Origin of the sequence: Paenibacillus sp. V4I3 (assembly GCF_030817215.1) — a bacterium.
GTDB lineage: Bacteria > Bacillota > Bacilli > Paenibacillales > NBRC-103111 > Paenibacillus_E.
Window position 1 is genome coordinate 6,933,315 of the sequence record NZ_JAUSZA010000001.1, and the last position, 57,671, is coordinate 6,990,985.

Here is a 57,671-nt window from a genome sequence, read left to right on the forward strand (position 1 = left end):
GAGGCCACTGAAAAACATCTGTTTTTAATTTGTGAAGAGGACCTACATAGAAAAAGGCGAATTTCCATTCAATAGCTGAATGAGAACTCGCCTTTATTATAGTTTTCTTCATGCTTTTTATTTATTCTTTTGCTATACTTTTCGGTGTTTGCTCGGTGTGATGCCAAAGTGCTTTTTGAACAGCTTGTTAAAATGAAAATAATCTTTGTACCCTACCCGTTCTACGATTTCCTGTATCGATAGCGAAATGTCGCTCAGCAGTTCCTTGGCCAAATTCAATCTCTTGGTCACCACGTAATCCGAATAATTTGTACCAGTCTCCTTCTTGATCAAGGCGCTTAAATAACCGAGGCTGATATTGAATTGTCTGGATAACATGCTGAGCGAAATATCTTCCGTATAGCTGGAATCGATATATTGGATGATTTTCTTCACCGTCTCTTTTGAAATGAGCAGCTCTTCGTCGGGCTGCTGTTCAAAGATGACTCTGATTCTTTCAAAGAGCTGCTGAACCGACTCGCAGGTTCGGACGATTTGGGAATAAGTCAAATATTCAATACCGTGAACAAGATCGTTGTTGCCGTAATATTTGTAAACGAACAAAACGATCTGATTGTAGACCGTGGAGATTTGGTCGATTGGCATGCGCAGTGCTACACATTCCTCGCTTAGCTCGTCCAGCCCTTGCTCAATAAGGTCCCGTTTATATCCTTTAATTGCCAGCTCGATCTTAAGGACCAGCTTGCTTAGCGCTGCTGCGTGGTCTGTCGCTTTATATTCGGTTATCCGCTGTTCCGGCAGGAAGCAGGAGCTGGACAGGGCGATATCCGATTCCTGATACAGTTTGCCGATTGGCGTCGAGTAAACCCCGATGCCGCTGATTCCAATGTACTGAGCGCCGGCAAGGCTTCCTGAGATGAAATCGAGCAGGCCAACCGAATTTTTTTGTTCGTCATAATTCACCAGATACGACATTTTATTTTGCCCCGTGCGAAAGCGAATCCATCGGATATCGTTCTGCGCCGTTTGCTCGCCGACAGAATCCCCAGCCGACGAATGCGGAAACAAACAGCTGATGACACGACAGTGAGGAAACTCCAGTTCAATTCCCCTGTTCGTTAAGAAATTGCTGATTTTGATATTGTTGTCGGGCTCGGAGCAATTCGAACAGATCCTCAAGGAGCAAATCCAGCTCATTATTTGCTTTATGCTTGTCTGCCAGCTTGGTTTTTAACCGCAGCAAGGTCTCGGTCAGCTTGTTTCTGTCGACCGGCTTCAGTAAATAATCGAAGGCGCCGAGCCGGAGCGCTTTTTGCGCATATTCGAACTCAGCATAGCCGCTGATTAAGATGACTTTCGTTTGTAGCCCTTGAAGGCGAATTCTTTCAAGCAGCTGGATCCCGTTAAATCCGGGCATGCGGATATCCGAGATAACGACATCGGGTTCCTTTTCCTCAATCGCCGCCATAGCCTGAACTCCATCGTGAGCTTCTCCAATTACGGTGTAGCCCAAGTTTTCCCAATCGATCAATGCTTTCAGCCCGTTTGCAACCCAAGGCTCATCGTCAACAATCAATACGCTGTACACGACTCGTATCCTCCACTTGTTCCGACTCATCATGCACGGGAATGGAAATGCTGATGATCGTTCCTACGTTTAATTGACTTTGGATTTGCAGCTCGGCTTCATCACCGTAAAACAGCTTGATTCTTCGATAAATATTGGCGAGCCCGATTCCTTGCTTATCATCCGTCACCGCCTGTACGAGCACATCAGATTTCTTCAAACGTTGAAGCAGTTCCTGGATCTGTCTCTCATCCATTCCGCAACCATTATCCTGGATGATATAACGAACCCGGTTGTCTGCCAACGATTGTACCATAATGCGAACGATTCCGTTGCCGATTTTTTGCTCCAAGCCATGAAAGACGGCATTCTCGACAATCGGCTGCAGCAGCATTTTAAGCGTCTTCATGCCGAGCAGGCCTTCGTCGGCTTCGATTTCCACACGGATTCTCTGCATAAAGCGGAACCCAATAATTTGGGCATACTCCTGGACATGCGAGATTTCGTCCCGGATCGTCACGATGTCGTTTCCTTTCACCGAATATCGGAACATATTGGCTAAGGAAGCCGATATATCTACAATATCCTCGACTTTTTTGTATAATGCCAAGGCGCGGATACAATCCAGTGTATTGTACAAAAAGTGCGGGTTGATCTGATTGCGAAATGCCGAGATTTCCATCTGTTTTTTTGCAATTTCTATTTCATACATCCGCCTTTGCCCAAGCTGAACCTCTTGGCCTAGGGAATCGATTTCGTCCAGCATCTTATTCATATTGGCGGCGAGCACGCCGATTTCGTTATGGTACACGATGGTAAAGCGCGCTCCCCCCCTTTTTTTCGGATAGGACCTCATGAAATCCATCAAGTCTTTAATCGGTCTCAAGATTCGGGTGAAGAAGAGCAGCAGGAACAAACCGAGCATGCCGAGCATGACCAGGTAGGTCGCGATATTAAGTCTTTGCACCGTATCCAGATCCCGCAACAGCTCGTCCTTCGGGATGGCGCTGACCAGCTTCCAGCCGGTACGGGACAAAGTAACGGTTTGCACGATATAACGCTTATCGCGCATCCATTCGGCGACGTCGATCTTATCGATTTTGGGCGCTGCTCCTTCGCTCGCCATGACATTGTTTTGTTGATCGAGGAGTAGAAATCGGGAATTCGGTGTGATTTTCGCATTTTTAAATATACTGTTAAAATTGCTTACATCCATGATAAATATGCATGTTCCCCTATATTCTCGGATCTGGGCGCTCTGCAGGTTATAGATCGGAATGGTAATGATATATTGGGAATCGTTAGCCGACAATAAGCCGGAATACTCGGTCGTTTGAACCGGATGCTGAAGGGAATCGGCGATTCCCGCCCCGGTACTGGCTACCAGCGTCCCTCCCTTGTTATAAAGCCGGATGCCTCTGATACTTTCCTTCAGCGACATCGTGTTGGCGAACATCGATATCACTTCAGGATTCATGAGAACCATGGTCAACTTATCTTCCACAGTCAACGCGGTTTGAATGGTCGGACTGTAAATCAGCGATGTCGAGATTCCTCCCATATCTGCATAAAAGCTGGTCATCTTCTCTTCTACCTGAAGCAAAATTTTATCGGCGGAGTCCGAGACCTTTCTCTCGACAATCCGCTCCGCGATTTTATTCGAGATGACGAATGAAACCAGAAGAATGACCAGCATGGTCAAAATCAAATACAGGATTTTTCTGCTTAGACTGTGCTTGCGAAATCGGTCCATGTTGTCTTTCCCCTTTATTCTTCGATTTACATCAGAATCGCACAAAATACGGGGACTGTCCAATTACTAAGGTTTCCATTGGCTCTGTTGAATAAGCCAAGACCCGCTATCGCTGGATAACGGGTCTTCAGGGTAAAGCTCGGATCAAACCTCAAACGGTCGATACGACGTAACGTTTTCCGCATTCAACATGGAACCCGATACATCCGTCCACCGAACACGCACTCTTTGCCAAGTTCGATTCCGCGGAAATCAACAGCTCGGGCCACATGCGTCATCTTGGCAATATCCGCTCCAGCTGCCAGAGTCGGATCGGTAATTAGTTCAATTCGTTCCTGCGCTGGGATTTGTTCTTTGGACGATGTAGTGTACCAGAGAAAACGTAAAAATCAAAACTGCGGATCATATTGTCCCCTAAGGCCTACAGACTGAAACAGTAAGCAAAATAGAGCAAGGCTTGTTCGCCTTGCTCCGTGTCGATCAGGATCCCGATGCCGATGCCGATCCTAATCCATTTCCGGACAGTTCATATCCAATCATTAGTTTAAAGGGAAAACTTCACCCAAAGAGAGGAACATCTTTAAGGTGAAGTCTACCAAAGACATACTGAATACCAAATTGAAATTTTTGGTATTGTTAAGTACGAGCTTGCGTTAAGCTTTTTGAATACACATAATGAAATTAAAGGGCTGTTTGAGATCTTCTTACGAAACAACATAAAGAATCTGCAAATGGGGGGATTGGCCAAGTGGAGTTCCCAAAAGTTAATGTCGAAAATATGAACGTCAAGATTTCGTTAGGCGGTTTATTATTAAACGTTCTGTATATCAGATTCGGGGTCTTTTATCAATCCTTTCTCGAACACAGCCATAGCATGAAAAGCTACGAACTGCATTATATTCCCCTGGGACAGGGAATCTTGGTAGCAAACGGCCGCAAATATCCGATACATCCCGGCACGCTTTACATGACTGGCCCGGATATTGTGCACGAGCAAATTACGGTCCTCGCCGACCCTATGGCGGAATACTGCATATGCTTTGAAGTGTTGGCCAATAACATTAACGATGATCCGGATCTTTCCTTCATTGCAGACCAATTCGTTCAAACAACTTTTTGGTTCGGTCAGGACAAGCAGAATTTGTTGCCATTGTTCGAGCAACTCTCCTATGAAACGACCAACCAATATATCGGCTACTACCTGACGGTTCAACATATTATCGAGCAGATCGTCATCAAGCTGGTCAGAAACTACACAAACAATGTTCCGACCTCCTTTGTTATGCCGCTTAAAACCTTAGACGACGATAGAGTCGTTATCATTGAAAATAGTTTTTTATACAACTATGATGATTTAACTATACAGAAGCTCGCTCAAAAACTGGGACTAAGTGTCAGACAGACGGAGAGAACCATTCAACAGTATTTTGGCCTATCGTTTACTCAAAAAAAGACCCAAGCAAGAATGAAGGCTGCCGTTCACCTTCTTACTACGACCTCAATGACCATTAGTGAAATAGCGCGACATGTCGGTTTTTCTTCATTGGAACGTTTTTGTACCACCTTTAAGAAATACTACAAGGTCCCGGCAGGTGAATTTCGCTCCTTGCGTAAGCCCTTTGATCACAATGTGACATGTTATTGAAGACAAACGGTAAAAAATTGTACAACTCGAACATCGCATCAATTGGACAAAATAAATACAACTGTAACGTCTATATCGGAATTAAGCGTTAAGTGAATGTATTTACCAAATCCATCGTCAAGCGCCTCTACTTCTTGGGCGTTAACCATTGCTTTTATCCAAGGAATACCCACTTTTACTTTTACTTCATTTTGATTTACAACTGATTTTAATGTAACACTTGCATTGTTAGTGTCCCAAAATAACTCTCTAACCTCTACCCGGGTCCTTGCCATCAGTCCCTTTATTGAACCCGATTTCCATTCAGAGGGCAGCGCCGGAAGTATTTCAATTTCGCCTGTATTGGAAAATAGCAGCGCTTCATTTACTGCCCCCACAGTACCAAATAATGTATCCGTACAATAGCAGTCGTTTCTTCTGTTTGTGTCATGGTCTGTCATCAAGGAAGTGTAATAACCGGAATCCATCATCATCGGCAGAAGGGACGAGACGACCCCGTCGCCGTTTTTTAACCTGGCATAGACCAGCGCCTTATGCATCCAGCCGTGCCCCGCCGTCGCGTCTCCTGTATTGTATTTATTTCTGTTTTCAACCGCGATAATTGCTGCTTCCGTCAACTCCGTATTGTTCTGCGTTTCGTACGCAGGCCATGCCGGATAGAGATGGCTCAAATGGCGGTGGTTGTTGTTTTCCGAATATTCACTCATCGCCCATTCGCGTAAAGCGCCGTCTTTGTCAACCTTATAATTCGGCAATAGTCCTAACAAGTCTTCCCATTTGGCGACAGCAGTTTCATATCCGTCGCGCTTTACTGCCTTTTCCATGGTTATGACCATATGCAGTCCATCCCGCGCCGCAGCAATATCCATCGTGGCATTTGCCGTAATCGTACTGTTGTAACCGATCGGGTTATTCTCTGGAGAGTAGGTAGGGATAAGCAAATATTTCTCGCCTGGATTTAACGCAGTTTTACTTTTCTCATAGCACGCAATACCGTTTATATCTGTATAGTATTCCGGCGTACATAGCTGCTCCCAGAAATTAGCCTGCTTTGTCAGCAGCGGAAGTAAAATATCCTTTTCCAAATCCAGATATCCCTTATCGATCAATTGATTGAATTCTTCGTCCGTCAGCCCCCCGTCCTTTATACTGAGAAGCGGTTTCAGACCATGGATTCTCATGCTGTCGTTGATCGGAATCTGCCCATTGCCGTAACACTGCCAATATTCGAAGATCGGGAGCAGACACCAGCTTGCTCCGGCATTCCAATATTGAAACGGATAGTCATTGTCGTATTCCACATGCATTGCACGGTCGATGTCCGAGTTTACCGACACTTGCAGCGCATCATGCATTCCATAGGACATTCTTGCGTTGTATTCGAAGTCCGGCGTGTTTCTCAAGAAGAATGTGATGTACCCAAGCTGCGCTTGCGTGAAATGGCCTGTATTCATCGGAGAAACCTGTAAATTCACATTTGCGTCAAGCGTATAGATACCTCGCCAGCCGGGATTCCACTCTCCGGTCCACATTCCGTACAAGCGCGGTGCGCTTGTACCGCTGCAGCATAGTAAGGCATATCGTCCCTGGTTGTACACCTGCTCCATAAAAGCATGATTGATTCTAGTTTTTGATGCCTTTTGCGCGTTGATTAGCGTTACGTTGTCAGCGCTCTTGTCATCCTCGTCGCCTGTAAGAGTAAATTGTGCAGCGTTAAATTCTGCGGAATGCTTTAGGGCGTGAGGCGTGAGGGCAGCTTGATAATCGAATTTACCATAGGCATCTTTATATTTTTCAGCGACCGCATTCGTGTTCTGAAATAAATTGTCTACGATAGCGTATTGCGTCATTCCGGCAAAATCTTCGATTTTGCCCATATCAAATGTCCTGTTCGATTGCGTAATTAAATATACGGCGTCGGCGTCGATCACTTGGATCGCAGGATTCTGTTCCATTCCTACATTCATCGGTTCATTCGTGTCAGCGAGCAGTACTCTCTTCTTGGTTCCATTAACAACAATAATCTGCGTCAGACCTGCATACCCACCATTGCTCAGCTCGCTGTCCTGATAGGATGGGTAATGGGCAACCTGCGCGATATATGCCGCACTCGGTTCCACAAGCTTTTTGTATTGAAGCGCCGTTAGCTCAGACATACCATCCCTCGATTTGTACATGCTAGAAATGTCATCAATGGAGATGATCATATTGATCTTAGCGCCTTCAGAGGATTGTGAGATCTTCGTAATCGAAACATTGTCTTCTCTGGATGTAAACGAGGTTCGGATCCACTCGCCAAATTCATCGGTGTATCGTACTCCGGTTTCGGCTGTTTCATAATTCGTCCATCTCTCATAATCAGACACGGCTCCCTTATCAGTCACGCCTAATCTGAGCTGGTGTCCCGGATGATAACAATAAAAATAGGTTCTTACCCTCGTTTTACCGTCCGGAAAAGTAATCTTCCATTGATCGTTTTGTTTAAAAACATTCCATCTGGCATCAGCAAGCTGCCCCGTTAATTCTCCTGGAATCGCTCTTGGATCTCGAGACGGATAGTTGAACCACATATTTTGAAAAATAAAGCTGTCCGTATAAGGCGATCCTGACGTGATATACCCATTTTCGCCATTTCCACTAATCATGCCTTCCCGCCACGCCAATCCGGGATTTGTTGTTGCCACTTCTTTATAGGTGTTAGCGTAATTGCCTTTTTCGTACATTCGTGTAATTTCCGATATTTTAGTCATGCTATTCCCCCCTGATCTGCTCGCTATGGTATTTATTATATCTAGCAGGGGAAGGTTCATGAATCGTTCAGAGCGACGTAAAAGAAAGCAAATATGTCGCAATTTAGCAGGCAGTGGGGTCAATGCCACACATTCTCCTTTAATTTATGAGGAAGAACGCCGACATCAGCTACTTAGGTTACCAGAGCAAGCACTCTATAAGATGGGAGAAGATCTTTCCTTCATACGTGAATTAGCAGATCAGCGAACGTTTTTTCTGGAATTTGATGTTCAAGAAGAGGGTGGCGCCAAGCGAAAAAAGCGTGTCATTAAGGAAAAACATTTAGCTGAACCTATTATTGCGAAAATTGTTGAAGTTGTTAATTCATATCGCACATCTCAAAATTATGAATACATATAAGTCCTCCACATTGGAAAACTACCGAAGCTCTGACTAATCGTCTCCGTCAAGGTGAAACTTTCTTTAAAGGAACTACCAGGACATTAAAACCAGTAGATGATTATCATTATTCGATTATGAAACAACTCCGCACTTTTATTGAAGCACCTGAAGCGGATAAGAGTAATTAATCAAGAGAAAAAAGAACTCCGAAATCAGACTGGACAGAAGCTTATCTTTATAATGGGAATGGTTCAGACTCAAAACGCCGTCGTAAGCAGGTTATGCGACTGAGTCTTCTTTCTCGCGCGTATACTCATCCGAATTTTCCCCTCCAGACTGTTACCAGCCTTCATCAGCTCGGACTTACTCGCTACTACGGAACGATCCGCCATCTCGAAGCACATCGATTCGACTTCCCCTTTAAGGTTATACCTCCCTACCTTGTCTACGTTTGCGTCAAGGAGACTACGAGACTTCCCTCGGTTATCTGCACATTCTATTCCATCCATCCTGATCCTAATCACGTCGATGAGCCTGGCAGGTCATATCCCTTTGTTTGTTTCCCTGCAAGATATACATATTTGCATAAGTTTCCCCGTTTGTTTGGCGGGTCACCCAACATCGCCGCCACCTCTGGTTCACCGCATTCCGGGCTGGATTTTGCCTGCCCTTCAGATTCCTTCTCACGAGAGACACCCTGCCAATCCTAACCCTGCTGGATTAGGACCTCTAATTCGGCTACGGTACTTTAAAAGATAAGTTACCGAGTGGATTTGAACCACTTAGATTGTGCCTGTGAGGCGCACAAACAAACCGGAACCCCTAATTGGTGTTCCGGCCTTATAAACACTAAACAACTTCATTCAACCGCCCATCCCGAAACCGCACAATCCGCTTCGCCTGCTGCGCAATCAATAAGTCATGCGTAATCAAAATAATCGTCCGACCTTGTGCATTTAATCTCTTTAAAATGTTTAAGATCTCCACACCCGTCTTCGAATCCAGCGCACCTGTAGGCTCATCCGCCAAAATGATCGACGGATCTCCTGCCAACGTTCGCGCAATAGCAACACGCTGCTGCTGTCCGCCGGATAGCTCTGATGGAAAATGCTTCTTACGATCTAGCAAGTCTACCGATTCTAGTGCATGTAAAACGAGCGGCTCTCTTTCCTTTTTGCTCATTCCCCGATAGATTAAAGGCAACTCCACATTCTCATAGGCACTTAATCTCGGCAGTAGGTTAAAACTCTGAAAAACAAATCCAATCTTCCGATTTCGAATCTCCGCAAGCTGTGAATCCTTAAGCAAGTTTATTGCTTGACCATCCAGGTCATAGTTACCTTTATCTACAACATCCAAACACCCGATGATGTTCATCAGCGTGGATTTGCCGGAACCTGACGGTCCCATGATGGCTACGAACTCTCCATGATCAATATCTAATGAGACGTCATCTAATGCTTTAATCGTTTCCTCTCCCATCGTATAGTATTTACTGGCTTTCTCGATATGGATTAACGACATGCCCTTCGCCTCCATTACTTGCACAGTGTCCAAATAAATGAAGTATCCGATTCGTAACCTTACCTCTTTGCTTTATAAAACTCATGATAAAGCTTCATGAGTGCCCTTTTTTCAATCCTCAAACATAACTCCGCGATATCCCCAGCTCCTTCGCAATCTCCCGCTGCGTCCGCTCTTCCCCGCCAAGCTCCAACCCAAACCGTCCGACGACAACTTCCTTCTCACGATCATCTAAAATTTCCAAATTGCGGTAAATTTTACTCTTCTCTATCTTCAACTGCACCTTATCCACGACATCATCCGCTTCTGTCCCGAGGATGTCGATCAATGTAATTTCGTTCCCCTCTTTGTCCGTTCCGATGGGATCATGCAAGGATACATCTTTGCGCGTTTTCTTCAACGATCGAAGATGCATAAGTATTTCATTTTCTATACAACGTGCTGCGAAAGTCGCCAGCTTCGTCCCTTTGTTCGGCGAAAACGACTCGATGGCTTTGATCAATCCAATCGTCCCGATCGAGATTAAATCCTCCAAATCTTCGCCTGTGTTGTCGAATTTTTTGACAATGTGAACACGAAGCAACGTAAATTCCATTAATTAAAAACCATGTAGTGATTGCTCTATACCAATAATTACGGGGATTGGAATACCACTTGCTTCAGTCAACCGGCAACTGTTTCTGCAACACATCTACACTTTGATAAGTTATCTCGTTTAGAAGTTGTTAATCACATCACGCCAATCTCCTACGCCTATGGAAAGCTCTAAATGCCATTCAAACGATGCTTTTGCCGGTATCATTTGTGCTGTTCCATTACCTACTGCCATTTCAAGTGAATCGTAATAGCCGATACTAGGCTCCAAAGCACAGGTCACCCGATCATTGAACATACCTTCGTCCATCCAAACACCTATGTAAGGAACCTTGTCTTGTGGGACAGATACGATCAAATAGTTGCCGCTTTCTTCGCCATATAACCCAGACCAACCTATCGACACTTGACCTTTGTAATAAAACTTTCTCGCATCTCCGGTAACCGCAGGGGAAAGCTGCGGTACTTCATCCCACGAATACAACTTTCCAGCCTTCAGGGTATGACCTTCGTACACGCACAGCATCTCCCTAAGGGATTCCGGAAGAAGAATACGGGTTGGTTCCGTGACTGAGAATTGTGGATGTGGCACCCATAAAAATGGTAACGGTTTCTCACTATCATTGTCAGCACGGTAATCTAGCCGTACCCGATCCGTAGAAGGGAATGAGATTCGTCTCGTGAAACGATATGGAAGCTGCGGACTCCTAACCGAGCAAACTACCTCGTTCTCTTCGAACCTATACGCCCATGGAAGCATGTCCAAATCGGTGAAGGTGGAGCCGTATTTCGGCTGTTGTAAAGAACGATGACCCGAATCCAGCAGCCATTCCTTCCTTGTAGGCTTATAAACGATAGATACCAATTTCCCTCCGAGTTCTGGTACCATTTCCATGCTGATGTGTTTACTTTCGATGGTTATGGAAATAAAGCCTTTGTAGGTTCCCATTGTCACGTGTACCATACTCTTTTCCTTCATGAGCACATGACCCGATGAATTCGCGAACCAGTATGATTAGCCTCCAAACGAAGCGCTTGCTCAAACTGCTCCTTTGCCAGTTCAGTATGACCCAGACCGAGATGCCCGAGTCCCATCATGTATCGGCAGTGAACTTCATTCCGTACGTTCAGGTCGTCCTCGAACACGAGGAAGTCCGGCAAGGAAACCGCGAAATAATCGAACTTCACTTCGTCGAACAAGTGCTTCTCCGCGTAATCAATCAGCTTATTGAAGCGACGCTTGGCTTCCTTGTCATTGCCCAGTGCAAGCCAAGCCATCCCTTGATAGAAAATCATATCTGGCGGTTGGTCGTTGTAATACATCGCGCTGGCCGGCTCCTCCAATCCTTGGGAAGCAATAATGAAACATTCTTGTGCTTGTTTAGCCTCCTTCAAACCGTCATGAGCGAGTCCGAGATAGTAAAAGACATTATTCTCTTGCGCACCTGACAGCTTACCTTCTCCTAGATTATCAGGATAGAGGAGTGCTCGATTCAATAAGGTGACTGCCTCTTCAAATCGTTTTTCGGCCAAAGCTCGCTTGGCCAGTTCGATATGGGCAAAAACATGCTGACCTGTTACTTTACCCTCGCCACCTTCCCAAGGGTGGAAATTGTGTGCATCCAGTGCTTGAATTGCTTTCTCGTGATAACCTTGCGCATTCAGCAGGGTAATGTACTCCACGTAGAGATCGTCACGTTTGTTAACCAAAGCTTGATGCTCCTCCAGCTTGCTGCAGCGAGTCTCTGGTGTATATCCAAGCTTTTTATACAATTGATCAAGCTCGTAGAAAACTCGCGCATCATCAGGTCTGCAAGCAAAAGCCTTCTCCATGGCAATAAGAGCGGATGCTGCATCCCCGCGTTTGTTGAAATAAGCGAGAGACAGATTCCGATGTACCGTAGCGAAATCATTTCGAATGGAACGAGATGCTTCCCAATGGGTGATCGCATCGTCGTGTCTTCTTTTGTCATAATACCAATTTCCCAGGTAATAATGTGCTTTGTCATCCATAGCATCAACCGATATAACACTAGACAGCACTTGCAAATCGAATAAACTATTCGGGAAAAAGTAATCCGGTTTTGCCGTATTTCCAGCTTTCCTATGAAGATGAGACAGTTCTGATTGCCCTGTTTTCTCATGCAGATAGCCAAGTGTGTAATGAAGCATTGGGTACGCCTTTGAATTGTGACCTTGTACGATCCCATCAAGCAATTCGATCGCCTCCTCGTACAAGCCGCAATTCGCATAATCAGATGCCAGATTCAAATAATTATGAGCATCTCCGCGCATGAGGCGCATAAGCTCAGCTTTCACTTCGCTGGCAAGCGTTTGCTCACCTTGAATAGAAAGCAAAAGATAACGTTCGTTGGCTGAACCAAAATCCGCGATATCTAGCGCAAGTGTCTCCTGCGTATAGGTGATCGCATCCTGAATCTGACCCAGTTTGCGGAGAAGCGCGGCTTTAAGGTGACGTGCTTTGTAATTGCGGGAGTTGCGTACGAGTGAACGCTCAACCAGTTCCAACGCTTCGGCGTAAGCCTTTTTCTCGCAAGCTATTTGTGCAAGGGAGAAGTATCCGGCATCTTGCCATGCCGCTGACCAAGTCGATTTGTAGAGCGCCGCGAAGGCTTCTTCCAACCGTCCTTGCATTTTAAGCGCAACACCTAATTGATAAAGGGCTTCACTGTCATAAGGGTTCGGATTACGCCAGGTGAGAGACTTCACCGCTGTCCGGAAGTGACCTTCCGCATCGTTGAACAATCCACGGCGCAGTAAAAGTGTACCGTATGCCACATTAATGCGGCTATCGCTTGGGTCGCGCTTTAAACCTTCTAGATAGTAAGCTTCAGGTTCGAATGTTGCATGGCGATATTGCTCTAGATGCAAGCCAGCGAAATACAGCTGCTCATTCGTTTCAGTTCCGCGGGCTCCTGCAGCGGCTTGGCTGCATCCGGTACCTGCTCGATCGACGGCTTGGCAGGCTGATAGGCAATGAGCAAGGTGCCTTTTGCATCCCGCACAGTCAGCTTCAGGTCGTACGGATGATCGTTCTCGTCCAGCGTAATCACAGACTTGAACGTATGATTTGGAGACAACTCGACGACTTCCTTCAAATACGTTCGGTGGATTCCCTTTAATTCCACTATAGCGCTCTGGAACAAGGAGGTTGCATACGCTAACACGACGGCTTCGCGAGTCTTCTCGTCGACTTCTAGATTGACTGCTGCATCGATCGAAGCATTTTTTACGATACCGATATTTTTATAAGGCATGAAATACTGTTTAAATGATTTCTCTTCATACGGCTGCAACCACGTGAAATCCGGTTGGTTGTCTGTGTAGACGCCGGTCATTAGCTCGATATAAGATCCATCCTCATCAGTCAAGTTGCGATCCCATGCTTGCCCGAATTCGCCATTCCCCCAAGTCCATTGTTTCTTACCTGGAGATACATGATGGTTCGCGACGTGAAGCAAGCCAGCTTGAACACCATGATCATAACCACCTACGAAATTATAATCCGATTTATATGCCATATAGGATGTAGGAACCGGAATATTTCTGTAACGTGAAATATCAACTCCTGCGGAATAATCCATTTTATAATACGTTCCAGTCGCGATTGGGAACCTAGAAACGTCTCGTTTGCCGTGGTCGAAGACTGCTGTTACATCAGGCGGAAATACGGATTGCGTATCATCGTTAACAGCAACCGCAGGGTTCGCCCACCACAAGAATGTTTGTGGTTCCGGTGTCCGATTATACAGCTGTGCAGAAATTTCCAGATAAGCTTTGCCCGGATATAGCGTGAAACCGGCTGTTACTTTCGTTCCATACATCCGGTCGATTTCGCTTACCCAAACCGTAGCGCTTCCATCTTCATTTTCGCTTAGCTTATATTCAACTGGACCATACGTATTCGGACGGTGATGCTGAGGCCAGTTGAACTCGATGCCGCCGGAAATCCAAGGACCTGCTAGGCCAACCAGCGCTGGTTTAATAACACGATTGTAATAAACGAAGTCGTAATCATTCGTTTTGTCCAGCGCACGGTAAATCCGTCCGCCAAGCTCGGGCATGATCTCGATCCGAACATATTCATTCTCCAGAATCACGAGACGGTAGGACTGCATTTTTTTCTCATCTTCAATTTTATCGATAACCGGATGGGGGTATACCTTGCCTGAACTTCCTTGATATACACGCTTCTCTAAAAACATCGGATTGCGATCCGGCTCTCCGATGCCATAAGTCGGAATCGAAGTCTCTTCTTCCCATACACGAACTTTCTGACCCAACATCATCACTCCCTTATCATATTGTCTCTACTTTACCTCGCCGGAAGGCAATCGCCAATTGACAAAATGCTTAATGTAATGGATTATATTCTTATTTAGAAGGGAGGATCAGCCTTGGATTATACTAGGAAACCAGAGGGCTTTGAAGAACAAAAATTGTTCGTCCTGCCCGACTATATGCAGACGGAACTATCCAGTTCGGAGCTGACACGGGATTTATTTATAAGCGACATTGGATTTTTCCCCAATGCCCGTCATCATTATCGGGAACGCCGCGAGGGGAGTAGTTCCTATATTTTCATCTTTTGCTCAGATGGAGAAGGCTGGATAGAACTGGGTCAACAAAAAGCGTTCGCTCTGACCCAAAATCACCTAGCCGTCATACCCGCCAAAACGCCACATCGATATGGGGCATCTTCCCATGCACCATGGAGTATTTACTGGTTTCATCTTCAAGGCGACCATGTAGCTGCTTTTATACGTTTGTATGGGATGGATACCGGCCCCGTTCATCTTCCGATCGGCGCGCTGTCTGAGTTCAAGTATGTTTTCGATAAGTGTTATGTACTGCTATCCGACAAAACCTATTCGCTGCCCATCCACACACACGTATCCCAGTCTATCCGGCATCTTATCAGCGGCATCGGTATTAGCGCAGGAGGTACAGCCAAAGACAAAAAAAGGGAGCAATATCTAGAACTCGCCATCCGATACATGAATGATCGTTTGGAGGATTCTATTAAGCTCCCTGAATTGGCCAAGCACACTGGCTTGTCTAAACAGCATTTAATTTTGTTATTTAAAGAAGAAACGGGATTCCCTCCGATTGAATACTTTTTGCGTATGAAAATTCAAAAGGCAGCCCAAATGCTCAGTTTAACGGGTCAGTCCATCAAGGAAGTTGCCGCAAACATTGGGATAACCGATCCTTATTATTTCTCAAGACTGTTTAAGAAAATGACCGGTTCCTCCCCTACCGCCTATCGGAGCGTTCCGAAAGGGTAATGTGAATCTTCCTACCATCATGAAAGTCGTTTTAGTCGGATCAATTTACTGTCGAAATCGCCTGTTAGCTTTAGGGGCAAACCGACGTTCATCAAGTTTCTGCCCTTGAATCGTATTGGTTGATTCTCGAGGTCATTCACTTGATAATCTGCATGCCGATCTAACCCTTGAAGACATAATCTCGGCAATTCGTTGGCAAAGCGTTGCGCGTGCAAAAAAATAAATACAACGGCTTCACAGCCATCTTGACTTAAATATTGGAATGCGGCAAATTGGGATTCACGAAGTGTTTGTAATCGGAATAAATATCCTGTCGCTATAACCGGCCTGATTTCTTTGTATAATTGGATAAAGGAAGATGCCTCTTCGAACTCCTCATCCGACCAATGCTTTAAATTAGCTCCTATTCCTAATCCGCCCATCATCGCACTATGAAACCGGAAGGATAAGGGCAACTTTCTTCCATTTAAACTGTGAGGCGAATCTGTAACCCAACACATCATGATTTGAGGACTGTATACGTAAGCAAAGCCCTCCTGTATGCTCAACCGATCGAAGGCGTCGGTATTGTCGCTTGGCCATACCTGATCCGCATACCTCAACATGCCAAGGTCGATTCGCGATCCACCGCCAGCGCATGCTTCGAACTCAACCTCTGGGAACCTTATTCTTAATTCAGCCCATATCTCATATAAGCTTTGTATATGCCTAATCCATATGGCGTTATGGGGTTTTAGGAAATCGTCACCTGTCCCTGGCTCTGTAATTGTACGATTCATGTCCCATTTAATAAACGAAATCTGATAAGTACTTAACAGCGTTGTCATAAAATCTAAGATAAATTGTTTTACTTCCGTTTTACCCAAATTCAACATAAATTCATTTCTAAGCTGTGTGCCCTCACGTGTAGGGAATTGATAGATCCAATCCGGGTGTTCCCTGAAAAGGTCGCTATCGGGATTCACGGCCTCTGGCTCTACCCATATGCCAAAATCCATCCCTAAGCTCAAAACTTCATCAATCAATTCCTGCAGGCCGTTTGGAAATTTTTCAGGGTTTACATACCAGTCTCCAAGTCCCCTCTTGTCGCTATCTCTGCTGCCAAACCACCCATCATCCACCACAAACAGCTCTGCTCCAAGTTTGGCGGCAGCTCTTGCCAGCTCCTTTTGCCCACTGGCATTCACATCAAAATAGGTTGCTTCCCATGAATTATATAAAACCCTCCGATGACCATGGGATGGAAATATAAATTCCCTTTGATAACTATGCAGGATTCGACTCATCTCACCAAAACCATTCGAGGTGTAACCTCCTATAAAAGTAGGAGAAGTTAACGCTTCTCCGCCTTGCAGCAAAACCGAACAATCAAAATCGTTCATTCCCCCGACAACTCTCAGGTTATTAAAATTCGTCTTCTCGGCAACAATTTTCCAATTCCCGCTCCAACCCAACATACCGAACCAAACCTTGCCAGAAAACTCATCCGATTTTCCATTATCGATCGCAAACCAGGGGTTCGCGTGCGGCCCTGTGAAGCCTCTTCTCGATTCAAGAATTTTCTTGCCTTCCGTCAATCTCGCTTCTCTCAACTGGAACTCCCCGGCCCATCTTCCTGTAACGTGTGTCAGGCGATAATCGGAGAGAACGGGCAAAGACCATGCAGCGGACATCATTTGCTCGATAACCAGATCATCTTTGCTTTGATTCAATACTTCTGCATATCGCTCAATTAAATCATGATCAGCAATAACGCTATAATAAATTTTCACCCATAAATCATAATGCACGTCTTTGAAAGTAATAACCAATGTCTCCGTGGAACGGTTTGGCACTTTTTCCGATGCGTCATCCCGTTCTTTACTTTGTATAGCATAACCGATGTATGTCATTTTCAAATCTCTAACGCCGTCATGAAACCGAACTTTCAAACAAGGTTCGACATAGCTGCATCCACCTGCATAGCTATATTCCTCCTTTTCCCTTTCAACCTCAGCATCAAATGAGCTGTGGTGGCTGCTTTTCAGAAGAAACGAGCATTCCCTCGCATCAACAGTTTCTCCCCAATAGGCCTGCTGCAATATCCCCTTTTCATTGATGCCGAAGAGATAGGAGGTGCGTTTCGTTTGAATTTCGAACAATTGCAAATCTTCGTGAAATGTTATCGGCAAGACAGACACCCTCATCTTTGTATTTTTTAGATCCTCATTTTACTTACCCTTTAATTGCACCCGCAGTAATTCCTTTTACGATAAATTTCTGCATCAGCAGGAAGAAGGCAATGATTGGAATCATCCCCATCACGGCGTAGGCAAAAGCCAAATTCAGGTCACTACTATACTGGCCGAAAAAATAATACTGCTGTAAAGGGATTGTACGAAATTTATCTTTTTGGAGAAAAAGCAATGGAAGCATGAAATCATTCCATATATAAAGGGTATTTAATACCATTACTGTGGCCGTTACCGGCTTTAATAGGGGGAAAATAATTCGAAAAAATATACCAGGAACAGAACAACCGTCAATTTTGGCAGCTTCTTCAAGCTCCCTCGAAATCGCTTTAATAAATCCGGTATAAAAGAAAACGCCAGTTTGTACGCCTGCGCCACCATAAAGAAGAATGATGCCCCAATGCGTATTAATCAGATTCAAAATTTTCCCCAGTTTATAAAGCGGAAGCATAGTGACCTGAAAAGGAACCATGATCCCCGCTAAAAATAAGAGAAAAATCAATTGATAGAATATACTTGATCTACGTGCGATCGAATATCCGGCAAGAGACGAGACGGCAATGATGAGAAGAACGGATCCTGAGGTGATGATTAAACTATTCAGGAATGCCTTAGGGTAATGAGAAGTATTCCATGCATGAATATAATTCCCAAGGTGTAATCCCGCAGGAAGGGAATAAAAGGATAGGAAAGTTTCCTGGCTTGTTTTCAATGACATTAATAAAGCAACATATAAAGGAAAAAGTACGACCAACGACAGTATCAAAATAATTGTAAATACAATAGCATGGGCCTGTTTCACTATAATTCCACTTCCTTTTTTCTAAAAATCCGAAGTTGGATCATCGTAACCAGAACCAGCAATATGAAAAAAATCATGGATAAAGCCGTACCGTATCCACCCTTATGAGAGGCAAAGGATGCCCTGTAAATATAGGTCGATAGCACGTCAGTGGAAAAACCGGGGCCCCCGTTGGTTGTCACATACACTAAATCGAACACCTTGAGTGCTCCTGTTAACACCAGTACCATATTAATTGTTATGGATGGTGCGATTAGCGGCAGTGTCACATGCCAGAATGTGTGTAAGATCCCTGCACCATCTATTTTAGCGCTTTCTACTAATTCACTAGGGATATTTTGTAACCCGGCAATATAAATAATCATCGGTGTGCCAATACCTTGCCAAACAGCAATTACAATAATTCCCCAAAGCGCATAGTTAGGGTTCCCTAACGGACTCGTTACACTTTCAACTCCAAACAGTTTAAATAAATTAGGTACACCTTTGCTGTAGTTATAACTCCAAACAAATCCGGATAAAACGATGGAAATTACGCTCGGCAAAAAGAAAATCGTTCTAAATATGTTTCTGAACTTGAGGAACGAATCCAGAACAAGCGCGAGTAATAAAGATATGAGATTGACCAGAAAGGTCAAAATGATTGCATATTTGAAAGTGTTCGTTAACGCCCTCCAGAAATCACTATCCTTAATAGCATGAACATAATTGTCCCAGCCTATATAATGGAGCGTTTGGGAGACACCATCCCAATTGGTAAAGGAATATTTGACTCCCATGACTAGTGGAATTACAACGGCAAATAGAAATAAACACAATCCCGGAATTACAAACAAAATGTACCAAGACTCAGCTCGCCAAGTGCGTTTCAAAGCTTTCATGATCCAGTCCTTTCTTGAAGATAACAGCAAATAGAAAAATTGAAGAGTCTGTCAGACGAAGGAAATCATTGAACGTCTAACAGACTCCTATGCCATCACATCAAAGTTACTTAAGCTTATTTATGATTCTTTTGTACCCAATCGTCCATATCTTTAATAATTTCATCCGCGGTCATCTTATTAAAAAAATATTTTTGCAAGTCTTGACTGAATTGACCGCCCCAATCAATGGTCGTTTTTGCCAAATAAGCCTGAGAATTATAGATATTGCCTGCTTCGATATAAGGCTTTAAATCGTCGACCGCCGGAGCAATATTGGTGCTCGAGCCTTTGACATAGCTGAGCGATTTAACATTACTGACCCAAGCATCTCCACCTACTTTACTTCCCATGAAGGCCAGGAATTTCAAAGCCGCTTCTTTATGCTCCGTTTTGCTGCTAACAGCCAGAGAAGCATCCGGGTTAAATTCAAGTTTGTTTTTGCTTGTATCGTTGCTAAACGGATAAGGGAAATAACCTACGTCATTTTTGTAGAAGTCTGGATTCTTTTTCTCAATGTCCTGCAGCGGCCATGTCCCCATGTACATCATCGCCGCATCACCCTTGGCAAACAAATCGACTGCGCCGTTATAATCCACACCAAGCTGATCTTTGTTTCCATATTCAAAATATTGTTTGGCATGATCGATAGTAACTTTCACCGCAGGGTTATCCGCGAATTTAACCTGACCCTTCTCGATTTTCTCGAAAAAGTCAGGTTGATTGGCGATAAGTGCCGTATTGCTAGGAAGATCACGAGTACTCCACATGGCAAGCGGCCAACCATCCTTCCAACCGAGGGCAAATGGAGTTTTACCTGAATCCTTGATTTTTTTTGCTACTGCCATAAGAGCATCCCAGGTTTTAGGAATCTCTAAGCCCAGATCTTTGAAAATTTTCTTATTATAAAATACGGCAATAGGGCCGCTATTTACCGGCATGATGTAATTTTTCCCATCAGTTGCTTGATCTTTGAGAACAGACGGTTCAAAGTTTTTCATAAACGGTTGATCTGTAAGGTCAAGCAAGTATCCGCCATCCACAAGCGATTTGGTATTGCTCCCGGAATTGAGTGAAAATACGTCGATTACATCCCCGCTAGCTACTTTTGTTTTTAACAGCGTATAGTAATCATCATACTTCACCGGCTGTACTTCAACCTTAATGTTCGGATTTTCTTTCTCGAATTGGTCGACAATTTTCTGAACGCCATCGGTGACGTCACTCTTGAAGTGCATGAAAGAAATTGTAACCGGAGCTTCCTTTTTCTCGGTCTTGTTTGAACTTGAAGAAGTCGCCGTAGCGCTCCCCGCTAGAGAGGATTCGGAAGAATTCTTGGTATCCGTGTTTCCGCACCCCGCCAATAAGCTTGTAAAAAGGAGGGTACATAATGTAATGCGGATTTGTTTTTCCATGCCAGTTCCCCTTTTCTTCATTCATGTATAGATGAACGTATCGTTCATCTGTTTCTGATTGTATCGAAATGCTCTTGATGCAGTAATACAAAATCTTGTGAAGCAGATGTTCATTATTTTGTAATTCCTATACGCTTTCACTCGATTCCCGGTATTCCGTGGGCGTTTGACCTGTGAATTTCTTAAACACTTGACTAAAATACCTTTGGTTTTCATAACCGATTAATTCAGCAATTTCATTAACCTTTCGGTCGGATGAACTGAGCAGTTCACATGCTTTCTCCATACGAAGCCTGGTCAAATATTCGATAAAGTTCTCATTGGTGAATGCCTTGAACAACTTACTAAAGTAGCTAGGATCAAGGTGAAACCTCATGGCCACATCGACCAAGCTTAATTCTTCAAAATAATGCTTGCTTAGAAAATTGGTAATCTCATGCACCGGAAACGAGGAATCTTGATCGCCCAAATGCAAGAAAGCTTCTGAAATCAGAGTACTCAACTTATGAATGCATATCGTTAATTCTTCTATATCCAGCACATGCTGAAGGACTTGAAAATCAGAAATTGCCTGATTGGAATAAGAAATTTCCTTCATACCACTAGCTATGATTTCCGACAATTGTATATACTCAAAATGAACCTCTTGGATAAGAATATCCTTGCAAAGAGCAATTTTTCGCAAGAAATGCTCAAGCATACTTTGGATTACCTTCTCATTTTTGTTAACGAATGCCTGCTTCATCGTCTTCAAATCAAAGATAGTCAGGATCTCTGCATGGGAGGGCGCAATCATTGAGTCTGCCGTAGAAACGAACAAGCTGGATATATGGAATTTATTATTCCACAGCGCTGTAAGCGCTTCATCATATGCGGCAGGCAGTGTTTCTAACCTTTCATACGCACGACTGATTCCTGCAACAATGTTCACCTTTAGCATATCGAGCACAGCATGTTGAAACTCGCCTAATATATCCCCGATACCCGCGGCCTCCAAGTAAGCCGAAGGCATAATTACACACAATTTCATCCTGTCGTCGGCCGTAAACATTAACGGAACATCACTTTTGAGAATGTCAGACAAAATATTTTCCAGACTAAACATTAGTAAATCGGCGTTGCCGTGAAATTTACTTACTGCCACTTCATTAAACTGTCGAAATGTCAACATGACCATACGGTATTTTTCAAAAGCATGGACGATTTTAAAACCTTGCAATTGCTTCGCCATATCAGACTGATTCGAAATTCGCTTTTGGGAAACATGCTGCAAAAAAACCTCCCGCTTTAATTTCCAAGCCGAGTTCGCATGATACTGCTGCTGAAGATCATCCACATCTTTTTGTATAGTCTCTATAGCCTTAGTGATGGCGTTCTTCAAATCCAGAATTGATACGGGCTTAAGGACATAATCGCACACCTGGTACGTTAAGGCTGCCTTTAAATATTCAAATTCCGAATACCCGCTGATAACAATGACCTTGATCTCCTTATGCAGCCTAAAGAGATTTTCCAAAAATTGTTTACCATCCATAACCGGCATATTCATATCCGTCACAACAATATGAGGCTTGCTGTACTGTAGCAGCTGTAGCGCTTCTTCCCCATGCTTGGCTTCTGCGACAACTTCAACATTTGCAGAAAGCTCTTCAATTAATTTGCAAATCGCTTTTCTTCCCCACTGTTCGTCATCGACAACCATCACTTTATACATGATTATTCCCTCTCTTTGCATATGGAATGGTGATATAGACGCTAGTTCCTTGGCCCAAGATGCTCTCAACATGGATGCCATACATTGACCCATATACCATTTGCAGTCGCTCATGTACATTTTTCAAGCCAATCGAAACGCCTGAATAAACAGACAATGATTTTTGATCTAATACATCTTGCATTTCAGCGAGTAGATTTGCTTCAATGCCAGGACCGTCGTCTTTAACCAATATTATGATGTTATTGGTATCCCTGATCGCAGATATGTGAAGATGAAGCTCTCTTTTAACTGTCTTCCCTAAAGAATGGATAATTGCGTTTTCAATAATGGGTTGCAGGACAAAGCGTATCATAGGATAATCCCTAAACTCTTCCGCCACATCGATCTCTGTTTGCAAAAGCTCCTCAAACCGAAACTTTTGGATATACAAATAATTATTAATATGAAGCAATTCAGCGCCTAAGGTCGATTCCTTATTCCCTTCATAGAAGCTGTATCGAAACATATCTCCTAGCGCTCTGCACATTTCGTGAATTTCATATTCTCCGTTCAGCACCGCTTTTCCGCCAATGGTCTGCAGCGTGTTAAACAGAAAATGAGGATTGATCTGGGTTTGAAGAGCAATGATTTGCGCTTCTTTATTGCGTAATTTCATTTCATACTCCGATTCGATCAAATCGCTAATTTTTCGGGTCATGAAATTAAAATTTCTTGATAACTGCGAAATATCATCGCTCCAATCATTCACTTTTAACGAAACGGCAAAATTTCCATTCCGCAGGGCGCTCATAGCCCTACCTAACAATTGAATCGGTTTGGTAATATAGTGCTGCGACATTAATGAGAATAAATAGATAATCAAGATCACTACAAATAGAATTAATAAAGTAAGGTTAAAAATATATTTACGGTTTTTATTCAATTCTGTGCTGGGGTAAACAATATCCAGCTTCATGTTACCGTGATCCAGATAGGATGTACCGATCAATAATTCGCGCTGGTCATTAAATTTCAACTCACGTTTAACTTTGCTGATTGGTGTGGCGGGAATCGAAAAACCTTTTATATCCTGATCATACTTCGTATTGGTTTGATAAAAAATGTCCCCCCGCGAGTTTTGCAGGACAATCGCATTCGAAGCTCGATTATACTTTTCGACTATCTTCTGAACATCTTTATTTTGTATGATAAAAAGAATGGTACCGATTTTATACTTGTAATAAGGATCGTAAACGGTAATCGCATAAACAAAAAAAGACTGCTCTAAGACAGAATCTTTGTAAGTCGTCATAAAGGTATGTTGAAACGGCAAATTCAACAGATCTGCCGAATGCGGGATTTCTTTTACCGGTTGAATTGAATCGTAAATACTTGCTCTGGACCAGCTTTCTTCGAGTGTATTCTTTTTCCCGTAAAGCATGATTTTAATAATGTCTTCGTTCTGGCTCTGCAGCAGCCTGAAATAATTGCTTAGGGAGTCTCTAACGTTGATGATGTCTGCGTTGTTATAATCGTTTCCATTTTCCATAAGATTCATAATATTTTTAAAACCGTATACCTGAAGGGCCGAATAAGAAAAATTACTGAAATACTTATCCAGATATTCGCTCAAATAATCAGCGTTCTGATCTGCGTTGCGATACATCGTAGTCTCCAATAATTCTGTACTGGTTTTATAAAATAACATGGCTAACAAAAGTAACGGAATCATTGAAATAACCACACTGATCCAGACAATTTTCGTTTTGATGCTTCGATTCAAGAATAGCTTAATCATGCTGCTAGCCCCCTATAATTCTTCTCTTATTCTAACTTAGGGAATCTGATATACAATCCAACAATTTGTATTTTTGATGTTCATTATATTGTTTCACAAAAATTTTAACATAGAAAGCACAAAATCTTTTATTCCTCCCTCCCCCTCCATTATCTAAAATAAATTCATGGCTAACGAATTGATGAGCCGTAATACAATTAGAGAGGTGCGTTGGAAATATCATGGGAATACGTTGGATAACCGGTGCGTTGATTTTATGTCTAACCTTTACTTCGTTCGTTGTCTTTCCGGCGGAATCAAAAGCAAGTGAATACGTATCCATCACGAAATCGCATCAACTGGTTAAAGCCACAAACGGCCAGTACACAATCTCCTACAATTTACAGACAGGGATTGGAGACATTGCTTTTAGCGGGAGTACGATGGTTACTCAATTCCATTCCGACTTTAAAGCTGCTGGCCGTGATCAACGTTATGCTTCGACAGATAATGCGAAAAGAAAAGCAACATGGAAAAAGATTAAGCAAGATAATTACGGTTCTAACGGGCAACTACTGACAATATCCAATGAACTGGATGAAGGGCCGACAGTCATCCAAAACTTTTATCTGTACCCCGATAATTCCTACATTATGACGGATATAGAAATACAAAGCGGAAATCCGCTTACGGTCGAAATTATGGAACCCATTTCCGCTTCAAAACTGGATATAGGTGAGGGATCGGATAAACGGATTTTCACTACGCCTTATTCTAACAATTTTGATTTTGGCGTTGCACCTGTTCATAATTTTGGTAACAGCCAAAATGAGACGGATCGAGTTTATGGCGCAAATGAACCCTGGGGACCTTTTAACGGAGTTAGCCATTGGGTTACCGCTGTGTTTGACCAAGGGAATAATCGTGGGATAGTAGCAGGCGCAGCCACCACTAAGAATTGGAAAAGCAGTCAAAAACTCATTCAAGCACCAGCTCCTAATGCGTCCCTCGACGGCTTCTCATTATATAACTGGGGTGGGTCTCAGAGCGGTAAGGACATCGTCTCCGATAAATTCTTCTTGGGATATTTCAATGATTATCGTACCGGCCTAGAGACATTCGGTACAGTTTATGAAAAAGGCGAGCCCAGATTAAAATGGGATGGGAATGTTCCCGTCGGATATAACACTTGGTATTCCCACTATTACGATTATTTGACCGCTGACGCAATGTACCCGCTCGTTGATTATGTAGCGGAGAATTTGAAGCAGAAGGGGTACCAATATTTCAATCTTGATGCGGGATGGGAGAAAGCCGACGGCGATTGGACGGCGGACCCTAAAAAATGGCCGGTACGCGTTCCCGGTGAAGATCCTATGAAAAGCTTCGCAAACTACATACACTCCAAAGGGCTGAAGGCGGGCATATATTTCAATCCGTTTAGTGTTCAGGAAAGCTACCTGGATAATCAAATTCCTAACACTACGTATAAGTTCCGGGATACTGTCCTAAAAGATTCATCGGGAAAATTGATCAAAACCTATATCGGTACTTACGCGTTAGACCCGACTCATCCGGGTACTCAGACTTATATACGTAATACCATACAACGCTACGTCGACTGGGGTTACGATTACGTAAAAATCGATTTCCTTGATGTAGGTATGCAGGAAGGCGCCCACTACGACGCATCCCAAAATGGTATGCAGGCCTACAGAGCAGGTTTGGGAATTATCCGGGACACGATTCTTGCGGCAGGACGGCCTATCTTTATAGATGAATCTATAGCTCCTTTATTGCCGGGCGGTTTTGCCCATGGCCGCAGATCGGGCTGTGATACCACGATTGGCATCCAAAACTATTCGGGCTTTGAAAGGCAAGCTTTCAATACGCAGGCTTCTTGGTTCTCCAACGGAACCATATATTCGTACAACGATCCAGACATGATCATGCCTGAAAATTTTGCAAACGGATTTTGGTATAAATACAGCCAAGCGGATGGTAAACTTCTTGCAACTACGGTGGCAATGGGTGGTGGCAGCTGGCTTGCTGGCGATAATGTACCTTTTTTGACAGAGGAACGATATGGAATTTTGCGTAACAGCGGTTTGTTGGATCTTGTCCAAAAAGGAAAAGCAGCGAAACCTGTGAAGATGTCCAACTTCTATCACTTAGAGGATCATGCCCCATCTGTTACCTTTCTTGAGGATGGAGAAGGAACTCGTTATGTTGGAATGAATAATTGGAGTGATGCACCGGCCGAAATTTCGGTTTCCTTTCACGACCTTGGGCTTCAGGAGGGCAAAACTTACGCCGTGGAAGATGTCTATGATGGTACTAGACTTGGGACATTTAAGGATAAGTTTACGAAACATTTTGACGTAAAAGATTCAACGATCCTAAAAATAAGCAGTGAAACCGGAGTAACCCCAACTCCGCTTCCTAAAAATCTCGCGCTGGGGCAAACAATTACCGTGTCTACTTATGGAGACACTTCCGGCTCGGCTGTTGTCGATGGAAATCCGCAAACCAGTTGGAGTCCCAATACTACGAACAATCAATGGATAGAAATAAATTTTGCAACCGATACTCCTTTAAACCAAGTCGTCATTAAAGAGCTTAGAAAGAATACAACCTTCGGAATTGCGAATTATTCCTTAGAATATTGGGACGGCTCAGCTTATATCAATATGACGAAAGGTTATACGGTGGGTGATTTAAAGATGATCGACTTCCCTGACATTACCACATCAAAGATTCGTCTATCCATTCTTTCCGCGAATCGTTTGCCAGTTATCGGGGAAATAGAAGCGTATCATAACAATGCTACAAATACTGAACGGCTCCGTATTGATCAGGATAATAGTAAAGCTCCATTTAGTAAATACAGCGATATCCGTTCTAATACGCAGCGAATGCAGGTGTTTGACATAACAAAATCAGATTTACCCAAATTGGACATTTATCTGTATGAGAGTTATGTCAACCAAGTCCCAAATGATAATTTGTACATTGACATCGTGCAATTAAACGACCAATTTAATCCAGTCAAAACTCTTTTTAGTGCATCTTTGCCACCTTATAATATTCCGGGAGATTTGACGCCGTATTCCATCTATCCCCGTTTGAGCAATCTGGATACGAATACGCATTATGCCTTCATCCTACGTTCACCAAATTCAGTTGATGACGGTTCTATCAACAACAAATATGGGTTTGGATATAATGACAGCGATCCGTATTCGAAGGGCTTTGAACGGCTTTCTTCTGACGGCGGTCTAACATGGGTGACGGAAAACGGCGGAAAACGAGACCTTATGTTCAATATTTATTAATAAACATATAAATATCCAAGCTCCTGAACCCGGTTAGTACCGATGAAAGGTAACGGAAATTATATGATTGCCGATTCTTCCTGAAAGTAGGGAGATCGGCTTTTTACTCCCAGCGGCCAGACGCTTTTTCAAACCGGCCTACGACGACTTCCTTCTTCTGTCGTTCATCAGCAGTGGCTCATTCATAAAAAAATGCAAATTTTTCATATATAGAACTTTATCGAAACACCCCCTTTGATATAATTTCTATTGTCACGCTTGACTACTTCGACAGAACGAACATAATTTGCCGCCATGATCGAAACCATTGTGATAACAATTAACGATATAAGTAAAGATCCATCTTCCCCTTTCTTCCACATTCACACTTATGAAAGGACGCATTAATTTATTGGTTTAAAATTTTCTTCACATGCATGAATAAAGAAGATATACTAATTTTCTTGATGCCATTCAAGAAGATTATTTTTGTTCAACTGCACGTTGGTGTAATTCCAATGCCCAAGTATATTAACAAATTTAAACCGGCACTCCATCGGAGTCCCGGTCCATACATCCACCTATCCAACCTCACTCACGCCCACCAAAAGACCATCATGTTGCTCATCGAATCTTTAAATCTTTATAATTGATTTTTGTTTCGAGTCGCTCCGGCATGGCACCAGACAACGACAATAGGATCCTCTACGCTTGAAATGAGATGGTGGTCCTCTCCCGGCTCAATAACTAACCAATCTTTAAATTCGTGGATTTTCCACTCATTCTCTTTGATTTGATTTTCATCATCATTGTAATCCTGAAAAGCAATGAAGCTCGCCGCTAATGGCAAATACTTAAACACGAATACGATGGTTGACCGCTCTACAACCGACTCATTCAGAGTAGCGGATTTCATATGCTCACACCTACACTATCTATTTGTCTTCTGTGTTAATTATAGGTTTTAGTGAGAGGTACCAACAATGAGGGCACATTTCTATTTACTGTAGTAATAATCTTTTTCTGGACTCAAAATGGAGGCAGTTATAAAAAAAGAGCTGTGCTTCAAGCAGCCTATAGCTACTTTGGGACAACTCTTTGATTTGAACTTAATTACCAATAAATAGTACTTATTATATGCAATCATACGATCGAGCCACCGTTTACAAAAAGAATTTGACCTATATAGGAACATTTGTTTGTGTTATTATATATCAGCGACGTATTGGTTATGCAAGCTGAATTTTCGAAACTAAAACAAAATAAACCGGAACCCCTTGTTTGGAGTTCCGGCCTTATAAACACTAAACAACTTCATTCAACCGCCCATCCCGAAACCTCACAACCCGCTTCGCCTGCTGCGCAATCGAAATGTCATGCGTAATCAAGATTATCGTACGACCTTGTGAATTCAATCTCTTTAAAATGTTTAAAATCTCCACACCTGTCTTCGAATCTAACGCTCCTGTAGGTTCATCCGCCAAAATGATGGCTGGATCTCCTGCCAACGTTCGCGCAATAGCAACACGCTGCTGCTGCCCACCAGATAACTCTGATGGAAAATGCTTCTTGCGATCCAGCAAGTCCACCGATTCAAGTGCATCTAAAACCAGTGGCTCTCTTTCCTTTTTGCTCATTCCCCGATAAATCAAAGGCAACTCCACATTCTCATAGGCACTTAATCTCGGCAGCAGGTTAAAATTCTGAAAAACAAATCCAATCTTCTGATTACGAATCTCAGCAAGTTGAAAATCCTTAAGCAAGTTTATTGCTTGACCATCAAGGTCATAAACACCTTTATCTACAATATCCAAACACCCGATGATGTTCATCAGCGTGGATTTGCCGGAACCTGACGGTCCCATGATTGCTACGAACTCTCCATGATCAATATCTAACGAGACGTCATCTAACGCTCTAATGGTTTCCTCGCCCATCGTATAATACTTACTGGCATTTTCGATATGAATTAACGTCATAATCTTCACCTCCATTACTTGCACAATGTCCAAATAAATGAAGTATCTGATTCATAACCCTTACCGTTTCGCCTTATAAAACTCATGATACAGCTTCATCAGCGCCCGCTTCTCAATCCTCGACACATAGGAGCGACTAATGCCGAGCTCCTTCGCAATCTCCCGCTGCGTCCTCTCTTCCCCGCCAAGCTCCAACCCAAACCGACCGACAACGACTTCCTTCTCGCGATCGTCCAAAATCTCTAAGTTCCGATATATTTTGCTCTTCTCTATCTTGAGCTGCACCTTATCCACGACATCATCGGCCTCCGTGCCAAGTATGTCGATCAACGTAATTTCATTCCCCTCTTTGTCCGTTCCGATGGGATCATGCAAGGACACATCTTTACGTGTTTTCTTCAACGAGCGAAGATGCATAAGTATTTCATTTTCGATACAACGCGCTGCGAAAGTCGCCAGCTTCGTCCCTTAGTTTGGCGAAAACGACTCGATTGCTTTGATCAATCCGATCGTACCGATCGAGATTAAATCTTCGAGATCTTCCCCTGTGTTATCGAATTTTTTGAGGATGTGAACACAAAGCGATGTACTCCCTTATAACACTTCGATTATTTGCACCGTAAAACAACAAATGTTCATGGAATTTATTAAAAAGGACTAGATAGGATTTTTGTCGAATAATGGAATATGTGCGCCGCTTTGACCTCTATCCCAAACGTGGCCAATTTATTGGACCCTAGAGGATTTGTGAAGAAAAGTGGTAGGTACCCAAGCAGTTACCTTATTGGGCTGATTCTCAACCACGCTTGGACGGGTGAGACTTGTTAAAAATAATGCAAATGGAGTGAGAAAAAAGCAATGAAAATGACAGTGGCTAAAAAACTTTATAGTGGCTTTATTGTAGTTTTAATTTTATTAGGCATCGTCACGGGAATCAGTTTTTTTCAATTGAAGTCTGTTAATACGTCTTACAGCCTCTTAATTAATGACAGGGCTAAAAAAGTAATTCTTACGAAAGATCTTGTTCAAAGAGTTACAAATGAACAGTTGAATGTGCGCTCGTATTTGCTGCTAGGAGAAGATAATAACCTGCAAAAATTTCAACAGGCAAAAGAAGAGTATAAACAAATAAGCAAAGCCTACGAGCAGATTATAAATACGACAAAAGCAAGAGAATACCTGAGCCAGTTAAATCAGTTGGAATCCCAATATACTCAATTGGGAGATCAAATGATTCAGTTGAAAAAGCAAAATAAATTAGAAGAAGCAATGAAATTGGCTTCTTCACAGGGAACACCTATTGTCCGACAAGTTAATCAAATAGGAAGTGACTTGGCTCAATTTCAACAAGAATTATTGGATCAGGGTAATATTGACACCACCAAAAAAGTTAATTTTTCTATAACCTTGTTGTTAATCGTTGCTTTCCTTGCATTATTTGCTGGAATCGCGATTGCATTTTACATCAGCCGCCTGATTTCCAAACCTGTACTGCAGGTTGCCGGCGCTATGGAGAAGATTGCTAACGGGGATTTAACAGGAAGGATTACAGTTAATAACCGTGATGAAATCGGTGATATGGTCGGTTCCCTTAATAAAATGGCGGGTTCACTGCGATCCGTTCTGGTTGAAGTCAGCAATTCATCTAACCAATTAGCAGCTTCCTCGGAACAATTGTCTGCAAGCGCTGAGCAAACAACCCAAGCTACCGAACACATTGCGAGTGCTGCTCAAGAAATGGCGGACGGCGCTAATCAGCAAGTTCGCACTGTTGAGGAGAGCACACAAACGATTCAAGAAGTTTCCACAAAAATTCAACAAATTACTGCAAATGCTAAGTTAGTTGCCGAGACAACAACAAAAGCAGCGGAAAAATCATCGGAAGGTGGAAAAGCGATCCACACCGCAGCGGGGCAAATGGGTTCCATCAGTGGTTCTGTTGATGGTTTGGCAGAGGTCATTACCCATCTGGCAAATACGTCTTTAGAAATTGGGCAAATTACGGAAGCCATTACTCAAATCGCTCAGCAAACCAACCTCCTTTCCCTCAACGCAGCTATTGAAGCGGCTCGCTCGGGAGAGCATGGACGCGGATTTGCCGTAGTAGCGGGTGAAGTGAAGAAGCTCGCCGAACAATCTTTCAAATCGGCGGAACAAATAGCGAGGCTCGTCCATACTATTCAGAGTGAGATCGATAAGGCTCAAAATTCCATGCAGTCGGCAACCAAGGAAGTTAGCTTAGGAATGGAAGTCGTGCAGACGGCTGGCAGTTTATTTGCCGAGATTGAACGCTTTGTCAATGATGTGAACATCCAAGTACGGGAAGTATCTGCGGCTTCGCAGCATATCTCGGAAGGCACCAAGCAAGTTGTTCTAGCCATCGAAGGGATCTCAGGGGTTGCACAAGCGGCTGCATCTGGTACGGAAAATGTATCCTCAGCTGCGGAGGAGCAACTGGCTTCTATGCAAGAAATATCGTCCTCTTCATCTTCCCTTACCCACATGGCAGGAGAATTGCAAGAAATAGTTGACAAGTTCAAACTGTAAGAAAAATTAGATTCCAAGGATGCCTTTAATTTCGTGGATCGCGAGGGCATCTTTTTCTTGTACAGATGCTTTAAATAATTCATATTCTATTGTTTGTACTTTCATAAAAAGAACCACTCCGTTAACAAACACCTTTATTATAAAATAAACAACTTTAATCTCAGACAACACTTCTCATGGTGTTCATTGAACTATAGTTTCCGTTAGCTTAATAACACAGGCTGAACTAAATATTATTTCCAACCCGCACGTTGTAGTATCTCTCTCACAAAGTCGCCTTTGGCATTCGTGTAAGCCAAACGGTCATTCTGGTATCGTTGTGCAAGTTCTAACTTTAAATCACCATATTGTTTGGCATCCTCTGGATGACTTCTTAAATAGTCTCGAAATAGGATATGACGCTTATACTCGGCATTATCTATGGTGCAGACGTATAGGTGATGCCAGGTTACATTTACGGGTGGAATAAAAGCCTCTCGTCCAGTAACTCCTAAGTCCCCTTCATGAACGTAGCCAAGGGTGGCTAGCCCTTGAACAGCCTTAAGGACATCCGATTGTTTAGGCACGACCACGTCGATATCAACAATCGGTTTCGCTGCCAAGCCTGGAACGGATGTACTGCCAACATGTTCTATTGTGACTACGAAATCGCTTAAAACAGGAATTACAAAGCCTCGTAACTGTTGAAACAATTGAACCCAACTAGGGTCATATTCACGTACTATTAGACTGGCACCCATCAAGCCCCTCCTGCCTGCTACTTTAACAGATAAGACAGCCGATCATGTGCATTATGATTGAACTATAGTTATCCGTTAGCGTAATTAAATTGTTTGTAATCCTTTCCTTAAATCTCTTATAAATTCATCTGCAAATTCTTGCATCTCCAAGTATATCGCCTGGGCTTCTGGCAAGTAACACTCACCTTGCTTAAGTACATAATTCTCGAAGTAATCAAGTGTCTGTTCCAGGCTTTGTCCCCTTGCAGTACCTGTACATAATGATTTTACGATTAGATACGTCTTTCCTCCCTCAATCATGTGAGCATCATGTAGCAGCTTTCCTTCTAGCGTTTCTGGAATCTCATCCTTCTGAGATTCCCAAGAGGTTTTGACGATTTTTTCGATTCTATCCTCGCCCAATCCTTGCTTCTCTAAATAATCTCTTATTAAATCTTCTCGCAAATAAATAAACCCATGAAAATAACATCCATAATAAATCAAATCTGAGTCCGTAATCTCTGGATAGTATTTCAACAGTTTATTTGTGGAATTAATTATCCTTTCGATATGGCTCAAATCGTGCATAATGTCTTTATTTGTATAGAATGGTCTGACAAATTCAATAAGATCAGCTAAATTAATCATGTAATCCCCTCCATCAATACATATTTTACCATATTCTTGTGGGTATTTGTTATTAAAGAATCCTGCCCGTTAGTTCAATGCCCAGCGGTACATCTGAACAAAAATCTTTCTTTTGTTCAGATGTCTACACATAGAGTTGGCACAGCTTTATTGGGCTTCCATATTTGAAATGTTATATACAGGGAGCCATATTAAAAACGAAGTTCCTTTACCTCTACCGCTAATTACATCGACTGTCCCCTTATGTTCTTCCAAGATCCACTTTGCTATTGATAATCCTAAACCAGTACCCGGCGTTTTCCCTCTTGAGGAATCAGCTCGATAAAATCTATCAAATATGTGAGGGAGTTCGTTAGGATCCATTCCAATACCGGTATCTCTAATCGTTAATCCAACTTTATCTACTTCTCTTAAGGCGTTAATCTCAACATAGCCTTCTGCAGTAAATTTAAAAGCGTTATCGATAAAAATAAAAAGCAATTGTTGTAGGTAATCCTTATCTCCTAATACGATGGTATTCTCCAGAACATCTAAGCCTTCAGTTTTCAATTCAGTAACCTTGGGAATTAATTGTGCCTTTCTCACTACCGAATCGACAATAGATTTAAGGTCGACTACTTCACTTTTCATTCGAAAACCTGCATCCGCTCTGGCGAGTGCTAGGAGATCATTAACCAATCTCCCCATTCTTGTTGCTTCATCCGTAATGTCATTAAGAGCCTCCACAGATATTCGAATTTCCTTTTCTTCGGGTAATCTACTAGGCCGATTATCCAGAGATGTCCATATTTTCTTAAGGAATTCGGCATTCCCCGTAATTGTGGTAAGAGGTGTTCGCAGTTCGTGAGAAGCATCAGCTACAAAACGTCGTTGAGATGCATATGAATTATCTAATTCTACATAAATCGTTTGAATACGTTCAAGCATTCCATTGATGGTTTTACCGAGCAGACCAATTTCATCTTGTGCGCCATTATGTTGTATCCTAGTTCCAAAATCCTCACTGTTTCGAATTTGTTCAGTAGCACTAATTAAAGAATACACCGGTTTTAAAGCCTTTTTCGATAACAACCATCCCATATACGTTGCAATAAATATTACAATAAGCGATAAAATTAGGAGCACTAGACGCAAAATTGAAAAAAACATACTTATAACACTAGTATTATAGGCGGATTGTAGCACCCCAACCAGCTCACCGTTTAGCATTAAAGGGGCGTTATATATTAAAAAAGGTGAATGTTGAATTGTTGGGGTATCATAATATCCAGCTTTCTTATCTGCAAGAATTTTTGTGGAAAATGGCAATTGAACATTTCTTAAGTTAGCTGACTTTGTCTTATATCCACTAACTAAGTTATTTATTTGCAAGTACATACCTGACTGAACTGAATCGAAATCGTCAAGTTGAATGAGTAAATTCCATCCCATAGGGTATAGTTCAAGCTGATACTGTACATTCCTTTGAAGCACATCAGTTTGTTCCTTTAGCGTATTTTTTAGGTCACTAAAAATGTAAAATTGTAAAAAAACATATAAGACAATACCGAACAACAATAAGGTTATAGATAAAATGCCTGAGTATAATAAGGTCATCCTTAAACGGATAGTCATTAGATTAGTTCCGCCTTTGCTATACAATTTACCTTTATTATCCATATCAGTGATTAATTTAAAATTAAAATAAGATAAATTATTGGTTGTTAGTTTAGTACATATGTATAAAAACCCTCATTTTATACATATGTAAAAGGAGCTGCCGCGGCAGCTCCTTCATCGTTTGTATAGAGTCATTCATTGAACTAACGGTTGCAATAGGTAAGCATTTGAAGTCATCTCCAGCTTTTCCCCTGCTCCACACCGGACGTGCCAGTTTCCCGGCATCCGGCGTTCCCTCTAACTGAATTTACTAAATCATAAGTTCCTCGTTACTCAAGGATATTTCATCCTAGTAGCTTGCACTGTGGCATCCATTGATGTCCCCACGTTCCTACCTGATCGGTGCAATTCACGCTTGGAAAACAATTTTTCTTTTCAGTTAGACTTGGGGCTGTTCCTCCACTCCCATTACAGGAGATTCATCAGTCGTGCCCCTGCCCTCGCAAGGATTAATGTATTTCGGCATGCGCCTTATAACAACCGTTTCGGGTAACAGCCCTTGTTGCAACGTCCCTTGCTTTCCAAGTCCCTTACATCCTAGCTATTCTTTCTGGACTTAGGTGCTTCCTCTAGGCCTGTGAGACCAATGCCGCCATAGTTCGGCATAGCGTATTTCATAGGAAAAATTTTTACTTTACGCCGCCCACCCCATCGTTTGATGGTACATATGTTTCCATATGTTCTAACTTTAGACCTGTACATTCGGAAGTTCGTCAGTTCAGTCTGTTTGAACATTCTCACCATATCCAGTTTTTCAGCCACGCGGCATATCCGTTAGCATACCTTTTCTATTCGAATGGCTCCAGCCTTCGTTCTGCCGAATCTACCTGTACTTCACACCACATGACCTGTTAGTCATGACGCGCGCAGGAGTATTGGCGGAATGGTTTCGGGATACATGGTTCCGTCATTCCCATCCTCGGTTGTAAAGTTAAGATTACTCATTGCAATCTCCTGCTTTTCACGAAGTTAGTCGCTTATAGCAGAACTTGTCATACTCTCCCGTTAGTTCAATGATCTGATTAGAACAACTTGGCAAGTTTGATATCTTCAAAAGGTACGTTTTTTTTGATATCAAATACCCGCACGAATGTTACATCGAAGCTTGGAAAAGGAGATAATGCTTCTCTCGCAGCCAATTTCATTTCTATAATTTCTGCTTCATTCATGCCCCATTTTGTTTGACCCAAAGTCAAATGTGGAATGAAGTGATCCAACTCTATATACCTTTCAATAAGTTCGGGCGGTGGGGAAACCGCATCTACCAAGTTCTTGTGTAGATTATATATCTCTTTCGATTCAACGCTAAGGAATGTAACCGCTGTTCCGAATGTTGCTGGTTCAGACAAAGTTAACTGGAAGATTGGAAATGAAGAACAAGTTTCTCTTACTTTTTCAAGCCAATTCATATCCTCCGTAAGTCCACCTTTGGGCTTTAACAGTAATATGAGGCTCCACAAGATCCCTAAAGCAGTTATTAGCCCATCGATTTCGAAATGTCTTAGCCCATTTATTACGAAATACCGAAATTTGTTCTTTATAATCTTCAGGTGGAACGATTCCTATGAAAAAATGCATTTTTACACCCCTTTATAAATGATATGTATTTTTCTCGGAGCATTCCTATTCATTTCAAATCATCAACTTTCCGAACATTTATGTTTTTACAAAGTATTCCTCAAGTATTTTCCAAATCCTGCTTTAGTGTTAAACTGCCCGTTAGCGTTGCGAAGGGCTGCCACGCGGCAGCCCTTAACTGTTTAGCTATCGTTCTTCATTAGTTTAATGAACCAATTTAACTTATTTATCAGATGTGCCTGGCTTCCAGCCCACTTCTTGAGACCAGCTATGAGCTTTTTGGATGATATCCCAAACGATCGGACCTTTTCCTTCAACATATTTTGAGCGTTCATTTTTAAATAGTTCCATTAACCGATGTTTTTCCTCAGCATACCTTAAGCAATCTTGAGGGTGCTCACGTAAATAATCTCTAAAGAGCAAAGTCATTTGCTCAGAGAAACTACCGATTTGTCTTACATGAATATGAGTTCTTCGAGTGCCCGGTAGTTCTCGAAAATACCTCTTAGTTTTGTCTGGATTTTCTTCGCGAAATACAAAACCGACACTCTCAATTTTGGTCTTATAGTATTTTATGTCATCGTAATTTAGAACAGATATCTGGATATCAATGATTGGTTTAGCATCCAGACCAAAGATCGATGTAGAACCAACATGATCAATACGAATGGCCAAATCTCCTAATGAATATCTCAATTTTAAAGCAATATCATAAAACAGATCCTTCCATCCACTATCATGTTTGGATATCCTCCATTGATCTTCCATTTAATCTAATCTCCTTCATAACAGTTGTTTTATATATTCGTCCTAATTTACCATATCTAGATTTCCAGTTTGATATCAATATTTGCCTCCTTTAAGCATAACTCCAGTTACTTCAATGAAACAGGAAATTGTAATAGGTGTAATCCTGCATTAAACTGCCAGTTACTTGAATGAACTAAAAAGAAGATGCCGCGATTTGAATAAATGGATAAAGTAATCCAAAACAAGTCCTACAATAAGGAAAGAACAGAAATGGATTAAATATGCTGCGAAACGAAAGGTAACTAAAATACTGCTACCCCGAAATATACTTTTATCTATCATCCAGTCTCTGTATGGCTCTGCTCTTATTAACCAAGTAATTGGAGGAAATTGACTAAGAATAATATTGGCTAATCCACTCCCAAAATAGTCAATTAGACATATTATTATGCTAATTGCTGAGAACCAAAAAGTGAATTTTTTCAGAAGAAACATAACGCCTACCCCCCTCCAACACAATAAGATAACTTTAAATATTTGATTCTTTTTGTTATCCTTTCACTCTTTATGTTAGACGCTAATTGTTGGGGATAGTTCCACGAATCCCCTTGTAGTTGTTACTTTAATAATCAAAAAATGAGCTGCCACGAAGCAAGCTCTCGCAATAAGTCTGGATAGCCATGCACAACTGTATCGTTCTCTATATTATTTTCTGTCAATATTTATCCAAAATTAAATAGGAGCGCTGCCGGTGCTATCTTCACAGCGATGTAATACGGAAAGAGCCTGTCACGTTGTGGCTGGCTCTTTTGGTTGTACGGCGTGCCCAGAGGCACCCTTTTCGTCTGGATTATTGAACTCTCGTTCCTCGTTAGCCATCCATGCCCTCGCAGGGCACCACAGAAGAATGAAAATTAGATTCTTGGTCGACTACTTTCAGGGTAGTTTAATGTTTTTTTACATTTATCTTTAATCTAAGCTTGTAAAGAAACCAAGATGTAAAAAGTGACTCATTTGCCTTATGACATGAAACTTTATCTATAAAGTAAAAATCATGAGGTTCCACTGTAATTCTTGTAATTGGTGTAACTGGTGTTCTGCTAATCCATTCATCAAACGAAACAATTGAACTATTTGTATTTTCAAAAGATTCTTGGGGTAGAAAATATACAATACCGTTCGTCCAAGGGTTTTTGTTCATTGTGTTCTGAGTCAAAGAGAAGAAATAATATCTATTTTTGTTTTTGCGTATTTTGAAACAAGCGTTTCTAAAATTATCAACTAACTTTCGCCGATCAAATACAGCATAAAATAAAGACCAAGCTCCATCTTTTGTTGCAAACACCGCCTCAACGTATTGTCCATTATAAAGCGTCTGTCTTCTGGTTTCGAATTCTAGAATTCCCTCATTGTTTGATCCGTGCATTATTACTGGCTTGGATGAGGAAATGTATTGGATAAAACGATATTTTGGATAACTGCTTGAATATATAATTTCAGAATGTTCACTAATAGCATCCGAGTAGATTTTGTCGTATTCCACGACTTCATGAGGTGAAAACTTTAGTGAAAAAGACCGATAAAATAAAAGTCCCATAAGCATTGAAACGAATTTATTTATCATTTTTTCTCTCCTCAAGATTAATGAAAAAGGGTTCACTTCACTCTGTGTTATAGGTATTCAACGTCTTTAATAATTCCCCTTTATTCTTAGTATCCTGCCCATTCACAATAGGCCACCGAGTTTATCACCGGCAGCCTGTTTGATCTTTGTTATGAAGCTATCGTTCGCCGTTAATTCAATAATCAGTCTTCTAATATTTCGGGGTCAAACCAAATATCCTCATAATAATCTCCCGCAATTAAAAATCTCCAGCCAGCAGGTAATCCGAGAAATTTTTTAATATTTGGAACCCATTCGTCAATATGTTCGACGTGTATAGGAACAAAGAAGTCTGGGTCTTGTGAAAGTTCTTCACCTGACCAAATATACCATCCAGTAGTATCACCTTCTGGATAAATACGAAGACCATTAATAGGTAATATATCCTCTTTTACATTTAATGAGATACCTAACTTTAAATCCTTAGGCGATTCAAGAAAATCAGCCTCATATTTTCTACAAACAGCTTTTTGCTCGTCCATTTTTTCTCCCCTTTATTAACCTCTCACTTCAAGTATCCTGCCCTTTAGCGTAATGAAGGCGACCGAACGTTTCCTCGGCAGCCTTATCGTTTTCTTATTCAACTCTCTTACTAAGTTTGCTGAAGTAATGTGGAAATGAAAACCAATTATCATAATCAACAGAAGGGCCTTTTATTTCCATTAAGTAGAACATGAACCGATAGACATCACGGACGGGAGTTAAGTCAGGGAAAGGTAGTGCCGAGCGGTACCCAGTCATAAAGTTATCCGCACCGAATTGATCTAGAGAACATTCCAAAGCCGAGAGTTCGAATTCTCTCGGTCCTATTACATAGGCTTCAGTATCAACTATTGCTCTCACTCGCTCTTCTTCTGCAAGAAACTGTCGTGGATCCATATCCAACATTATATATGAGGCACTTTTGGGGACGGGCAATTTAGAGGCTAATGAACAGTAATACTCTGTCATTTTGGCAACAGCATCATTGGACAAGTAATATCGTGAGGACAGGTTACGTATAGTGTTTGTAAGTTTTTGAGGGAAATCCCTTAAGGTATATCGAAAAGTACCGTTCGGGGCACCGCATTCATAAAATTCACGTGCATGAATTTCACCAATGGTTCTACCAAATTCTTTCATCATCTCTGCCGGCTTATTTAAGAAATCGAGCGGTGAGCCATTCATTTTTTCTACAATTACAAATTGTCTTCCGTCAATTAATCCCTTTGAAAGAACATTAGGTACACAAATTTTAGTTGTTGTTTGCTGTAAGAAAAGGTTGATTCCTTCAATATCATATGTGCGACTTAATTCAATTCCGAATAAGTTCCTACAAACCCACAGAAATGGAGCATCCACACTTTCATCCACTCCCGATGATCTTACAACGTATTCACCGGAAATTGTATTTACAAGCCATACATCACTTGCATGGCCACCTAATGAAGACTGTGAAAGGATCTGTTCTAGGAAAAGTGTCTGTAAGTTCATGCTATCACCCACTTTATAGTTCGAGTCAATAGCTTTTTATTATTCAAGAAAGGCACTAATAATCCTCTTTTTTCCAGCCACTATTGTTGATATAATCTACCCGTTTGAAAAGCAACCGATTCGTCGGCTGCATTTTTCATTTAGTTGATTGAGCTAACGTTTTGTGTTAGTTCAATAATATCAGCAATTTCAGGTGTTCAAAACTCGTCGATCAACGAAATTCCTTTTGTAATCCGCATGCGACTATCTTGCAAAAAATCGCGTGTCCAATCGTCTGGTTGACTTAAATCCCAGCTCCGGTGCATACCGACGAATACGATAATTTCTCGTAATCTAAGGAAGAGCCCAAGCTGTTCCTTCCAGCCGTCAGGCATTTGACGGCCATCCTCTGTATAACCTTGCTCAAAATGTTTAATGAAAAGTTCGTACTGTAACTTCCGTTCCGACTTCGAATCTTCCCCGAATACATACAGCAAGTAATAGAGCTGGATGGCAATGTCTTCGGTATACCAACTGTACTGGCATTCGTCGAAGTCGAAGAGCGTCATTTTCCCTGATTCATCAACTGTGAAATTTCCTACATTGATATCCCCGTGAATTAAACCGAAATTATCAGCAGTTACAGGCAGGCTAGCCAAATGTGATTTAAGTTCATCAAGGGCAAGAAGAATTGGTTGCTGCTCTGACGGTATATAATTTCTGGCCCGTAAGAGGTATTCATTATTCTCCCACGTATGTCTTTTGGCCGTAGGTTTGTACTCCTTAGCAAGTTCATGGAGACGGCCGGTCATGCGTCCGCATTGTTCATAAAGTATGGAATTACCTAGGCATTCTGGGTATCCAATTTTACGACCGGGTGCGTGTCTGAAGGAGGTCACGTAGAAATCAATCATATTTCCCTGGATTCGTTCGAAGTCCTTTCCATCAACCGAATATACCGAATCCGAGACCGACAAACCATTCTCAGAAAGATAACGAATCCATTCTATTTCAGCTGCAAGTCCGTCCCAAGTGCGAAGAGTGCTCGGGGTAAAACGGAGAATATATTTCAATTCATCGCGATTATAGGAATAAATAAAGTTCTGAAAGCCTCCAATGAAAGTCAACTCCTTTGGGCTGATGCCAAACCGCGCAGCGCCTTCTACGGTATGTTCGTCCAGGAACATTGATTTTATTTTTGGGTCCATGAGTTCTCCTTGGTATTTGAGTCGTGATTGAACAATCGAATGAACTTTTCCCAAACTCCGGTTGCTACCTCAATTTAATAAAATGAATGCCTAGTGACATGTGAAGCCTCACTTTCGGGAAATCATTATTCCATAACAATCATACTAATCCAGCTTTTTACAGTCAACGAAAATTGATTGAACCACTACGTTAACCTGCCCGTCCCTCAATAAACAAAAAAGGAGCTGCCGCGAAGCAAGCCCCTCAACTATCGTTCACCGTTAGTTCAATGGCCAGCATTCATTAAATCCTCTCAGATACAAGCCATGTTTTTGCATCTTCAGTTTATCGAACCGGAGGATTGGGGCCGAAGGCATCTGCTTGGATGCAGAAGGTGCAGTGTGGACGCCAATCAGAGAACAGGACTGCGTCCGAATCAGAGAAGGAGGCTGGATTTTGGGGCAGGTCCAACTTGATCGAAGTTTCTTTTCTGTACGATCGGCGGACGTTGTTCATTATGCCAGCCGAGTGGCGTGGATTTGAAAAAGTCGATGAAGCAGTCGCAGCTCGTACAGGCTAGGTACTCTTTGCCTAGATAATGGCGTTGGCGGCGAATTTGTATGGAATGTTCGCCGAACTATCCGCCTTGTCTACAATCTTATCAACCAAACGATGAAGCAAATCGGGTGTGAATTCTTTCAGTCCCTTGCGCAGAATACAGCGATGCGCTCGCACCATTGTAACGGGGTTGTTCTTTCATAGGCATACAGGCAACCTCCTCGACTGGATTGCCTCTATGTTCTCATGTGAACGCGCGGTTGAAGGCGGGTTGGATGTGACGTTTACTGTTAAAGTGTTGGCAGGACCTCTTTCTGCTATAATCTCGCTGGCTTAAAGGTTTGAAAATTGCCCCAGAGCATCTAATTATCTAGTAGACGTCCATTATCATTCCATTGACCGTACATTTTGTTTTCTCTAGTATTTGTTATGAATTTGTCTAATCTGCTCCTGAACAATTCTGGCTGATTCTTATTGCTTTGTATCGTGTCGATCCGAACTCTTTTATAAAGATCTGGAAGTGCCATGAAATTATCGTATACTTGCTTTTCCTCTTTTAGCCTTTGCTCTATATCTTCATCTATTCTAAAAGAATTGTGATCCATATCAGGAAGAACCCTTCTTCCTTCGTCTCTCATTAACCCCCACTTTTCGAGGCGACGGACACGTTCTTTATTTAATTCAGTCCATGAACTTTTTTTACTTCTAGGGGATAGTCTCTGAGCCAGCTCCGTTTCTGAAATTTTCTTCTTGACTCCATCGATCCATCCAAAGCACAAAGCTTCCTCGACCGCGTCCAAATATAACAACACATCGGGGGTGGGCGTCATACTAACCAAGACCCAGCAACACTTTTCAGTCTTGCAATTGTTCTGCAGCCAATTTCTTAAATCTTCTCTCGATTTTACTGGAATTAAATTTTCAATTTCCATAGATAAAATACATTTTCCTTTCTAAATTGATTCATACTCCCATAGTATATTTTATACATAAGAAAATATTAAAAAAATGGTCTTCAATTGCAAGACCATTTTTTTAATGAGTTACCGTTTGTTGGAAATAACTTTATCAAGGAACTTATCTGCGTCACTATTAAATTTCCAAACAACACCAAATTTATCAACCAACATTCCGAAGCAGGAAGACCAAGGCATTTCTGATAACGGCATGATAACATAACCACCTACAGACAAATTAGAAAAGTAATTTTCCAGTGTCTGCATATCATCAATAACGATACTAATCAGTATATTGTTGCCTTTAACCAACTCGCCCGTTACACTCTTCATCGAAGGTAGAATATCCGACATCATGATTTTCCCGCCTGCAAATTCGATTGAAGACTCCATGATCATATTTAATTCATTTTCTGGCAATGGATAGTTTGGATCTTGCGGAAAATCGCTGAATCTTACTTTTTTTACCTCATTTGCATTTAAAGCCTCCGAATAAAATTTAATCGCTTGTTCTGCGATTCCATCAAAATTTAAATATGCAATAGCTGACATAAAGTCATACCTCCTTCTTGTGATAAATGAAGTATAATATATAAGCGGTGACATATGTATGTCACCTTTTTCAATTAAAGTACAAAAAAACAGAGGGGAAAATATGGAGAAGGTTGAGAGATTAATATCCATCATCATGATATTGCTCAAAAAAGATATCGTTTCAACAAAAGAATTTGCACAATTATTTAACGTTTCCAAAAGAACGATTCTTCGTGATATGGAAACACTGAGTTTATCAAACATACCGATCTATTCTATCCACGGAATTAATGGCGGCTACGGCATTATGGATGAATACAAGGTTGATAAACGTCTTTTAAGCAGCTCCGACTTGGAGAATATATTAACTGCACTCGGCGGATTGGGACAAATTCTAATTAGCGAAGAAGTTGAAGTGACCATAAAAAAAATAGAAGCCATGGTTAGCCCATTGTCTCCGAAAGGTTCAATCCGACTGTCATTTTATTGGGAGGGACGGTCTGATATTCTTCAAACCTTGAAGATATGCCAAGAATCGATATTAAAGAGAAGGTTAGTTTCATTTAACTACATGGATAAAAATGGATTCGCTACGAATAGAATTGTCGAGCCTTATCAGCTTCATTTTAGTGAATCGAGTTGGTATTTGAAGGGATTCTGTTTACATCGTCAGAGATATAGAACATTTAAATTATTCAGGATCGATCATCTTGTTATGGATGAAAACACATTTAACCCTAGAGATTATTTATTGGAACAAGAACATGAAGCAAGTTATCAACCGCAACTAGTCGCTATTAAGGCGTTGATTTCGCCTAGCATAAAAGATCAATTCATTGAAAGGTACGGTCGAAAGAGTATTGAAAACTATAGTTCTGAATATCTCTTAGCCACCATCTATGTTCCTCAAAACAGTATTGGCTTTCAATTTTTAGCGAGCTTCGGGACAAATCTGGAAATAGTAGAGCCGAAAACCTATGTTGAAGAATTTCGAGATTATTTGAATAAAATGGTGGAGAAGTATACTTTAAAAGGCTCCCATTAACATCAAAATGTGGCGCATATTCTTAAACTATCCTGCCCGGTAGTTTAATGCTGCTACCGCCGCGCGCCCCTCCTCCTCCATTTTACCATGTATCTCCTTTTTCTTGCGATAAAACAAAACCCGCGGTGATTCTAAATCACTACGGATCGCCACTCCCAGAACACCACCGCCTCCGCAACTACCTGCCTGGAGGTCTGTCTGTGTTCAGTTCACTAAAGAACTTTATTTTCAATTAAAGAACTTTATTTTCTTTCACCAACAGATAATTTGCATATCCCCGCCCCATGCATTACAATCTTTACATCGACAAATTTGTAGGTCTATACAAGGAGGTTCACGCGCCTATGTGCCCCCGTACCAAAGAACAAAATGAGCTCATCCGCGTGCAGCGCAGAGAACAGATCCTGGACGCCGCCGCGCACGCCTACTTCCGCACGGGCGGCAGCTTTGATATTCGCGACGTCGCCCGCGAGGCCGAGCTCGGTTACGGCACGGTGTACCATTATTACCCCAACCGGCATTTATTGATAGAAGATGTGCTGGGCAGCGGCTTCGAGCGATGCGAGCAAGCCCTGGCAGAATGGGCGAACATCCGCGGCGGCAGCCCGGATGACAGGCAGCTGTTGACGTATTGCAAGGCGCTGCTCCGGCTGTGGCAGTCGGACGCCCGCGCATATCTCGTCTACAAGATGGCGGCGGAGCATTATGCAGGCTTGCCTGAGAAGGATCGGCACGCCGCCAAGAGACGATTCATAGAACGGCTGTACGTTCCGCTCCAATCGATCGCCCAACGCGAAGACGACAGCGTCGACCATATGCTTGCCGTGCTGGTCGGCTGCTGCGGGCTGCACTACTATGCGGGCACTTCCGAGCTGGACGTCGATCGAATCGCCCAGCTCGCGATGCAAGCCATTACGAAGGAGTCCTGATACGAACATGGTCATCTTAAAAAGCAAGCATGAAATCGAGGCCATCCGCAAGGCATGCCAAGTGGTGGCCGAATGCCATCGCACAATCGCCCCGCTCATCCAACCGGGCATCACGACGAACGAGATTGAGCGCATCTTCGAGGACATTATCTTGAAGCACGGCGCCAAGCCCTACACGAAGGGCTACAAGGGCTATCAATATGCGACCTGCGCCTCCGTCAACGATGTGATCGCGCATGGCTTCCCTAGCGATAAGCCACTTGAGGAAGGCGATATCGTGACGATCGACACGGTCGCGGATCTCGACGGCTGGCTCGGCGATTCGGCCTGGAGCTATGCGGTCGGGAAGATCTCGCCGACGGCCGAGAAGCTGATGCGCGTCACGAAGGAATGCCTTGACCTCGGCATCGCGCAAGCGCAGCCCGGCAATCGGCTCGGCGACGTGACGAGCGCGATCCAGCGGCATGCCGAATCGAACGGCTTCGGCGTCGTGCGCGACCTTCTCGCGCATGGCATCGGCCGGGACCTGCACGAGGCGCCGAACTATATGCATGTCGGCAAGCCCGGCAAAGGCCTCCGCATCAAGGAAGGCATGGTGTTCACGATCGAGCCCATGATCACCGAAGGCACCTACTACATGACAATCGATGCGGACGGCTGGACCGCGCGGACGCTGGACCGCAAGCTCGCCGCCCAATATGAGCATACGATCGCCATCACGGCTGAAGGTCCACAGATCCTGACCGCGCAATAGAATAATTAGAGGCCGACCAACGAGATGGTCGACTTCTTTTTTACGTATTCGGCATAGCATCTTTCTTCATCCGATACATGCGTTCATCCGCTCTCTAATAGAGCTCATCGGCATTTGCACCGTCTTCCGGATAATGGATGGCTCCGATACTTACGGTAATCGACAGCTCGTTCCCGTCTTCAAGCCGAAGCAGGTTCGCGGACAGCGTATCCTCAAGGATCGTGATGAGGCTTCTCGCCTGGGCGCGATCACATGCCAGTACGACGAATTCATCTCCGGCGAACCGCGCGACAAAATCGGAAACGCCGACTGACTCGGATAATAATCGGGCCAGATGACGCAATGCAAGGTCTCCCGCATGATGGCCATGGGTGTCGTTAATCGAGTAATTCTGTCCTTTATTTCGACTACGGTCCCATTGCGTTATTCTGCCCGTAGCGTAACGAAAAAGCAGCCGATCCATGCCCAGTTGCCGCGGTTACATTAAAGTAAATAAAGCAGGTTTTGTTGTCGATATTTCAAAAAACATCGGTATTGGACCATGATGTATTTCCCTTTCCAAATCAACAATAACCCAAATTTCATAAATTTTTGCCACGATGTAACCTACAACTAAGCCAACAAGTCCACCTAAATAGTAATAGGGATGAATCCTTTCTGCCATTGAGCACCTTCTTCCCAAAGATTGGTTAAATAGATAAATTCTCCGTCAGTTCTTTTCCTCATACTACCACAATTGGAACTAAACTGCCCGTTAGCGGAATAGGCCACCGAATTTATCACCGGCAGCCTGCTAGATCTTGTTTTGAAGCTATCGTATCCATTAGAATTCCTGTAGATGGATTATTTTCGGCTTTGTAAAAAAACGAGCGCCTCAGTACGATGGAAGTACACAACGGGTCAAAAGCCCTTTAATCCCATCGTCCTGGAGGTCGCTCTACTATGAATTTTAAATCCCATTCTAAGCAAAATCAACTCATTGAAAACATTACCTCATAGCATCTTGTTGTAGGTGTGGACATCGCACAAGAAGAAGTACATGTGGCTCGTGCAATGAACTTTCGCGGTGTTGTCGTCGGTGAACCACTCTCTTTCTTTAATAACGAGGAAGGATTTAACTGTCTTTTACATTGGATTCAGAAGTTACAGGCATCCTATCAATTTAGCGAAGCCATTATCGGTATGGAGCCGACCAGACATTACTGGTTAGCCTTATCACGCTGGCTATTCAACAATAAGTTCCAAGCAGTGCTAGTAAACCCATATCTGGTTAAAAAAAACAAAGAAAACCGAGATAATACCCGTTCCAAAAGTGATATAAAAGATGCCTTAGTCATCGCAGATATGATCAAAAATGGGTACTACTCATGGATTCGTACCACAGCCGAAGAATTCGAGGAGCTGCGTGTTGTCTTGTCTAACCGTGATGCCATCGTTAAGCGTTTGGTTAGCACCGTAAATCAGTTACACCGCTGGGTCGATCTTGTTTTCCCAGAAATGCGACAAGTATATAAACACCTTACCTGCACGGGAGCTATAGCAACACTTCGCCTGTTTCCAACGCCATCCGAGCTTCGTAACATGCAGCCACAAGATGTCATTGACGGTTGGCGGACGCTAATGAAACGGCATTCTGGAAAGCGAAGAGCACATATGCTTGTGGCTCTAGCAAGTTCCTCGGTAGGCTCTACTCAGGCTCATAAAGCCTATAAATTGCATTTGAAGCAACTGCTCGAAGAATACGACTTAGCTACTATTCAGCTGCAAGCCGTGGAACAAGAAGTCATTGCTGTGCTTCATCGCATTCCTTATGCCAAGCAGATGCTTGCCATTAAAGGGATTAACGCCATTTCATTAGCTGGTATTTTAGGAGAATCCGGGGATTTAAGCGGCTTTGCTCATGGTAACGCCTTGCTTCGTCATGCAGGGCTTAACCTTACGGAAGCTAGTTCGGGGAAGTGGCGAGGACAAATCGTTCTTTCAAAGCGCGGTAGATCTCGGCTCCGAAGGTTCTTGTTTATGGCAACCATGAGTTTGTTGATGAACAACAGTGAGTTTAAAACGATGCATAAACATAATGTCAGCATGAAGAAGATGAAAAAGATGAAATCTGACATGAAACTCTGTGGTAAACTTGCACGCATTTTAGTTGGAATGGCACGAAACGGATCCACCTATATTGCTCAAAAAACATTACCATTAACACAAGCTGCGTAAGATTGTAGTCACCGTCATGCACGTAAATTGGCTTATTCGCAGGATTTCAAAGAAAGCACGGAGTACCGGATGCATTAAGCAAAAGGGCTTTGCCCCGTTCCGTTAGAAAGACCGGCCTCCACCCCTTGGATAGGTGTGACGAAGGAATGAGAGGGCTTAGACCCGTTGAGATATGGGAGCGAAAACCTCCAAGGGCGGCGTGGAGAATGCGTGCAGTAGATGGAATAAATTGGGGCAGCTATCTCCCCCTCTATTCCCGCATGCCTTCATGTAGCCGAAGTCAATCTAACGTCCCCTTCTCTTCTAGACTCCTCCCACAATGGGATGAAATCCTGCGAATAAGCGAGTATTCGCGAGAAAATTAAATCGTACCGAGGGAGCATAATGAGTGTAGAACTTGAATGGCTGACTGTTCATCTTCAAGAAAGAAAACCTGTTCCCCTTTGTTGCATTCGTAAATAAAATCCTTAAGACTCTTATACACTTCCAAATTGCCTACAACCGCCAACTTTATATGATAGTTCACGTATTTCTGTAGAATATCACCCGCTAATCTTGTCTTTAATTCGAAAAAATCCTCCGTAATGTTGGATTGGCGAATAACGATCTTATAGCTATCATGATTAAATTTAATGGACGCCATTAAGTCCAAAGCATCCTGGACATTTCGGATTAATATATCGAAACTTTCTACAATGGCTACCTTAGAATCATTTTGCTGATCAACCCTTATATTCATTATACGTCTCCCCTATACTATCGTAGATTTCTGTCCCATTGCTTTCAGCTTCACGGACATCGGTTCGGTAAGGTCTGTACCAGGTCAAGACTAAGTCACGTACCGTGATACGATCTGCAGAAGCCACACGGCTATAGTCGTACGTCTGTGACCGTTCATGTTCAGCAGCCGCTAGTGACTTTTCAGCTTGGGCTATCTTGGCGTTCAGTTTCTTCTTCTCAGTGGCAGATCTGTCTTAAGGATGATAAAACCATAATAAAAAAAGAGCCTCTAGAATCGCTTCTAGGGCTCGTTTCGCATTTAGGTTTTTCCAAAACCAATACTTTTGCAGCGGTCTCCATAAAAGTGGCTTGTTTGGATAGTTCTCTATTTTTAAACCTAACCTCGCAGCTTCAAAATGAATTAACCTTGAGCAAAATTCTTCCTCGGCCATGTCTTGATTCACTTTTCTCATGAGCCTTCTTCGTTTCGCTTAATGGAAATATTGAATCAATCTCTGCTTTTAATGTTCCGTTGGCAAGTAATTGAGCAATGACTTGCAAATCCTCGGAGGTTGGAAACTTCGAATTAAACTTAGCTGTGACTCCATACTGTTCGGCCTTTTCAGCAGATGGGGGCTGCGTCAAGGAGACCAGTTTTCCGCCACGTTTCAGAACAGACCATGATCGATCCTCATTATTTCCCCCAACCGATTCGATGACTAAATCTACGTCCTTGACTTTCTCCTCAAATGGTGTGGTCGTGTAATCAATGACCAGGTCCGCACCCAATGACTTTACAAAATCCAGATTGGCGGTTGAGGCAGTAGCAATAACCTTAGCGCCTTTCCACTTAGCCAACTGTACAGCAAATTGTCCTACGCCGCCAGCGGCAGCGTGAATGAGTACCGTTTGACCTGCTTCTAATTCGCCTTCCGAAAATAATACCTTCCAAGCCGATTCTGCACCGCCTTTAATAGTTGCCGCATCCTCAAAGTTCAAGTTTTCCGGCATGTGAACCAAATCATTTGCCGGGGCAATGCCATATTCTGAGTAGCCTCCATTTACATTTCCAAAAACGCGATCGCCTTGCTGAAAACCGGTTACGCCTTCGCCGACGGCTTCAACGATACCCGAAACAGCTGTTCCAGGAGTATAAGGCAATGTTTTAATAAATATCTCTTTCAGCCAACCGTTACGGATCTTCCAGTCTAGAGGAATAGCTGCAGCGTAAGCAACTTTGACAAGAACTTCTCCAGCAAGCGGTTGAGGGCGTTTAATTTCTTCGAGTTTCAAAACATCCGGTCCGCCGTACTTACCGACTTGAATAGCTTTCATTAAGGATTCAGTCATTTGTATCTCTCCCAAAGATTATTTTAAAGCAGTGTCTATTTGAGCAGCTACTTTTCTTGATAAATTTATTAATAGTTCTTTTTCTTGTTCTGAAAGGTTCTCTATCGTGACTCTCTCCAGTATACTCCAAGCTTCTAGAACTTTAGATTCAAATCCACGACCAGCCTCGGTAAGGGACACAATAGTAACTCGGCCATCTTCGTCTGAACGGTTGCGGGTAATCAATCCCGCCTCTTCCAGCCTGCGGACAGATTTTGCAATGGTTGAGTGATCCAGACGCAAGGTCCTGCCAAGGGAGTTCTGCGACTGACCGTCCTGCTGGAACAGCTGCATGAGAATGATTTCTTGTCCCGGAAAGAGGCCAGTCTCGCGAATCAATTGGGAAGCCAGTGCGCGATGCGAACGCGCAAGAGCAAAGATCGAGAAGCTAATCGGAAATTGCTTCTCTGCGCCAAACTCTACTTCGGGTAATTCATTATCGGGAAGTTTCTTTTCTCGTTTCATAGATATCCACAACTTTCTTAAGCTTTGTCCTGTTCAGCAAGCGTCGGATAATCGGTGTACCCTAGGCTGCCTCCTGCATAGAGCGTAGCACGTTCCGGTTCATTTAGCGAGGCACCGGCTTTAAATCGTTCAATGAAATCAGGATTAGCCAAAGCCCAAGACCCGATAGGCGCAATATCAGCAAGTCCTTCGTCGATGTCGATTGTAATATTTTCAAGCAGTCTGCCAGCACGGTTTACCAACAGAGCCGTTGGCCATGCCGATCGGATTTTGCGCAAAAGATCTTCGTTTCCGACATGTACGATGTGAAGATATGCTAGATTTAGTGTTGCCAGCTCAGATACCAGGTATTCATATAACTCAGTACCATTCGGACCTTCATCAAGACCACCCAACGGTACGCCAGGAGAGATGCGGAACCCTGTACGGTCTGCGCCGATTTCTTCCACCACTGCTTTTGCCACCTCTATGGCAAACCGGGCGCGGTTTTCAATGGACCCTCCGTATCCATCAGTCCGTATGTTCGCATTCTCCGCAATAAATTGTTGAATGAGATATCCGTTCGCCCCATGAATCTCTACTCCGTCAGCACCCGCCTGAATGGCTGCGGCAGCTGCTTTGCGAAAATCCTCGACGGTTGCTTTGATATCTTCAATGCTCAACTCACGAGGAACTGGAATTTCCTGAAGTCCTGCTAAAGTATACATTTGAACATCAGGTGCAGGTGCAATTGCAGAAGGAGCAACAGGCTGCCGATGATGAGGAGTGTTGTCCGGGTGTGACATACGACCCACATGCATCAATTGAATGAATAGATGACCGCCTGCATCATGTACTTGATTAGCGACTTCACGCCACCCGGCAATGTGTGCATCTGTGTAAATGCCAGGGGTAAACAAATACCCTTGCCCATCATCAGATGGCTGCGTACCTTCGCTGATTAACAAACCCAATGAGGCGCGCTGCTTGTAATAAAGGGGTGTGAACTCTCCTGGTGTCCCGTCAGGCAGAGCCCGTCCCCGAGTCATTGGTGCCATTGCTAGACGATGAGAAAGCTCCATACGTCCAATTTTAATAGGATTCCATATTTTTTCCATTGCTAACACTCCTCGTAAATAATATATTGCCGGCAACAAACTTTATGTGGTCGGCAACATAAATATATCATAACTTTATGTGGTTGGCAACATATAATTGGATGTTAAGCGAATAATCTTATCGCTTCGGGGGAAAATTAATTCCGGTCATTGCGAGAACCGTTAACGCCAATACCCTAATTAGCCGTCCGATATCTCAATAAACGGCTCACGAAGACTGTGAATATGAGCAAGGAGATCGCTACTGAAGCGGCAGCGACAAGGAACAAGACCTGATACCCCGTGTATTGAGACACCCATCCGAGCATGATCGCGCCAAGCCCGATTCCCAGGTCAAATGCCGTCATGAAAGAAGCATTTGCTGCCCCTGCCCGGTTAGGATGTGCAAGGCTCAAGGTTGCTGATTGAAGAGCTGGTTGTGCTGAGCCGATTCCAATTCCAAATAAAACAGATGAAGCAATCATGCCGTATAAACCATTTGACAAGCTTAATACCAGCAAGGCTGCAATTGTAACCGCAAGAGCCGGTACAACCACAAATACCTCGCCATAGCGATCTGAAAGTTTTCCCGTAATCGGCCGGATTACAGTAAGCGTTGCTGCGTAAACCAAAAAGAAAGTGCCTGGATTAACCTTGACCGATTCCGCAAAGAGCGGCAAAAATGTAATAATCCCGCCATAAGCGACGGCCATAAAAAAGATCACAGCCATGATGGATAAAACCGATTTTTCAATAAAATCGATTCGCCCTGCGGCAGCTTTCGGTTGAAACGGCGTTTTTGTCATAAATGCCAAAAGCATTGCTGCGGCAGAAAGGATCGTACCGAAAAGGAACAGGCCGTTGAAAGAATAGTTCCGCAGGACCCAGATTCCCAGCAATGGGCCAATCGCCATCGCCACGGTCATCGCCATACCAAACCAACCCATGCCTTCTCCACGGCGCGAGGGCGGAATAATGTCCGTAATCGCCGTTCCTACAGCTGTTGTGGAGAAAGCCCAGCTTGCTCCATGAAGCACCCGTAATGCCATCAAAACCACGATGCCGCCTACCCAGCCATATAAATACATCGACAAAGCAAAGAATAGCAGCCCCGAGACAATAAACGGACGCCTGCCGTACCGATCCAGCAATCCTCCGACAATCGGACGAAAAATAACGGCAGACAGCGTAAACATTCCCACGGCCAGTCCAATCTGCGATTCGCTACCGCCTAACTGTTTAATAAAAAGAGGCAGTGTCGGAACCAGCAAATAAAAACTGGTAAACAGAAAAAGCATTCCTATAGTCATAAGAAAAAATGGCTTTGTCCACAAGCGGTCCATAATTACCTCCCCCCGCTGATCGTACCTGATTTCGAGGCTGCTGCATTTAAATCCGACAAGAAAACGACGATTATCGCTTGACTTAAGGTTCTCATTATGGGCATTTCAAGTTCTGTAACCGTAAAAGCATCCCCTTTCTGAAGGGTAGTATTACCCACTTGAACCGTTCCGTTCATCACATATACAAAGGGGCTCATTCCTTCAGCAACGGGCACTTCAAGTTCTGCACCTGCATCCGCGTGGATATCGAATACCAGGACTTGATTACGAAATTTAAGAGGGGCATCGGAAGATTCCGGTCCAGCCACCAGCTGCCATGTGCCATTGGTATAATCAACCGGACGATCGTAGAATTGAACACCCGGCGGTAAATCCTTATCTCTAGGCCTGACAAAAATTTGCAAACCTTCAAGGTCTTCGCCCGAATTCGTTTCTTCGTGGGAAAAGCCGCTTCCGGCATTCATCAACATTAAGCGTCTGCGTGTAATGTTCTCCGTAACACCGATTGAATCTTCATGAGTGACCTTGCCGCTGATAAGATAGGTCAGGATTTCATCGTTGAGGTGTTCATGCATAGGGACCATGTTATTTGCTCTAAGAGTGGCATGGTCAATAACGCTAAGCGGCCCGAAAGCAGGATCAAATGCCGGTACCCCATATACCTTGCCTGGTCTCATACGTCTAATTTGAAAGGGGCCGCCTCTTCCCATTGTTGGACTTTGATGAGATTTTAATATTTTAATCATAACTGTCCGCTCCTTCATGATTCTAATTGGAATTCAGTCCTAACAACCATATTTTGTTGCCAGCCACGTAAATATAGCATAAATCAATGTGGTCGACAACATAAATTAACGTAAGTCATGCGCCCCATTCACATCACCACGTACTTCAGTGATGTTTAGAAGATCATTTCGTCTGTCCTATCTGCTGTTGAATGGCTCAATATAATATTTGGTATAGTGGCATAGTTAAATCACAATTTCTCGATATTTGCTATCCATTTATATTCTTGCACCACAACCATTTTGTTTCTGTTTCATCTTATGCTTCATACTGAGTGCCTCTTTTCGTATGTGGGTTTAGTTCTTGCCGGAACGTTTCCCAGTATACTAGAGGCGCTTTTTTCTTTAAAAGCTCAAATTACTTCATTAAAGGAATGGCTCCTTTATAGTAATGTAAGTGCAAGCTGGAATAGCTAAATATCTTCACTATTTTCTCTGAACACCACGAACCGTTCATTGAAAATAAAATAAACCGGAACCCCCTATTTGGAGTTCCGGTCTCATAAACACTAAACAACTTCATTCAACCGCCCATCCCGAAACCGCACAATCCGCTTCGCCTGCTGCGCAATCAATAAGTCATGCGTAATCAAAATAATCGTCCGACCTTGTTCATTTAATCTCTTTAAAATGTTTAAGATCTCCACACCCGTCTTCGAATCTAATGCTCCCGTAGGCTCATCCGCCAAAATGATCGGAGGATCTCCTGCCAACGTTCTCGCAATCGCAACACGCTGCTGCTGTCCGCCAGATAACTCTGATGGAAAATGCTTCTTACGATCCAGCAAGTCCACCGCTTCCAGTGCATGTAAAACGAGCGGCTCTCTTTCCTTTTTGCTCATTCCCCGATAGATCAAAGGCAACTCCACATTCTCATAGGCACTTAATCTAGGCAGCAAGTTGAAGCTTTGAAAAACGAAACCAATCTTCTGATTACGAATCTCAGCAAGCTGAGAATCCTTAAGCACGTTTATTGCTTGACCATCCAGGTCATAAATTCCTTTATCTACAACATCCAAACACCCGATGATGTTCATCAGCGTGGATTTGCCGGAACCTGATGGTCCCATGATGGCCACGAACTCTCCATGATCAATATCTAACGAGACATCATCTAATGCTTTAATCGTTTCCTCGCCCATCGTATAATACTTACTGGCATTTTCGATATGAATTAACGTCATAATCTTCACCTCCATTACTTGCACAATGTCCAAATAAATGAAGTATCTGATTCATAACCCTTACCGTTTCGCCTTATAAAACTCATGATACAGCTTCATCAGCGCCCGCTTCTCAATCCTCGACACATAGGACCGGCTGATGCCGAGCTCCTTAGCAATCTCCCGCTGCGTCCGCTCTTCCCCGCCAAGCTCCAGCCCAAACCGGCCAACGACGACTTCCTTCTCGCGATCGTCCAATATCTCCAGATTGCGATAGATTTTGCTCTTCTCTATCTTGAGCTGCACCTTATCCACGACATCATCCGCTTCCGTGCCGAGGATGTCGATCAATGTAATTTCGTTCCCCTCTTTGTCCGTTCCGATGGGATCATGCAAGGACACATCTTTACGCGTTTTCTTCAATGAGCGAAGATGCATAAGTATTTCGTTCTCGATACAGCGAGCGGCGAACGTCGCGAGCTTGGTCCCTTTGTTCGGCGAGAACGACTCGATAGCCTTGATCAATCCAATCGTTCCTATGGAGATCAAATCCTCGAGATCTTCCCCCGTATTGTCGAATTTTTTGAGGTTGTGAACACGAAGCAACGTAAATCCTGTCCACAAATATCCGGCTATGGGGAAAACCATTGATTTCATGTTATCTATAAATCGTGATACACCTGCAGCTAAGCGTTTCTTTACAAAGGCTTTGTCCTCCCCACATATTCAGATCCCACGTGTAATCACCTTGGATAAAAACCCGGCATATCCACCAGCAATACAAGAATTAATAAATGAAAAAGCCTTATCAAAAAAAACTTGATTAGACAGACAAAGTATTTAAACACCATTGTGGAGCAAGATCACCGGTACATAAAAAAATTAACAAAACCGATGCTTGGTTTCAAATCTTTTCTAACTGCAGAACAGACATTAAAAGGAATAGAGGCCAAGAATTCTTTATTTCCAATTGTTTTTTTCACTTAAATTAAATTGCGTACATTAATTTTTGTTGATTCAAATACAACAAAAAATGCGAGGGCAAGCCTCATAAGGTAGTTGTGATCACTTGCGTCAACAAGTTAATCCATCACAATTACGACTAAAAGAAAGGCTTACCCTACACTTTATAAACACTATATAACTTAAACTTCCATAAATAATTAAATTCGCATTATGGAACCTGGATAAGCTGCCATTTCTGCGCAGCAGAACCGTTATCAAATATCAACATTCGTTCCATTAGCGGTTCCACTAGAAGTTACATCAAGTGCCTTACCACTATTCGGATTAACCAGTTTATAATTCCCTTAAAATCCACTAAACGTTCAGTTTTTATGGAGCCTCAAAAGCGCCAATATCTGGTAAGCCGTTATAGAGGTTATTGCCAAAAAAATCTTTACCTCCATTGTCGGCGACAACTTTACCCTTATTGAGTGCTGGAGACCCAGCCTGAAGCTTGTAACCGTCAAGCGTATTGATACCAGTGCCACCGCTTCCCGGATTCACAAATTTAGGATCGCTTGTTACCTTGAAGGAATCGGACGGTTCTTTATTCGAATGGACACCGCCTTTTTCGTAGAAGAGATTGTTGCTGAACGTGGAATTCCTAAAGCTGGTGCTTCCCCAGTTCGTCTTTACGCTTACATTGTAGTTGTAAAAAATATTATTGTAAAAACTCAAACCCGATTTCATGGTCGTCTCGTTGCTAATTTTAAATTTTGCGGCATCATAATAATAAATATTGTTATAAATATAGCTGGCCGTTATCTCGCTAGCCGGCATCCACTTAATAAAGTAACCGTCATTTTGGCTGATGTTGTACCGGAACACATCATGCTGGTTATTGCCCATGATCAGGAGAGAACCCATCGG

The 57,671-nt window shown here is 42.9% G+C and carries 47 protein-coding genes and 5 pseudogenes (1 of these 52 only partly in view); 11 read left to right on the forward strand and 41 right to left on the reverse strand.

Annotated features, from left to right (window positions below):
- Positions 1–132 precede the first annotated feature (132 nt).
- From QFZ77_RS31830 to QFZ77_RS31840, 3 genes are read right to left on the reverse strand one after another with little or no spacing between them, the layout of a single operon-like run.
- Complete coding sequence (locus tag QFZ77_RS31830; protein ID WP_307446105.1) at positions 133–1,179, reverse strand: helix-turn-helix domain-containing protein; 1,047 nt, start codon at positions 1,177–1,179, stop codon at positions 133–135.
- Entirely contained in the window at positions 1,103–1,588 is a 486-nt protein-coding gene (locus tag QFZ77_RS31835) for a response regulator (protein ID WP_307446107.1), read from the reverse strand. The genes QFZ77_RS31830 and QFZ77_RS31835 overlap by 77 nt, the downstream gene beginning before the upstream one ends.
- The gene (locus tag QFZ77_RS31840; RefSeq protein WP_307446110.1) at positions 1,566–3,320 is read right to left on the reverse strand and encodes a cache domain-containing sensor histidine kinase; all 1,755 of its coding nucleotides are present in this window, start codon (positions 3,318–3,320) and stop codon (positions 1,566–1,568) included. The genes QFZ77_RS31835 and QFZ77_RS31840 overlap by 23 nt, the downstream gene beginning before the upstream one ends.
- Positions 3,321–4,068: 748 nt before the next feature.
- Here QFZ77_RS31840 and QFZ77_RS31845 point away from each other — a divergent pair.
- Positions 4,069–4,965, forward strand: a complete 897-nt coding sequence (locus QFZ77_RS31845) for an AraC family transcriptional regulator (protein WP_307446114.1) — start codon at positions 4,069–4,071, stop codon at positions 4,963–4,965.
- Between the two features lie 38 nt (positions 4,966–5,003).
- Here QFZ77_RS31845 and QFZ77_RS31850 read toward each other — a convergent pair whose 3' ends face one another.
- Positions 5,004–7,715: a glycosyl hydrolase family 95 catalytic domain-containing protein gene (locus QFZ77_RS31850; RefSeq protein ID WP_307446117.1), complete on the reverse strand. Its 2,712-nt coding sequence runs from the start codon at positions 7,713–7,715 to the stop codon at positions 5,004–5,006.
- A gap of 58 nt (positions 7,716–7,773) precedes the next feature.
- Here QFZ77_RS31850 and QFZ77_RS31855 point away from each other — a divergent pair, with 58 nt between their 5' ends.
- The gene (locus QFZ77_RS31855; RefSeq protein ID WP_307446121.1) at positions 7,774–8,115 is read left to right on the forward strand and encodes a hypothetical protein; all 342 of its coding nucleotides are present in this window, start codon (positions 7,774–7,776) and stop codon (positions 8,113–8,115) included.
- Between the two features lie 239 nt (positions 8,116–8,354).
- Here the strand turns inward: QFZ77_RS31855 and QFZ77_RS31860 are convergent, their stop codons facing one another.
- The 5 genes and pseudogenes from QFZ77_RS31860 to QFZ77_RS31880 form a co-directional block, all read right to left on the reverse strand.
- Positions 8,355–8,501, reverse strand: a complete 147-nt coding sequence (locus tag QFZ77_RS31860) for a hypothetical protein (RefSeq protein WP_307446124.1) — start codon at positions 8,499–8,501, stop codon at positions 8,355–8,357.
- 445 nt (positions 8,502–8,946) lie between these two features.
- Positions 8,947–9,621, reverse strand: a complete 675-nt coding sequence (locus QFZ77_RS31865; protein WP_307446127.1) for an ABC transporter ATP-binding protein — start codon at positions 9,619–9,621, stop codon at positions 8,947–8,949.
- Between the two features lie 59 nt (positions 9,622–9,680).
- A pseudogene (sigK, locus tag QFZ77_RS31870) lies at positions 9,681–10,201 on the reverse strand (RNA polymerase sporulation sigma factor SigK); the annotation flags it as partial.
- A 135-nt stretch (positions 10,202–10,336) separates the two neighbouring features.
- Complete coding sequence (locus QFZ77_RS31875) at positions 10,337–11,179, reverse strand: hypothetical protein (protein ID WP_307446130.1); 843 nt, start codon at positions 11,177–11,179, stop codon at positions 10,337–10,339.
- Positions 11,180–11,190: 11 nt separating this feature from the next.
- Positions 11,191–14,525: pseudogene (locus QFZ77_RS31880) on the reverse strand (DUF5107 domain-containing protein).
- 108 nt (positions 14,526–14,633) lie between these two features.
- On the opposite strand from QFZ77_RS31880, the gene QFZ77_RS31885 reads away from it, so the two are divergent.
- On the forward strand, positions 14,634–15,524 hold the full coding sequence (locus tag QFZ77_RS31885) for an AraC family transcriptional regulator (RefSeq protein ID WP_307446133.1): 891 nt from the start codon (positions 14,634–14,636) through the stop codon (positions 15,522–15,524).
- 17 nt (positions 15,525–15,541) lie between these two features.
- On the opposite strand, the gene QFZ77_RS31890 is transcribed toward QFZ77_RS31885, so the two are convergent.
- The 6 genes from QFZ77_RS31890 to QFZ77_RS31915 all read right to left on the reverse strand — a co-directional run bounded on the left by QFZ77_RS31890 (position 15,542) and on the right by QFZ77_RS31915 (position 24,386).
- Positions 15,542–17,704: an alpha-galactosidase gene (locus QFZ77_RS31890; protein ID WP_307450003.1), complete on the reverse strand. Its 2,163-nt coding sequence runs from the start codon at positions 17,702–17,704 to the stop codon at positions 15,542–15,544.
- Positions 17,705–17,738: 34 nt separating this feature from the next.
- Positions 17,739–18,557, reverse strand: a complete 819-nt coding sequence (locus QFZ77_RS31895) for a carbohydrate ABC transporter permease (RefSeq protein ID WP_307446136.1) — start codon at positions 18,555–18,557, stop codon at positions 17,739–17,741.
- The gene (locus QFZ77_RS31900) at positions 18,557–19,438 is read right to left on the reverse strand and encodes a carbohydrate ABC transporter permease (RefSeq protein ID WP_307446138.1); all 882 of its coding nucleotides are present in this window, start codon (positions 19,436–19,438) and stop codon (positions 18,557–18,559) included. Before QFZ77_RS31900 ends, QFZ77_RS31895 begins: the two co-directional genes overlap by 1 nt.
- A gap of 116 nt (positions 19,439–19,554) precedes the next feature.
- The gene (locus QFZ77_RS31905) at positions 19,555–20,892 is read right to left on the reverse strand and encodes an ABC transporter substrate-binding protein (protein WP_307446141.1); all 1,338 of its coding nucleotides are present in this window, start codon (positions 20,890–20,892) and stop codon (positions 19,555–19,557) included.
- 127 nt (positions 20,893–21,019) lie between these two features.
- Positions 21,020–22,606: a response regulator gene (locus tag QFZ77_RS31910; RefSeq protein WP_307446143.1), complete on the reverse strand. Its 1,587-nt coding sequence runs from the start codon at positions 22,604–22,606 to the stop codon at positions 21,020–21,022.
- Entirely contained in the window at positions 22,599–24,386 is a 1,788-nt protein-coding gene (locus QFZ77_RS31915; protein ID WP_307446146.1) for a sensor histidine kinase, read from the reverse strand. The genes QFZ77_RS31910 and QFZ77_RS31915 overlap by 8 nt, the downstream gene beginning before the upstream one ends.
- A gap of 221 nt (positions 24,387–24,607) precedes the next feature.
- On the opposite strand from QFZ77_RS31915, the gene QFZ77_RS31920 reads away from it, so the two are divergent.
- The gene (locus tag QFZ77_RS31920; protein ID WP_307446149.1) at positions 24,608–27,700 is read left to right on the forward strand and encodes a discoidin domain-containing protein; all 3,093 of its coding nucleotides are present in this window, start codon (positions 24,608–24,610) and stop codon (positions 27,698–27,700) included.
- A 622-nt stretch (positions 27,701–28,322) separates the two neighbouring features.
- Here QFZ77_RS31920 and QFZ77_RS31925 read toward each other — a convergent pair.
- The 3 genes and pseudogenes from QFZ77_RS31925 to sigK (QFZ77_RS31935) form a co-directional block, all read right to left on the reverse strand.
- Entirely contained in the window at positions 28,323–28,595 is a 273-nt protein-coding gene (locus tag QFZ77_RS31925; protein ID WP_307446152.1) for a hypothetical protein, read from the reverse strand.
- A gap of 388 nt (positions 28,596–28,983) precedes the next feature.
- On the reverse strand, positions 28,984–29,658 hold the full coding sequence (locus QFZ77_RS31930; RefSeq protein ID WP_307446155.1) for an ABC transporter ATP-binding protein: 675 nt from the start codon (positions 29,656–29,658) through the stop codon (positions 28,984–28,986).
- A gap of 60 nt (positions 29,659–29,718) precedes the next feature.
- Positions 29,719–30,240, reverse strand: a pseudogene (sigK, locus tag QFZ77_RS31935) (RNA polymerase sporulation sigma factor SigK); the annotation flags it as partial.
- 276 nt (positions 30,241–30,516) lie between these two features.
- Here sigK (QFZ77_RS31935) and QFZ77_RS31940 point away from each other — a divergent pair.
- Positions 30,517–32,205 carry a methyl-accepting chemotaxis protein gene (locus QFZ77_RS31940; protein WP_307446158.1) on the forward strand — a complete coding sequence of 563 codons (1,689 nt, stop codon included), beginning with the start codon at positions 30,517–30,519 and terminating at the stop codon, positions 32,203–32,205.
- A gap of 233 nt (positions 32,206–32,438) precedes the next feature.
- Here the strand turns inward: QFZ77_RS31940 and QFZ77_RS31945 are convergent, their stop codons facing one another.
- From QFZ77_RS31945 to QFZ77_RS31985, 9 genes are all read right to left on the reverse strand, one after another.
- Complete coding sequence (locus QFZ77_RS31945) at positions 32,439–32,945, reverse strand: GrpB family protein (RefSeq protein ID WP_307446162.1); 507 nt, start codon at positions 32,943–32,945, stop codon at positions 32,439–32,441.
- 84 nt (positions 32,946–33,029) lie between these two features.
- On the reverse strand, positions 33,030–33,572 hold the full coding sequence (locus QFZ77_RS31950) for an HD domain-containing protein (RefSeq protein ID WP_307446165.1): 543 nt from the start codon (positions 33,570–33,572) through the stop codon (positions 33,030–33,032).
- 147 nt (positions 33,573–33,719) lie between these two features.
- Positions 33,720–35,186 carry a sensor histidine kinase gene (locus tag QFZ77_RS31955; protein ID WP_307446167.1) on the reverse strand — a complete coding sequence of 489 codons (1,467 nt, stop codon included), beginning with the start codon at positions 35,184–35,186 and terminating at the stop codon, positions 33,720–33,722.
- 1,067 nt (positions 35,187–36,253) lie between these two features.
- Complete coding sequence (locus QFZ77_RS31960; RefSeq protein ID WP_307446170.1) at positions 36,254–36,640, reverse strand: 2'-5' RNA ligase family protein; 387 nt, start codon at positions 36,638–36,640, stop codon at positions 36,254–36,256.
- 391 nt (positions 36,641–37,031) lie between these two features.
- Positions 37,032–37,577 (reverse strand): GrpB family protein, encoded by a 546-nt coding sequence (locus QFZ77_RS31965; protein WP_307446173.1) that lies wholly within the window; start codon positions 37,575–37,577, stop codon positions 37,032–37,034.
- A 928-nt stretch (positions 37,578–38,505) separates the two neighbouring features.
- Positions 38,506–39,183 (reverse strand): hypothetical protein, encoded by a 678-nt coding sequence (locus tag QFZ77_RS31970; RefSeq protein WP_307446176.1) that lies wholly within the window; start codon positions 39,181–39,183, stop codon positions 38,506–38,508.
- A 182-nt stretch (positions 39,184–39,365) separates the two neighbouring features.
- Positions 39,366–39,704, reverse strand: a complete 339-nt coding sequence (locus QFZ77_RS31975; RefSeq protein ID WP_483874771.1) for an immunity protein Imm33 domain-containing protein — start codon at positions 39,702–39,704, stop codon at positions 39,366–39,368.
- A gap of 94 nt (positions 39,705–39,798) precedes the next feature.
- Entirely contained in the window at positions 39,799–40,695 is an 897-nt protein-coding gene (locus QFZ77_RS31980) for an aminoglycoside phosphotransferase/kinase family protein (protein WP_307446179.1), read from the reverse strand.
- A 197-nt stretch (positions 40,696–40,892) separates the two neighbouring features.
- A complete protein-coding gene (locus tag QFZ77_RS31985; RefSeq protein WP_307446182.1) occupies positions 40,893–41,882 on the reverse strand; it encodes a phosphotransferase enzyme family protein in 990 nt (329 codons plus the stop codon).
- 341 nt (positions 41,883–42,223) lie between these two features.
- Between QFZ77_RS31985 and QFZ77_RS31990 the strand changes: the two genes are divergently transcribed.
- Positions 42,224–42,442 carry a hypothetical protein gene (locus QFZ77_RS31990; RefSeq protein WP_307446185.1) on the forward strand — a complete coding sequence of 73 codons (219 nt, stop codon included), beginning with the start codon at positions 42,224–42,226 and terminating at the stop codon, positions 42,440–42,442.
- A 340-nt stretch (positions 42,443–42,782) separates the two neighbouring features.
- On the opposite strand, the gene QFZ77_RS31995 is transcribed toward QFZ77_RS31990, so the two are convergent.
- Both QFZ77_RS31995 and QFZ77_RS32000 read right to left on the reverse strand, forming a co-directional pair.
- Positions 42,783–43,352: a YdeI/OmpD-associated family protein gene (locus QFZ77_RS31995; protein ID WP_307446188.1), complete on the reverse strand. Its 570-nt coding sequence runs from the start codon at positions 43,350–43,352 to the stop codon at positions 42,783–42,785.
- 111 nt (positions 43,353–43,463) lie between these two features.
- Positions 43,464–43,928 carry a VOC family protein gene (locus tag QFZ77_RS32000; RefSeq protein WP_307446190.1) on the reverse strand — a complete coding sequence of 155 codons (465 nt, stop codon included), beginning with the start codon at positions 43,926–43,928 and terminating at the stop codon, positions 43,464–43,466.
- Between the two features lie 103 nt (positions 43,929–44,031).
- Here QFZ77_RS32000 and QFZ77_RS32005 point away from each other — a divergent pair, with 103 nt between their 5' ends.
- The 3 genes from QFZ77_RS32005 (at position 44,032) to map (ending at position 46,638) form a co-directional block, all read left to right on the forward strand.
- Complete coding sequence (locus QFZ77_RS32005) at positions 44,032–44,955, forward strand: helix-turn-helix transcriptional regulator (RefSeq protein WP_307450007.1); 924 nt, start codon at positions 44,032–44,034, stop codon at positions 44,953–44,955.
- 344 nt (positions 44,956–45,299) lie between these two features.
- Positions 45,300–45,884, forward strand: a complete 585-nt coding sequence (locus QFZ77_RS32010; protein ID WP_307446192.1) for a TetR/AcrR family transcriptional regulator — start codon at positions 45,300–45,302, stop codon at positions 45,882–45,884.
- Positions 45,885–45,891: 7 nt separating this feature from the next.
- Complete coding sequence (gene map, locus QFZ77_RS32015; protein WP_307446196.1) at positions 45,892–46,638, forward strand: type I methionyl aminopeptidase; 747 nt, start codon at positions 45,892–45,894, stop codon at positions 46,636–46,638.
- 94 nt (positions 46,639–46,732) lie between these two features.
- On the opposite strand, the gene QFZ77_RS32020 is transcribed toward map, so the two are convergent.
- The gene (locus QFZ77_RS32020; RefSeq protein ID WP_307446199.1) at positions 46,733–47,101 is read right to left on the reverse strand and encodes a diguanylate cyclase; all 369 of its coding nucleotides are present in this window, start codon (positions 47,099–47,101) and stop codon (positions 46,733–46,735) included.
- 15 nt (positions 47,102–47,116) lie between these two features.
- Positions 47,117–47,302, reverse strand: coding sequence for a hypothetical protein (locus QFZ77_RS32025; RefSeq protein ID WP_307446201.1), 186 nt, complete (start codon positions 47,300–47,302; stop codon positions 47,117–47,119).
- Between the two features lie 278 nt (positions 47,303–47,580).
- On the opposite strand from QFZ77_RS32025, the pseudogene QFZ77_RS32030 reads away from it, so the two are divergent.
- A pseudogene (locus tag QFZ77_RS32030) lies at positions 47,581–48,855 on the forward strand (IS110 family RNA-guided transposase).
- Positions 48,856–49,216: 361 nt separating this feature from the next.
- Here the strand turns inward: QFZ77_RS32030 and QFZ77_RS32035 are convergent.
- The 8 genes from QFZ77_RS32035 to sigK (QFZ77_RS32070) all read right to left on the reverse strand — a co-directional run bounded on the left by QFZ77_RS32035 (position 49,217) and on the right by sigK (QFZ77_RS32070) (position 56,453).
- Positions 49,217–49,594 carry a DUF4180 domain-containing protein gene (locus QFZ77_RS32035; RefSeq protein ID WP_307446204.1) on the reverse strand — a complete coding sequence of 126 codons (378 nt, stop codon included), beginning with the start codon at positions 49,592–49,594 and terminating at the stop codon, positions 49,217–49,219.
- A 392-nt stretch (positions 49,595–49,986) separates the two neighbouring features.
- Positions 49,987–50,925, reverse strand: coding sequence for an NADP-dependent oxidoreductase (locus QFZ77_RS32040; RefSeq protein WP_307446207.1), 939 nt, complete (start codon positions 50,923–50,925; stop codon positions 49,987–49,989).
- An 18-nt stretch (positions 50,926–50,943) separates the two neighbouring features.
- Complete coding sequence (locus QFZ77_RS32045; RefSeq protein WP_307446210.1) at positions 50,944–51,429, reverse strand: MarR family winged helix-turn-helix transcriptional regulator; 486 nt, start codon at positions 51,427–51,429, stop codon at positions 50,944–50,946.
- A 17-nt stretch (positions 51,430–51,446) separates the two neighbouring features.
- Positions 51,447–52,526 (reverse strand): alkene reductase, encoded by a 1,080-nt coding sequence (locus tag QFZ77_RS32050; RefSeq protein WP_307446212.1) that lies wholly within the window; start codon positions 52,524–52,526, stop codon positions 51,447–51,449.
- A gap of 176 nt (positions 52,527–52,702) precedes the next feature.
- Entirely contained in the window at positions 52,703–53,848 is a 1,146-nt protein-coding gene (locus tag QFZ77_RS32055; RefSeq protein WP_307446215.1) for an MFS transporter, read from the reverse strand.
- Positions 53,849–53,850: 2 nt separating this feature from the next.
- Positions 53,851–54,594, reverse strand: coding sequence for a pirin family protein (locus QFZ77_RS32060; RefSeq protein WP_307446219.1), 744 nt, complete (start codon positions 54,592–54,594; stop codon positions 53,851–53,853).
- Between the two features lie 548 nt (positions 54,595–55,142).
- Positions 55,143–55,817: an ABC transporter ATP-binding protein gene (locus tag QFZ77_RS32065; RefSeq protein ID WP_307446222.1), complete on the reverse strand. Its 675-nt coding sequence runs from the start codon at positions 55,815–55,817 to the stop codon at positions 55,143–55,145.
- A 60-nt stretch (positions 55,818–55,877) separates the two neighbouring features.
- Positions 55,878–56,453, reverse strand: coding sequence for an RNA polymerase sporulation sigma factor SigK (sigK, locus tag QFZ77_RS32070; protein ID WP_373462694.1), 576 nt, complete (start codon positions 56,451–56,453; stop codon positions 55,878–55,880).
- Here sigK (QFZ77_RS32070) and QFZ77_RS32075 point away from each other — a divergent pair.
- Positions 56,434–56,744: pseudogene (locus QFZ77_RS32075) on the forward strand (DDE-type integrase/transposase/recombinase); the annotation flags it as partial. The gene sigK (QFZ77_RS32070) and the pseudogene QFZ77_RS32075 sit on opposite strands and share 20 nt — an antisense overlap.
- 272 nt (positions 56,745–57,016) lie before the next feature.
- Here QFZ77_RS32075 and QFZ77_RS32080 read toward each other — a convergent pair.
- The gene (locus tag QFZ77_RS32080) at positions 57,017–57,094 is read right to left on the reverse strand and encodes an RICIN domain-containing protein (RefSeq protein WP_307450016.1); all 78 of its coding nucleotides are present in this window, start codon (positions 57,092–57,094) and stop codon (positions 57,017–57,019) included.
- A gap of 37 nt (positions 57,095–57,131) precedes the next feature.
- A protein-coding gene (locus QFZ77_RS32085) for a right-handed parallel beta-helix repeat-containing protein (RefSeq protein WP_307446225.1) crosses the window boundary here: on the reverse strand, positions 57,132–57,671 show its end. Its footprint extends 1,053 nt past the window's final position; 540 of the gene's 1,593 nt are visible here — the last part of the coding sequence; its start codon lies beyond the right edge, outside the window — the gene reads right to left on this strand; it ends in the stop codon at positions 57,132–57,134.

Excerpts from the sequence above, each read along its gene's own strand:
- QFZ77_RS31840 (WP_307446110.1), bottom strand. The coding sequence starts at position 3,320 with ATGGACCGATTTCGCAAGCACAGTCTAAGCAGAAAAATCCTGTATTTG.
- QFZ77_RS31850 (WP_307446117.1), bottom strand. The coding sequence starts at position 7,715 with ATGACTAAAATATCGGAAATTACACGAATGTACGAAAAAGGCAATTAC.
- QFZ77_RS31855 (WP_307446121.1), top strand. The coding sequence starts at position 7,774 with ATGAATCGTTCAGAGCGACGTAAAAGAAAGCAAATATGTCGCAATTTA.
- QFZ77_RS31860 (WP_307446124.1), bottom strand. The coding sequence starts at position 8,501 with ATGTGCTTCGAGATGGCGGATCGTTCCGTAGTAGCGAGTAAGTCCGAG.
- QFZ77_RS31865 (WP_307446127.1), bottom strand. The coding sequence starts at position 9,621 with ATGTCGTTAATCCATATCGAGAAAGCCAGTAAATACTATACGATGGGA.
- QFZ77_RS31875 (WP_307446130.1), bottom strand. The coding sequence starts at position 11,179 with ATGGTACACGTGACAATGGGAACCTACAAAGGCTTTATTTCCATAACC.
- QFZ77_RS31900 (WP_307446138.1), bottom strand. The coding sequence starts at position 19,438 with ATGAAAGCTTTGAAACGCACTTGGCGAGCTGAGTCTTGGTACATTTTG.
- QFZ77_RS31905 (WP_307446141.1), bottom strand. The coding sequence starts at position 20,892 with ATGGAAAAACAAATCCGCATTACATTATGTACCCTCCTTTTTACAAGC.
- QFZ77_RS31910 (WP_307446143.1), bottom strand. The coding sequence starts at position 22,606 with ATGTATAAAGTGATGGTTGTCGATGACGAACAGTGGGGAAGAAAAGCG.
- QFZ77_RS31915 (WP_307446146.1), bottom strand. The coding sequence starts at position 24,386 with ATGATTAAGCTATTCTTGAATCGAAGCATCAAAACGAAAATTGTCTGG.
- QFZ77_RS31920 (WP_307446149.1), top strand. The coding sequence starts at position 24,608 with ATGGGAATACGTTGGATAACCGGTGCGTTGATTTTATGTCTAACCTTT.
- QFZ77_RS31925 (WP_307446152.1), bottom strand. The coding sequence starts at position 28,595 with ATGAAATCCGCTACTCTGAATGAGTCGGTTGTAGAGCGGTCAACCATC.
- QFZ77_RS31930 (WP_307446155.1), bottom strand. The coding sequence starts at position 29,658 with ATGACGTTAATTCATATCGAAAATGCCAGTAAGTATTATACGATGGGC.
- QFZ77_RS31940 (WP_307446158.1), top strand. The coding sequence starts at position 30,517 with ATGAAAATGACAGTGGCTAAAAAACTTTATAGTGGCTTTATTGTAGTT.
- QFZ77_RS31945 (WP_307446162.1), bottom strand. The coding sequence starts at position 32,945 with ATGGGTGCCAGTCTAATAGTACGTGAATATGACCCTAGTTGGGTTCAA.
- QFZ77_RS31950 (WP_307446165.1), bottom strand. The coding sequence starts at position 33,572 with ATGATTAATTTAGCTGATCTTATTGAATTTGTCAGACCATTCTATACA.
- QFZ77_RS31955 (WP_307446167.1), bottom strand. The coding sequence starts at position 35,186 with ATGACTATCCGTTTAAGGATGACCTTATTATACTCAGGCATTTTATCT.
- QFZ77_RS31960 (WP_307446170.1), bottom strand. The coding sequence starts at position 36,640 with ATGAATTGGCTTGAAAAAGTAAGAGAAACTTGTTCTTCATTTCCAATC.
- QFZ77_RS31965 (WP_307446173.1), bottom strand. The coding sequence starts at position 37,577 with ATGGAAGATCAATGGAGGATATCCAAACATGATAGTGGATGGAAGGAT.
- QFZ77_RS31970 (WP_307446176.1), bottom strand. The coding sequence starts at position 39,183 with ATGATAAATAAATTCGTTTCAATGCTTATGGGACTTTTATTTTATCGG.
- QFZ77_RS31975 (WP_483874771.1), bottom strand. The coding sequence starts at position 39,704 with ATGGACGAGCAAAAAGCTGTTTGTAGAAAATATGAGGCTGATTTTCTT.
- QFZ77_RS31980 (WP_307446179.1), bottom strand. The coding sequence starts at position 40,695 with ATGAACTTACAGACACTTTTCCTAGAACAGATCCTTTCACAGTCTTCA.
- QFZ77_RS31985 (WP_307446182.1), bottom strand. The coding sequence starts at position 41,882 with ATGGACCCAAAAATAAAATCAATGTTCCTGGACGAACATACCGTAGAA.
- QFZ77_RS31995 (WP_307446188.1), bottom strand. The coding sequence starts at position 43,352 with ATGGAAATTGAAAATTTAATTCCAGTAAAATCGAGAGAAGATTTAAGA.
- QFZ77_RS32000 (WP_307446190.1), bottom strand. The coding sequence starts at position 43,928 with ATGTCAGCTATTGCATATTTAAATTTTGATGGAATCGCAGAACAAGCG.
- QFZ77_RS32005 (WP_307450007.1), top strand. The coding sequence starts at position 44,032 with ATGGAGAAGGTTGAGAGATTAATATCCATCATCATGATATTGCTCAAA.
- QFZ77_RS32010 (WP_307446192.1), top strand. The coding sequence starts at position 45,300 with ATGTGCCCCCGTACCAAAGAACAAAATGAGCTCATCCGCGTGCAGCGC.
- map (WP_307446196.1), top strand. The coding sequence starts at position 45,892 with ATGGTCATCTTAAAAAGCAAGCATGAAATCGAGGCCATCCGCAAGGCA.
- QFZ77_RS32020 (WP_307446199.1), bottom strand. The coding sequence starts at position 47,101 with ATGGATCGGCTGCTTTTTCGTTACGCTACGGGCAGAATAACGCAATGG.
- QFZ77_RS32025 (WP_307446201.1), bottom strand. The coding sequence starts at position 47,302 with ATGGCAGAAAGGATTCATCCCTATTACTATTTAGGTGGACTTGTTGGC.
- QFZ77_RS32035 (WP_307446204.1), bottom strand. The coding sequence starts at position 49,594 with ATGAATATAAGGGTTGATCAGCAAAATGATTCTAAGGTAGCCATTGTA.
- QFZ77_RS32040 (WP_307446207.1), bottom strand. The coding sequence starts at position 50,925 with ATGACTGAATCCTTAATGAAAGCTATTCAAGTCGGTAAGTACGGCGGA.
- QFZ77_RS32045 (WP_307446210.1), bottom strand. The coding sequence starts at position 51,429 with ATGAAACGAGAAAAGAAACTTCCCGATAATGAATTACCCGAAGTAGAG.
- QFZ77_RS32050 (WP_307446212.1), bottom strand. The coding sequence starts at position 52,526 with ATGGAAAAAATATGGAATCCTATTAAAATTGGACGTATGGAGCTTTCT.
- QFZ77_RS32055 (WP_307446215.1), bottom strand. The coding sequence starts at position 53,848 with ATGGACCGCTTGTGGACAAAGCCATTTTTTCTTATGACTATAGGAATG.
- QFZ77_RS32060 (WP_307446219.1), bottom strand. The coding sequence starts at position 54,594 with ATGATTAAAATATTAAAATCTCATCAAAGTCCAACAATGGGAAGAGGC.
- QFZ77_RS32065 (WP_307446222.1), bottom strand. The coding sequence starts at position 55,817 with ATGACGTTAATTCATATCGAAAATGCCAGTAAGTATTATACGATGGGC.
- sigK (WP_373462694.1), bottom strand. The coding sequence starts at position 56,453 with ATGAAATCAATGGTTTTCCCCATAGCCGGATATTTGTGGACAGGATTT.